The organism is Crossiella sp. S99.2, assembly GCF_023094165.1.
Classification (GTDB): Bacteria; Actinomycetota; Actinomycetes; order Mycobacteriales; family Pseudonocardiaceae; genus Crossiella.
Genome location: NZ_JALMDK010000024.1, coordinates 1 through 56823, shown reverse-complemented (window position 1 = coordinate 56823; position 56823 = coordinate 1). Strand labels below are relative to the sequence as shown.

Annotated in this window: 55 protein-coding genes and 3 tRNA genes (1 of these 58 only partly in view); 26 read left to right on the top strand and 32 right to left on the bottom strand. The window is 69.6% G+C overall.

What is annotated here, in order from left to right:
* Window positions 1-911: the 5' portion of a BCCT family transporter gene (locus MZC64_RS45675; RefSeq protein ID WP_374205904.1), read on the bottom strand. It extends 841 nt beyond the left edge of the window; only the first 911 of its 1752 coding nucleotides appear in the window; its start codon is at window positions 909-911; its stop codon lies off the left edge, out of view.
* A 152-nt stretch (window positions 912-1063) separates the two neighbouring features.
* Here MZC64_RS45675 and MZC64_RS45670 point away from each other — a divergent pair, with 152 nt between their 5' ends.
* Genes MZC64_RS45670 through MZC64_RS45655 form a run of 4 tightly spaced genes read left to right on the top strand, consistent with a single transcriptional unit; the run spans window position 1064 to window position 3907 of the window.
* Window positions 1064-1603: a hypothetical protein gene (locus MZC64_RS45670; RefSeq protein WP_247765923.1), complete on the top strand. Its 540-nt coding sequence runs from the start codon at window positions 1064-1066 to the stop codon at window positions 1601-1603.
* A gap of 41 nt (window positions 1604-1644) precedes the next feature.
* Complete coding sequence (locus tag MZC64_RS45665; RefSeq protein ID WP_247765922.1) at window positions 1645-2364, top strand: YcnI family protein; 720 nt, start codon at window positions 1645-1647, stop codon at window positions 2362-2364.
* Window positions 2361-2900, top strand: a complete 540-nt coding sequence (locus MZC64_RS45660) for a copper resistance CopC family protein (protein ID WP_247765921.1) — start codon at window positions 2361-2363, stop codon at window positions 2898-2900. Before MZC64_RS45665 ends, MZC64_RS45660 begins: the two co-directional genes overlap by 4 nt.
* The gene (locus MZC64_RS45655; protein WP_247765920.1) at window positions 2897-3907 is read left to right on the top strand and encodes a CopD family protein; all 1011 of its coding nucleotides are present in this window, start codon (window positions 2897-2899) and stop codon (window positions 3905-3907) included. Before MZC64_RS45660 ends, MZC64_RS45655 begins: the two co-directional genes overlap by 4 nt.
* A 23-nt stretch (window positions 3908-3930) precedes the next feature.
* On the opposite strand, the gene MZC64_RS45650 is transcribed toward MZC64_RS45655, so the two are convergent.
* The 3 genes from MZC64_RS45650 to MZC64_RS45640 form a co-directional block, all read right to left on the bottom strand.
* Complete coding sequence (locus tag MZC64_RS45650; RefSeq protein WP_247765919.1) at window positions 3931-4131, bottom strand: hypothetical protein; 201 nt, start codon at window positions 4129-4131, stop codon at window positions 3931-3933.
* A gap of 310 nt (window positions 4132-4441) precedes the next feature.
* The gene (locus MZC64_RS45645) at window positions 4442-5353 is read right to left on the bottom strand and encodes an aminoglycoside phosphotransferase family protein (protein ID WP_247765918.1); all 912 of its coding nucleotides are present in this window, start codon (window positions 5351-5353) and stop codon (window positions 4442-4444) included.
* A 1-nt stretch (window position 5354) separates the two neighbouring features.
* A complete protein-coding gene (locus tag MZC64_RS45640; protein ID WP_247765917.1) occupies window positions 5355-6755 on the bottom strand; it encodes a helix-turn-helix transcriptional regulator in 1401 nt (466 codons plus the stop codon).
* Window positions 6756-7256: 501 nt separating this feature from the next.
* Here MZC64_RS45640 and MZC64_RS45635 point away from each other — a divergent pair.
* Complete coding sequence (locus MZC64_RS45635; protein ID WP_185001051.1) at window positions 7257-7574, top strand: hypothetical protein; 318 nt, start codon at window positions 7257-7259, stop codon at window positions 7572-7574.
* A 303-nt stretch (window positions 7575-7877) separates the two neighbouring features.
* Here MZC64_RS45635 and MZC64_RS45630 read toward each other — a convergent pair whose 3' ends face one another.
* From MZC64_RS45630 to MZC64_RS45615, 4 genes are all read right to left on the bottom strand, one after another.
* Window positions 7878-9119 (bottom strand): MFS transporter, encoded by a 1242-nt coding sequence (locus MZC64_RS45630; RefSeq protein ID WP_247765916.1) that lies wholly within the window; start codon window positions 9117-9119, stop codon window positions 7878-7880.
* Window positions 9120-9166: 47 nt separating this feature from the next.
* On the bottom strand, window positions 9167-10396 hold the full coding sequence (locus MZC64_RS45625; RefSeq protein WP_247765915.1) for an MFS transporter: 1230 nt from the start codon (window positions 10394-10396) through the stop codon (window positions 9167-9169).
* Between the two features lie 114 nt (window positions 10397-10510).
* Entirely contained in the window at window positions 10511-11728 is a 1218-nt protein-coding gene (locus tag MZC64_RS45620) for an MFS transporter (protein WP_247765914.1), read from the bottom strand.
* Window positions 11725-13029, bottom strand: coding sequence for a GH1 family beta-glucosidase (locus MZC64_RS45615; protein WP_247765913.1), 1305 nt, complete (start codon window positions 13027-13029; stop codon window positions 11725-11727). Before MZC64_RS45615 ends, MZC64_RS45620 begins: the two co-directional genes overlap by 4 nt.
* A gap of 129 nt (window positions 13030-13158) precedes the next feature.
* On the opposite strand from MZC64_RS45615, the gene MZC64_RS45610 reads away from it, so the two are divergent.
* Window positions 13159-13773: a TetR family transcriptional regulator gene (locus MZC64_RS45610; protein WP_247765912.1), complete on the top strand. Its 615-nt coding sequence runs from the start codon at window positions 13159-13161 to the stop codon at window positions 13771-13773.
* Here MZC64_RS45610 and MZC64_RS45605 read toward each other — a convergent pair.
* On the bottom strand, window positions 13770-14969 hold the full coding sequence (locus tag MZC64_RS45605) for an amino acid deaminase/aldolase (RefSeq protein ID WP_247765911.1): 1200 nt from the start codon (window positions 14967-14969) through the stop codon (window positions 13770-13772). The genes MZC64_RS45610 and MZC64_RS45605 overlap by 4 nt on opposite strands.
* Before the next feature lie 88 nt (window positions 14970-15057).
* On the opposite strand from MZC64_RS45605, the gene MZC64_RS45600 reads away from it, so the two are divergent.
* Window positions 15058-16386, top strand: coding sequence for a D-arabinono-1,4-lactone oxidase (locus tag MZC64_RS45600; protein ID WP_247765910.1), 1329 nt, complete (start codon window positions 15058-15060; stop codon window positions 16384-16386).
* Here MZC64_RS45600 and MZC64_RS45595 read toward each other — a convergent pair.
* Together MZC64_RS45595 and MZC64_RS45590 are read right to left on the bottom strand one after the other, a co-directional pair.
* On the bottom strand, window positions 16379-17002 hold the full coding sequence (locus MZC64_RS45595) for a hypothetical protein (RefSeq protein WP_247765909.1): 624 nt from the start codon (window positions 17000-17002) through the stop codon (window positions 16379-16381). The genes MZC64_RS45600 and MZC64_RS45595 overlap by 8 nt on opposite strands.
* A 485-nt stretch (window positions 17003-17487) precedes the next feature.
* Window positions 17488-17570: transfer RNA gene (locus tag MZC64_RS45590), tRNA-Leu, on the bottom strand.
* A gap of 199 nt (window positions 17571-17769) precedes the next feature.
* Between MZC64_RS45590 and MZC64_RS45585 the strand changes: the two genes are divergently transcribed.
* The 7 genes from MZC64_RS45585 (at window position 17770) to pknB (ending at window position 27177) form a co-directional block, all read left to right on the top strand.
* Complete coding sequence (locus MZC64_RS45585; protein WP_247765908.1) at window positions 17770-18996, top strand: DUF3662 and FHA domain-containing protein; 1227 nt, start codon at window positions 17770-17772, stop codon at window positions 18994-18996.
* A 37-nt stretch (window positions 18997-19033) separates the two neighbouring features.
* Window positions 19034-19495, top strand: coding sequence for an FHA domain-containing protein (locus tag MZC64_RS45580; RefSeq protein WP_185001042.1), 462 nt, complete (start codon window positions 19034-19036; stop codon window positions 19493-19495).
* Complete coding sequence (locus tag MZC64_RS45575) at window positions 19492-20889, top strand: PP2C family serine/threonine-protein phosphatase (RefSeq protein WP_247765907.1); 1398 nt, start codon at window positions 19492-19494, stop codon at window positions 20887-20889. Before MZC64_RS45580 ends, MZC64_RS45575 begins: the two co-directional genes overlap by 4 nt.
* The gene (locus MZC64_RS45570) at window positions 20889-22349 is read left to right on the top strand and encodes an FtsW/RodA/SpoVE family cell cycle protein (protein ID WP_247765906.1); all 1461 of its coding nucleotides are present in this window, start codon (window positions 20889-20891) and stop codon (window positions 22347-22349) included. Before MZC64_RS45575 ends, MZC64_RS45570 begins: the two co-directional genes overlap by 1 nt.
* On the top strand, window positions 22346-23812 hold the full coding sequence (locus MZC64_RS45565; RefSeq protein ID WP_247765905.1) for a penicillin-binding protein 2: 1467 nt from the start codon (window positions 22346-22348) through the stop codon (window positions 23810-23812). The genes MZC64_RS45570 and MZC64_RS45565 overlap by 4 nt, the downstream gene beginning before the upstream one ends.
* Window positions 23813-23814: 2 nt before the next feature.
* The gene (locus MZC64_RS45560; protein ID WP_247765904.1) at window positions 23815-25155 is read left to right on the top strand and encodes a serine/threonine-protein kinase; all 1341 of its coding nucleotides are present in this window, start codon (window positions 23815-23817) and stop codon (window positions 25153-25155) included.
* Between the two features lie 66 nt (window positions 25156-25221).
* Window positions 25222-27177 (top strand): Stk1 family PASTA domain-containing Ser/Thr kinase, encoded by a 1956-nt coding sequence (gene pknB / locus MZC64_RS45555; protein WP_247765903.1) that lies wholly within the window; start codon window positions 25222-25224, stop codon window positions 27175-27177.
* Window positions 27178-27246: 69 nt separating this feature from the next.
* Here the strand turns inward: pknB and MZC64_RS45550 are convergent, their stop codons facing one another.
* Genes MZC64_RS45550 through MZC64_RS45535 form a run of 4 tightly spaced genes read right to left on the bottom strand, consistent with a single transcriptional unit; the run spans window position 27247 to window position 30636 of the window.
* Entirely contained in the window at window positions 27247-27885 is a 639-nt protein-coding gene (locus tag MZC64_RS45550) for an aminodeoxychorismate/anthranilate synthase component II (RefSeq protein WP_247765902.1), read from the bottom strand.
* Window positions 27886-27917: 32 nt separating this feature from the next.
* The gene (locus MZC64_RS45545; RefSeq protein ID WP_185001035.1) at window positions 27918-28076 is read right to left on the bottom strand and encodes a hypothetical protein; all 159 of its coding nucleotides are present in this window, start codon (window positions 28074-28076) and stop codon (window positions 27918-27920) included.
* Window positions 28077-28093: 17 nt separating this feature from the next.
* Window positions 28094-29905, bottom strand: a complete 1812-nt coding sequence (locus MZC64_RS45540; protein ID WP_247765901.1) for a class E sortase — start codon at window positions 29903-29905, stop codon at window positions 28094-28096.
* Window positions 29902-30636, bottom strand: coding sequence for a DUF881 domain-containing protein (locus MZC64_RS45535; RefSeq protein ID WP_221489782.1), 735 nt, complete (start codon window positions 30634-30636; stop codon window positions 29902-29904). The genes MZC64_RS45540 and MZC64_RS45535 overlap by 4 nt, the downstream gene beginning before the upstream one ends.
* A 171-nt stretch (window positions 30637-30807) precedes the next feature.
* Between MZC64_RS45535 and crgA the strand changes: the two genes are divergently transcribed.
* Together crgA and MZC64_RS45525 are read left to right on the top strand one after the other, a co-directional pair.
* Window positions 30808-31074, top strand: a complete 267-nt coding sequence (crgA, locus tag MZC64_RS45530) for a cell division protein CrgA (RefSeq protein WP_185001034.1) — start codon at window positions 30808-30810, stop codon at window positions 31072-31074.
* A 326-nt stretch (window positions 31075-31400) separates the two neighbouring features.
* Window positions 31401-31781 carry a PH domain-containing protein gene (locus tag MZC64_RS45525; protein WP_247765900.1) on the top strand — a complete coding sequence of 127 codons (381 nt, stop codon included), beginning with the start codon at window positions 31401-31403 and terminating at the stop codon, window positions 31779-31781.
* Here MZC64_RS45525 and MZC64_RS45520 read toward each other — a convergent pair.
* Window positions 31778-32671, bottom strand: a complete 894-nt coding sequence (locus MZC64_RS45520) for a rhomboid family intramembrane serine protease (protein WP_247765899.1) — start codon at window positions 32669-32671, stop codon at window positions 31778-31780. The genes MZC64_RS45525 and MZC64_RS45520 overlap by 4 nt on opposite strands.
* Window positions 32672-32681: 10 nt before the next feature.
* Window positions 32682-33233, bottom strand: a complete 552-nt coding sequence (locus tag MZC64_RS45515; RefSeq protein WP_185001031.1) for a peptidylprolyl isomerase — start codon at window positions 33231-33233, stop codon at window positions 32682-32684.
* A 93-nt stretch (window positions 33234-33326) separates the two neighbouring features.
* On the opposite strand from MZC64_RS45515, the gene MZC64_RS45510 reads away from it, so the two are divergent.
* Complete coding sequence (locus MZC64_RS45510) at window positions 33327-33866, top strand: hypothetical protein (protein WP_247765898.1); 540 nt, start codon at window positions 33327-33329, stop codon at window positions 33864-33866.
* 46 nt (window positions 33867-33912) lie between these two features.
* Here the strand turns inward: MZC64_RS45510 and MZC64_RS45505 are convergent, their stop codons facing one another.
* The 13 genes from MZC64_RS45505 to dnaA form a co-directional block, all read right to left on the bottom strand.
* A complete protein-coding gene (locus MZC64_RS45505; RefSeq protein WP_247765897.1) occupies window positions 33913-34458 on the bottom strand; it encodes a DUF2020 domain-containing protein in 546 nt (181 codons plus the stop codon).
* A 36-nt stretch (window positions 34459-34494) separates the two neighbouring features.
* Window positions 34495-34977 (bottom strand): hypothetical protein, encoded by a 483-nt coding sequence (locus tag MZC64_RS45500; RefSeq protein ID WP_185001028.1) that lies wholly within the window; start codon window positions 34975-34977, stop codon window positions 34495-34497.
* 277 nt (window positions 34978-35254) lie between these two features.
* Window positions 35255-35327: transfer RNA gene (locus MZC64_RS45495), tRNA-Ala, on the bottom strand.
* A 64-nt stretch (window positions 35328-35391) separates the two neighbouring features.
* Window positions 35392-35514: a DLW-39 family protein gene (locus tag MZC64_RS45490; RefSeq protein ID WP_209707217.1), complete on the bottom strand. Its 123-nt coding sequence runs from the start codon at window positions 35512-35514 to the stop codon at window positions 35392-35394.
* Window positions 35515-35585: 71 nt separating this feature from the next.
* Window positions 35586-35659, bottom strand: a tRNA-Ile gene (locus MZC64_RS45485).
* A 70-nt stretch (window positions 35660-35729) separates the two neighbouring features.
* Entirely contained in the window at window positions 35730-36569 is an 840-nt protein-coding gene (locus MZC64_RS45480) for a DUF3566 domain-containing protein (RefSeq protein ID WP_247765896.1), read from the bottom strand.
* Window positions 36570-36619: 50 nt separating this feature from the next.
* A complete protein-coding gene (gene gyrA / locus MZC64_RS45475; protein ID WP_247765895.1) occupies window positions 36620-39187 on the bottom strand; it encodes a DNA gyrase subunit A in 2568 nt (855 codons plus the stop codon).
* A gap of 51 nt (window positions 39188-39238) precedes the next feature.
* A complete protein-coding gene (gene gyrB / locus MZC64_RS45470) occupies window positions 39239-41212 on the bottom strand; it encodes a DNA topoisomerase (ATP-hydrolyzing) subunit B (RefSeq protein WP_247765894.1) in 1974 nt (657 codons plus the stop codon).
* Window positions 41213-41408: 196 nt separating this feature from the next.
* Complete coding sequence (locus MZC64_RS45465) at window positions 41409-41915, bottom strand: DciA family protein (RefSeq protein WP_374205909.1); 507 nt, start codon at window positions 41913-41915, stop codon at window positions 41409-41411.
* A gap of 161 nt (window positions 41916-42076) precedes the next feature.
* Window positions 42077-43231: a DNA replication/repair protein RecF gene (recF, locus tag MZC64_RS45460; RefSeq protein WP_247765892.1), complete on the bottom strand. Its 1155-nt coding sequence runs from the start codon at window positions 43229-43231 to the stop codon at window positions 42077-42079.
* A gap of 3 nt (window positions 43232-43234) precedes the next feature.
* On the bottom strand, window positions 43235-44122 hold the full coding sequence (gene gnd / locus MZC64_RS45455) for a phosphogluconate dehydrogenase (NAD(+)-dependent, decarboxylating) (protein ID WP_247765891.1): 888 nt from the start codon (window positions 44120-44122) through the stop codon (window positions 43235-43237).
* 45 nt (window positions 44123-44167) lie between these two features.
* Complete coding sequence (dnaN, locus tag MZC64_RS45450; protein WP_247765890.1) at window positions 44168-45307, bottom strand: DNA polymerase III subunit beta; 1140 nt, start codon at window positions 45305-45307, stop codon at window positions 44168-44170.
* Between the two features lie 778 nt (window positions 45308-46085).
* On the bottom strand, window positions 46086-47699 hold the full coding sequence (dnaA, locus tag MZC64_RS45445; RefSeq protein WP_247765889.1) for a chromosomal replication initiator protein DnaA: 1614 nt from the start codon (window positions 47697-47699) through the stop codon (window positions 46086-46088).
* Window positions 47700-48075: 376 nt separating this feature from the next.
* Between dnaA and rpmH the strand changes: the two genes are divergently transcribed.
* The 8 genes from rpmH (at window position 48076) to MZC64_RS45405 (ending at window position 53486) form a co-directional block, all read left to right on the top strand.
* On the top strand, window positions 48076-48213 hold the full coding sequence (rpmH, locus tag MZC64_RS45440; protein WP_088287484.1) for a 50S ribosomal protein L34: 138 nt from the start codon (window positions 48076-48078) through the stop codon (window positions 48211-48213).
* 13 nt (window positions 48214-48226) lie between these two features.
* Complete coding sequence (rnpA, locus tag MZC64_RS45435; RefSeq protein WP_247765888.1) at window positions 48227-48598, top strand: ribonuclease P protein component; 372 nt, start codon at window positions 48227-48229, stop codon at window positions 48596-48598.
* Complete coding sequence (yidD, locus tag MZC64_RS45430; protein WP_247765887.1) at window positions 48595-48879, top strand: membrane protein insertion efficiency factor YidD; 285 nt, start codon at window positions 48595-48597, stop codon at window positions 48877-48879. The genes rnpA and yidD overlap by 4 nt, the downstream gene beginning before the upstream one ends.
* A gap of 3 nt (window positions 48880-48882) precedes the next feature.
* Window positions 48883-49959 carry a membrane protein insertase YidC gene (gene yidC, locus MZC64_RS45425; RefSeq protein WP_247765886.1) on the top strand — a complete coding sequence of 359 codons (1077 nt, stop codon included), beginning with the start codon at window positions 48883-48885 and terminating at the stop codon, window positions 49957-49959.
* Between the two features lie 27 nt (window positions 49960-49986).
* Complete coding sequence (locus MZC64_RS45420) at window positions 49987-50517, top strand: R3H domain-containing nucleic acid-binding protein (protein WP_247765885.1); 531 nt, start codon at window positions 49987-49989, stop codon at window positions 50515-50517.
* 331 nt (window positions 50518-50848) lie between these two features.
* Window positions 50849-51538 carry a 16S rRNA (guanine(527)-N(7))-methyltransferase RsmG gene (gene rsmG / locus MZC64_RS45415; protein WP_374205908.1) on the top strand — a complete coding sequence of 230 codons (690 nt, stop codon included), beginning with the start codon at window positions 50849-50851 and terminating at the stop codon, window positions 51536-51538.
* On the top strand, window positions 51535-52518 hold the full coding sequence (locus tag MZC64_RS45410) for a ParA family protein (RefSeq protein ID WP_247765883.1): 984 nt from the start codon (window positions 51535-51537) through the stop codon (window positions 52516-52518). Before rsmG ends, MZC64_RS45410 begins: the two co-directional genes overlap by 4 nt.
* A complete protein-coding gene (locus MZC64_RS45405; RefSeq protein WP_247765882.1) occupies window positions 52515-53486 on the top strand; it encodes a ParB/RepB/Spo0J family partition protein in 972 nt (323 codons plus the stop codon). Before MZC64_RS45410 ends, MZC64_RS45405 begins: the two co-directional genes overlap by 4 nt.
* A gap of 52 nt (window positions 53487-53538) precedes the next feature.
* Here the strand turns inward: MZC64_RS45405 and MZC64_RS45400 are convergent, their stop codons facing one another.
* On the bottom strand, window positions 53539-54486 hold the full coding sequence (locus MZC64_RS45400; protein ID WP_247765881.1) for a D-alanine--D-alanine ligase: 948 nt from the start codon (window positions 54484-54486) through the stop codon (window positions 53539-53541).
* 87 nt (window positions 54487-54573) lie between these two features.
* Window positions 54574-55923: a PLP-dependent aminotransferase family protein gene (locus MZC64_RS45395; protein ID WP_247765880.1), complete on the bottom strand. Its 1350-nt coding sequence runs from the start codon at window positions 55921-55923 to the stop codon at window positions 54574-54576.
* Window positions 55924-56085: 162 nt separating this feature from the next.
* Between MZC64_RS45395 and MZC64_RS45390 the strand changes: the two genes are divergently transcribed.
* Window positions 56086-56721, top strand: a complete 636-nt coding sequence (locus MZC64_RS45390) for a GNAT family N-acetyltransferase (protein WP_247765879.1) — start codon at window positions 56086-56088, stop codon at window positions 56719-56721.
* Window positions 56722-56823: the final 102 nt, after the last annotated feature.

Here is a 56823-nt window from a genome sequence, read left to right as displayed (position 1 = left end):
AACAGCGCGAGCACGCCCGCCAGCACCATGTTGATGTTGGACAGCCACTGGATGCCCTTGGCCACGCCGGAGACCGCCGAGGCGATGAACGCGATGGTCAGCACCACGATGATCACCACCAGCAGGGTGGTGCCCGCCTGGCCCAGCCAGCCCACCTCGTGCATGCCGCGCCCGATCTGCAGCGCGCCAAGGCCGAGCGAGGTGGCCGAGCCGAACAGGGTGGCGAAGATGGCCAGGATGTCGATGGTCTTGCCCAGCGGCCCCTCGGCTTGGCGGCGGCCGAACAGCGGGGCGAACACCGCGCTGATCAGCTGACGCCTGCCACGCCGGAAGCTGCCGTAGGCGATGGCCAGGCCGACCACCGCGTAGATCGCCCACGGGTGCACGGTCCAGTGGAACAGAGTGGTGGACATCGCGGTCTCAAGGGCTTCGTCGGTGGCCGGGGCGACCGTGCCCGGCGGCGGTTTGACGAAGTGCGCCAGCGGCTCGCTGACCCCGTAGAACATCAGGCCGATGCCCATGCCCGCGCTGAACATCATGGCCACCCAGGAGGAGGTCCGGAACTCCGGTTCCTCACCGTCCTGGCCGAGCGGGATCTTGCCGTAGCGGCTGGCCGCCAGCCACAGCGCGAACACCACAAAACCGGAGGCGGCCAGCACGAAGGCCCAGCCGGCGTTGGTGATGAGCCAGTTCAGCGCCGCCTTGGCCGCGCTGCCCAGGCCCTGGCTGTCGGCAACGCCCCAGGCGATGAAGGCCAGCGCGATGACCGCGGCGACCCCGAAGACCACCGGGTCGAGCCGGGCCGGGCGTTCGGCGAGTGGCTCGCCGGGAAGTTGGGTGGATTGATCAGGGTTGACCGGGGTACCACCAGTAGCAGCGGGACCCGAGGTGAGGTGGTCGTCAGTCGTCACGGTGTTCGGCGCCCGAGAGCGCCTCCTCCTTCACGAACGGGAACGGCTACCGATTCCTGCGTTTCACCGTTACCCGTTCGGAGTAACGCCGTAAACCTGTGCCGCATTCTGTAGCGAAGTAGTGACATTGCGCTGCGCCGTACGCTCTCCTGGTGCGCACAACCCTGGACCCGGTACGCGGAGCAGTCCGCGTACTCAGGGGCAGTGTGCTCGCTTTGTGCAGTTCCGCGCTCAGCGGAGCCGCGCACGGCCTGGCGGGCGGTCAGGTCGACGACGGTGTGCTGACCGTGTTGCTCACCCTGATTGTGGCCGCCGCGGGCACTGCGCTGGCCGGCCGCCGCCGTGGCTTGCCCGGTATCCTGCTCGTCCTCGGCCTGGCCCAGTGCGTGCAACACGTGCTCTTCGACCTCACCGAACACGGCCACGCCGGCCCCGGCCTCGCCGATCCGGCGCTGATGACCCTGGCGCACGTCCTTGCTGCCCTCGCTACGGCGTTCCTGCTGGTCAACGCCGAGTCCGCGTTGTTCGCGCTGTTCGCCGCCCTCGGGGTGGTGGCGCGCCGCCGACCGGTCCCGCTGCCCGTGTCCACCTCCCCCCGGCTCGCCATCCTCGGCGGTCCGGCTCCGCTCCTGCTCGAACTGCTGTTGAGCCGCCTCCGAACCCGGCGCGGACCGCCCGCGTTCTCCAGTTAAGGCAGCCCACCCTCCCCACAGCAGTGAAGAAATCAGGAGATATGTCGACTTCCCGACACCGCGCCCTGCTGCGCGCAGGCGCGATCGTGACCTTGACCTCGGCCGCGGCCCTGGTCACCGCGGGCCTGGCCTCGGCCCACGTCAGCGTCCAGCCCGGCGAGGCCGCCAAGGGCAGCTACACCAAGGTCGCCTTCCGGGTGCCCAACGAGTCCGCGACCGCGGGCACGGTGAAGCTTGAGGTCAACCTGCCCAAGGACTTCCCGCTCACCTCGGTGCGCACCAAGGCCGTGCCCGGCTGGAAGGCGTCGGTGACCAAGGTGAAGAACGGCGAGAAGGACGTGGTCAGCACGATCACCTGGCAGGCGGATCAGGGCGTGCGGATCAACCCGGACGAGTTCGCCGAGTTCGAGGTCTCCCTCGGCAAGCTGCCCACCAACACCGACCAGCTGCTGCTGCCCGCCACCCAGACCTACGACGACGGCAAGGTCGTGAAGTGGGACGCCCCGCCCGCGGCCAACGGCCAGGAGCCGGACCACCCGGCGCCGGCGCTGAAGCTGACCGCCGCCGCCGGTGACGCGCACGGCCACGGCGGGGCCGCCACGGCCAGCGCCGTGGCCAAGACCGACGGGCACAAGGACGCGGCCGCCGCGGGCACCGACACCGCGGCCCGCTGGCTCGGCGGCGCCGGCCTGGCCGTGGGCGCGCTCGGCCTCGGCTTCGGCGTGGGCGCGATCCTCCGGGGCAGGCGGTCGGCCGCATGAGGCGCCTGCTCGCCACCCTGGTGATCGCCGGGGCCGCCCTGCTCGGTTCGGCGGCCCCCGCCTTCGCGCACAACGTGCTCTCCGACAGCAACCCCAAGGCCAAGTCCCAGGTGGAGGCCGGTCCGGCGGAGGTGATGCTGAAGTTCGACCAGGAGGTGCAGGACGGCTTCAACACGATCACCGTGACCGGGCCGAACGGCACCCGCTGGGAGGGCGGCACACCCAAGGTGTCCGGCTCGGTGGTCACCGCGGCGCTGCTGCCGCTGGGCCCGGCCGGGGACTACACCATCGGCTACCGGATCCTGTCCGCGGACGGGCACCCGGTGACCGGCGCGGTCCCGTTCACCCTGACCAAGGCCGGTAACGGCACCCCGACCACGGCGACATTGAGCCCACAGGCCGAGGGCAGCACCACCGCCCAGGCCGAGGGCTCGACCGGCACACCGGTGTGGCTGTGGATCGTCGGCGCGGCCGTGCTGCTCATCGCCGGGGTGGCGGTAGCCCTGGTGCTGGCGAAACCCACCAAGAAGGCATGACCACAAGCCGGACCACCATCCCGCTGCTCCTCGGGCTGGCGGCGACCGCGGCAGTCGGAACCACGATCGGTTCCCTGCTCACCGCGGCCGCCCCGGCGCCCGGGGTGCCAGCACCGGGAGCGGTGGTCCGGCTGGGTCTGCCCGCGTTGCGGCTGGCCGTGGACGTGGGTGCGGTGGCCGCGGTCGGACTGGCCATGCTGCCGTTGCTGCTGCGCGGCGGGCGGACCACCCGGACCCGGCCGGTGCTGGTCCGGGCGCACCGGATCGGCCTGGTGCTCGGCGCGGTCTGGGCGATGGCCGCGGTGCTGCTGCTCTGGGTGCAGGCCGCCGAACTCGCCCCGGCCGGACTCGGCCTGGACGGCGCCGCGCTGCTGGACTACGCGGCCACCGTCGGCGCCGGCCGGGCCTTGCTGGTCGCCGCCGCCTGCGCACTGGGCTACACCGTGCTGCACGGCCTCGGCCTGCGCGCGGGTCCCCGGCCGCCTGCCGAGCTGCCGGTGCTGGTGGCCATGCTCGGCCAGATCCCGCTCGCCCTCACCGGGCACTCCGCGTCCGCGGCCAACCACGAGCTGGCACTGCTGTCGATGAGCGTGCACGTGATGGCCGCGGCGGGCTGGGCCGGCGGCCTGGGCGCGATGTTCTTCCTGGTCGTGCCGCATCGCGGCCTGCTGGCCGAGGCGCTGCCGCGGTTCGCCGCGATCGGCACCGTCTGCCTGGGGGCGGTCGCGGTCAGCGGCGTGGTCAACGCCGTCGTCCAGCTCACCGGCCGCCCAGGGATCAGCTGGGCGGCCGCCCTGTTCGGCACCGGTTACGGCTGGGTGGTGCTGACCAAGACGGCCGCGCTGCTGGTGCTCGCCGGACTCGGCGGCTGGCTGCGGTTCCGGCTGATGCCCGCGATCATTCGCCACCGGGCGGCCCCGGTGACCCTGTGGATCTCGCTGGAACTGCTGGTGATGGCGCTGGCGATCGGCCTGGCCGCGGCCTTGGCCAGGGCCTCGCTCAGCTAGGTCATGTCAGTTCCAGCGCGACGTCATTCCTGTTCGGTGAGCGCGGCGGCCCGGCGCTCCTGGCTGAGCTGTTCCAGCCTGGCCACCGCGGCGTTGCCCCGGCGCTGGAGTTCCTCATGGTCGATCCAGCCTGCCGCGTAGTGGCGGTAGTCCTGCGCGAGCATCACCAGCTCGGACAGGTAGTCGGCCGAACGCCGACGACTGGTCTCGGACAGCTCGGTCACCAACGGAAGCTGGCTGTCGACGACCTCATCCAACATCTCCGCGGCTCGCAGGGCCTTCCGGCCGCGCAGACGCGCCTTGCTTTTTGTGGAGAAGCTCAACACGTTTCTCCGCCCTTCGCGATCGCACCCAGCAAGAGTTCGCAGAACGAACATCGCTGCCACCCAGAGTGACCACACTGAGAGTCTTGACGTTCCGTTGACGTCCTTATGTCGTCCTAGAGAAGGATTGCGTTACCGATCGACTCATTCTGAAGGAGGATCGCGGCGAGCTGTATACCCCAGCAGGTGCCAGGTGACGCGGCCGTTCGGGTCAACGATGCGGGGTCCAGCGGGCCCGGGTGTCACCCGAACGGAAGGACTGCAGCCGTTTGGCCAGCTCCGTTCGTACATCCGGGTTACTGCGCAGGATCGAAAGGACGCCGGTGGTCAGCTTCAGCTCGCGCACCTGGCGTAGCACCGGGAAGCCTGGCCACTTCGTGACATCGAAGCCATAAGCCCTGGAGAGTTGCCGATACCGGTCACCCGTGTGCCGGAAGCGCAGCTTGCCCACGGCCAGCGGGGTCAGGTCCCACTCGCGCGGGCCGAAGCAGACCGAGTCCAGGTCGCACAGCAGCGGGCCGATCGGCGTGCTGATCACGTTGCCCACGTGCGCGTCGCCGTGGATGACGCCCTGCGGCAGGTGGTACTCCAGCGCCGCCAGCTCGGCTTCCAGCTCGGTGCACCGGTTGGCCAGGAACTCGCGGTCCTCCGGGTCCAGCTCCTCGGCATCGGCCAGCCGTCGCCGCACATCGCCCAGCGGTTCCCACCTGGCGAGATGGTCGGGGGGTGCGGGCAGTGCGTGCAATCGTTTGAGCAGCTGGGCCAGCTCCAGCCCGGTGGCCTGCCCCACCTCGGGCACCGCCTGCCAGAGCGTGGCCACGTGCCCGTTGACGTGCAGCGGCTGCGGCACGCCCGGCAGCAGGCGGACCGCGGGCACCTCGTGCTCGGCCAGCCAGCTCGCCGCGCGCACCACGTTGTCCGCCCGGTAGCGCAGCGAGGGCGACAGCACGATGCGCACCACCACCGGGTGCGCCAGCAGGTGGAACACCGCGTTGTTGACAAAACGGATCAGCCGCGCGCCGCCCGGGTCCAGCCCGGCGGCGTCGCAGATCTCCCCGAGGGCGGTCCGGAGCTTGGCACGGCTGTACCGTCCGTCCGCGTCGGGGCGAACCCGAACGTTCACGTCATGGTCGTTTCTGCGGGGATCCGGTACGAATCCGAAACTGGCGGACCTCCTCGGCCAGGTCCTTGGCCTCGGCGATGTGCTTGTACCGCTCCGATTCCTGCTGGATGTCGATCATGCGGTCGGCCACCCGGACCGAGTTCACGCCCTCGCCCATGGAGTAGGCGACCCGGCCGACTCGCAGGCCCTCGCCGACATCGCCGGAGCGGATGTGGTTGGCCGCCAGCATGCTCAGCCCGAACACGTGCGTCCGCTTCATGTCCGACTCGTAGCCCTGGGTGCACTTGACCAGCTCGGCCACTGCCAGCGGCGCGTGCTTGGCCCGAAAGTCGTCGTTGCCTGCCAGCGAGTGGTGCACCGAGCCGATCATCCCGTGCAGGTCGTTGACGGTGAAGAAGCGCACCCACTCCGGCGCGTGGTCGAAGTCGGCGCGGGCGAACTCGTCCTTGGTCCGGCCGACCATCTTCATCGCCTGCTCGCGCATGCCCATCATCGCGTAGGCCCAGGCTTCGTTGGCGCACAGCACGGCCACCGTCAGCGCGGAACCGGAATCCTGCGCGGCGAGCTGGCCCAGCTGGAACAGCTTGAGCGCGTCGTTGGGCTCGTCGTAGTGCAGGTAGACCCGGCCCATCCGGTACAGGATGTTGGCCACCAGGTCGTTCTTCTCGCACTGCTTGGCGTATTCCAGCGCCTTGCCGAAGTGGTTGCGCGCCGGGTCCAGCATGCCGGTGTCGAACGAGGTCCAGCCGGCCAGGCTGTGCAGATCGGCCAGGGCCAGCCGCAATCGGCGGCGCACCGGGTCGATCGCGTCCGCGCGCAACAGCTGCTCGGCCCAGGACAGCTGGGCGATCACCGCGTCCCGGCAGGTGCCGCCGCCGTACTGGTAGTCCAGTGCGCGCAATGCCTTGGTCGCGGCCTCGACCTGCATCACATCGGTCTTGCCGATCTTCTCCCTGGCCGGGGTCTGTGCCACGGAAGTGATCCACTGCCCGGGATCCCCGGGCATGCTCACCACCCCCATGGTCACCGAAGCGGCGTGCTGAAGGAACCTCCTCCGCTTCACCGACTCATCCTCCTCGGACAAGGGGTCGTCGGCGATGCCGACCACCCGGACTGCGGTGGCTCCGTCGTAGGCGAGGCCCATGTAGCCACGCGGAACTTGGAGCCCGTCAGCGATCCGGGCAAGCACGTCATATGCCATGACCTGGCGGCCCTTGAGGATCTCCGACACCTCTGACTGTGACTGCCCGGTGCTGGCCGCGATCTGGCGCTGTGACACCCCCACTCGGCGAAGAAGCCGGTACACCGTGCTGATGTCCCGGGCTGCCAAGGCGTCCCGCATCTCCCGTTGCTCCCACGTGTCTGGAGTAACGAGCGGTGGCTGGGATCCGATGGTGTCCATTGCGCCCCCTTACGGTCCGCTGGGCGTCAACCGCAGAGTAAGGGCAGTTCCCGGCGGTGGTGAAGTCCCCATCGGTGAGGCTGATCGGCCCGACTGAACTTGGCCTACCGCTCACCGTGTCACTTACACCGATCGGCGCTGAAACTCCCCGTTCTGGTTCGACTCGGCCCAATCTTAGTTTCGGTAAGGGATCGAGCACGGAGGGAAGTCGGAACCGTGGCGTTGACCGAGTCACCCAGCGTTGCCACCGGCGACGGAGCAGCCCCCATTGGGCAGCTCCCGGCGCCGTGGCAGAGCACGGGCGACCGGCGGTGGTGGCGAGTCAGCTGCCGCGACTCGGTGAACCGGCGTCAGTTCCTGACCGTGCTCGTTGACCGAGACAGGGTTCTCCTCGTCGGGCCTCCCGGCGAGACCGCAGTGCTGTCGGCTGGACAGGTTGGCCAGCTCAAGACAGCTCTGCGCGAGGCCGCCGACCAGGCGGGAAGGTGACGGTGACGTCAGGTGGACGAGATTCTGGGTCAGGTGCTGCGCAACGCGGTCTGGGAACGGCTCGACATGCTTACCGAGCTGGCCAACCGCGCTGACGCCCCGTCCCTGCTGTCCGTCGCGCGTTCCGAGCTGCCCAGGCTCACTGAGGGCTGGCGCGCGATGCTCGCTGCTCACGAACCCGATGACCGCGGCAACTGCCCCGAGTGTTCGACCCGCTGGCGCCAGCAGAAGGCACCGTGTTCGGTGTGGCGCGCGGCGTATGAACACCTCGTGGCCGGTGGCCTCGCTCCACGTCCGGCCAGGCATCTTCGTTCCGCGAAGGTGTCCTGACCCGGGACTGACGTCTCTCGCGGCCCTCGGGCTCTTCCCCGAACCGGGTCAGCCGCGGCAGCCGTCATGTGGCCGGTGGTCCGGGCCGGGCGAACCCCCGACCGCTCCGGGCCGGACCGCCGTGCCAGCTCAAATTGAAAACTAAACAAAGACTTCCGCGGGCCGGTGCTGTAGCACTCCCCTCCCCCCGACCGGCACCGGTCCGCGGATTCCAAAGCCACCCCTCGGGTGGTCTGCCCCTCCCGCGCAGACCATCCGAGGGGTTTCGAATTTCCGGACTTTCGCTCTTTTGAGTGAAAGTTGTCAGGCCACCGCGCGAATTTTGAAGATCAGGAATGAGCCGATCAACGTCAGCGCGGCGGAAACCACGAACAACGCGGGGTAGCCGCCGAACCCGGTGATGATCGGCGTGGCCAGCAGCGGGGCCAGCACCTGCGGCAGGCCGTGGGTGAGGTTGACGATGCCGAGGTCCTTGGCCCGGTCCTGCGCGGTCGGCAGCACCTCGGTGACCAGGGCGGTGGACACCGCGAGGTAGGCGCCGAAGGCTGCGGCCAGGATCACCGAGCTGACCAGCATCATCGGCCAGTTCAGCAGTGGGACCAGGACGATCGAGGACACCGCGACCGCCAGCCCGGCCCAGAAGATGAACCTGCGCCGCCCGCCCCTGCGGTCGGACAGGCCGCCGAAGTACACCGCGGCCGGCACCATGATCACCGCGTTCAGCACGTTGAGCAGCAACAGGTCCGCGTGCGAGTCCGGCCTGCGGATCGCGTCCTGCAGGATGTAGAGCGTGTAGAGGGTGGCCAGCACGAAGCCGAGGTTCATCAGCAGCCGGTTGAGCATCGCCCAGGCGAAGTCCGGGTGCCGCCGCGGTGAGACGTAGAACCCGCGCAGCATCTGGCCGAGCCCGCCGGCCGGCCGCTGCTCCGGGCGGAGCACCGCCTCGGTGGTGCGCAGTGCGAACGGGATCGCGCAGACCAGCAGCAGACCGGCCAGCGCGAAGTAGCCGGGCGTGGCCGGTTTGACCACGTTCACCAGCAGCACGCCGACCAGGGCGCCGACGGTCTGGCCGAAGCCGACCCAGCCGCCGACCAGCCCGCGCTGGGACACCGGCACCCGGTCGGAGATCGAGGCCAGCAGCGCGGCGAGCATGCCGCCGAAGGCGATCTGCACCCCGCACCAGGCCACGATCATCAGTACCGGACCCTCGGCCAGGCCGAGCAGCGCCAGGCTGAGCGCGCCGAGCCCGGCCCCGGCCACCACCCACGGCCGCCGCCTGCCGAACCGGGAACCGGTCCGGTCGGAGGCGAAGCCGACCAGGATGGTGGTGACCATGCTGACCACCCCGCCGACCGCCGCGGTCAGTCCGAACAACGCCTGCTTGTCCGCCGGCGCGAACTGCTGGGCCTGCACCAGCAGCAGCACCTGCACCGGCCCGAAGTGAACCGCCCACACCCCGAGCACGGCCAGGGTGAGCGCGGCGATCCAGCCACCGCGCACCCGCTCGACCGGTTCGGCCAACGCGTCCGGCACCGTCATCGTCATGCCGGCGACGCTAACGAGCCCGCCTCGACACGGACAGCCATCTTCCGCTACCTGACAGTTCGAATCTTGAGAGTGAGCAGCCCGCCGAGCAGCGCGCACACCGCGGCCATCAGGAAGATCATCGAGTAGCCGGAGCCGTCCGCGCCGGTGAGCAGCGGCGCCGCCATCGCAGGCGCGATGAACTGGGGCAACGACTTGCTGATGTTGTTCACGCCCAGGTCCTTGGCCCGGTCGTCCGCGCTGGGCAGCACCTCGCTGGCAATGGCCAGGTCCACCGAGTTGGCCATGCCGAGGCCGACGCCGAGCAGCACCGAACTGAGCAGGAACAGCTCCCAGGTCGGGTTGACCACCAGCATCCCCGCGGACACCGCCATGATCACCCCGGCCACCACCGCGAAGATCTTGCGCTTGCCGAGCCGGTCGGAGATGTGGCCGAAGACGGCGGCCGCGCACAGGGTGCCGACGGTGGTGATGATGGAGACCGTCGCGGTGCCGGCCACCGGGTCCTCGTACTTGATCACGTCGGCGAGGTAGAACAGCGTGTAGAGGCTGCCCAGCACGAAGCTGATGGTGATCAGAAACTGGCTGGCGATGGCCCACATGAAGTCGCGGTGCCTGCGCGGGGAGATCCACAGCGACCGCAGCACCGGACGGCGTCCCGGCGGCAGCACCGGGTCCCGGTTGAGCAGCAGGAACGGCAGCACGGCCAGGATCTGCAGCACCGCGCAGAGCCCGTAGCCGGTGAGCGGGTCGGTGGTGATCGAGATGACCATGCTGCCGACCAGCGAACCGCCGGCCTGGGCCAGCCCGACCAGTCCGCTGATCAGGCCGCGCTGGCTGCTGGGCACGTGGTCGGGCATGGCGGCGAGCAGTCCGCAGAAGATCGCGGCCGAGCCGAGCTGCACCAGGCACCAGCCCACCAGCAGGCCGGTGACCGTGTCCTGCTGGCTGAGCAGCAGCATGCTGACCGTGGAGACGGCCACGCCGCCGACGATCCACGGCTTGCGCGGGCCGAATCTGGAGGTGGTGCGGTCGGAGGCCAGGCCGAAGAGGATGTGCGCGACCATCAGCACCAGCGCGCCCACCCCGGTGATCAGCCCGAGGCTGTTCTCCTTGTCCTCCGGCGCGGCGTGCGCGGCCTGGATCGGCAGCAACAGCACGGTCGGTCCGAAGTAGACGATCCACATGCCGAGCGTGGCCGCGGTGAGCGAGCCGATCCAGACCGGACCGACCCGGCGATCGGGTTCCAGCAATCGTTCCGGTGCGGTGATTGTCATGGGTGGCCCCCCAGTACTGACTGCGCTGACCGGGGCACAGTAAGAGTCCACCAGGCTTGTGAACAGGCAGAACAAGGAATCTGTAGTGGGAGGGGCAGAATGGTTACCTGGTTGTCACGCCACGCCGCGGATCCGGCTCACCAGTAGCCCGCCGACCAGAGTCACCAGGGCTGCCAGCCCGTACAGGGCGGGGTAGCCGCCCAGGTAGGCCAGCACGGGCGCGGCCACCGCCGGGGCCAGCACCTGCGGCAGCGCCGAGGCGATGTTGATCATGCCGAGGTCCTTGGCCCGGTCCTCCGCGGCCGGCAACACCTCGGTGAGCAGGGCGAAGTCCACCGAGGTGTAGACGCCGAAGCCCAGGCCCAGCACCACGGTGCCGAGGAGCACCGCGGGCCACACCGGCCAGAGCACCAGCACCGCCAGCGCGGCGGCCATCACCACCGAGGCCGCGGTGACGAAGACCTTTCGTCGCCCCACCCGGTCCGACCAACGGCCGGCCAGCACCGTGGTGGCCACCATGCTCACCCCGTAGATCGAGGTCAGGATCAGCACGCCGGTGCTCGGATCGGGGTGCCGGACCGCGTCGGTGAGGAAGAACAGCAGGTAGAGGGTGCCGAAGGCGTTGCCGAGGTTGAGCAGGAACCGGGTCAGCCAGGCCCAGGCGAAGTCCGGGTGCGCCCGCGGCGAGACCCAGAACCGGGCCAGAGTTCGGCCCGGCCGAACTCCAGGCTCCGGCGCCACGCCGGGATCCCGGCTGCGCACGACGAACGGCAGCACCGCGGCGACGAGCAACGTCGCACATCCGAGGTAACCCCATTGGATCCCGCCGATCGCGGTGGCCAGCGCGGTGCCGCCGAGCACGCCCAGCATCTGGGCCAGGCCGACCCAGCCGCCGACCACGCCACGCTGATCCACCGGCACGTGGTCGGGCACCTCGGCGGTCAGCGCGGCCAGCGCCACGTTCACCGCGGCCTGCACCAGGCACCAGCCGATCGCCATGGTCAGCACGCTGTTCGCGCCGGCGAGCAGGACGAGCGCGGCGGCGCCGGCCAGCGCGCCACCCACGGTCCACGGGTGCCGTCGCCCGAACCGCCCCCTGGTGCGGTCGGACAGTGCCCCGGCCAGTGGGTTGGCCACCACCGACACCGCCGCGCCAAGGCCGGTGACCAGCGCGAGCACGGTTTCCTTGTGGTCAGGCGAAAACAGCGCGGCCTGCTGGCCGAGCAGCAGGTTGAGCGGTCCGAAAAAGGCCGCCCACACCCCGACGTTGGCCAGGGTGAGCAGGCCGATCCAGCCGCCGCCGACCCGCCGCCGGGGCGCGAGCGTGGTCATCCCCGCTTCCCGAGCTGCTCCCGCAGCCAGTGGAAGGAGTCCTTGCGGGTGCGCTGCTGGGTGGCGAAGTCCACGTGCACCAGCCCGAACGGCTGGCCGTAGCCCTCGGCCCACTCGAAGTTGTCCAGCAGGCTCCACACGTAATAACCGCGCACGTCCACCCCGGCCTCGATGGCCTGGGACAGCGCGGCCAGGTGCCCGGTCAGGAAGTCGATCCGCGGCTGGTCGTGCACCTGGCCGTCGACCAGGTCCTCGGCGAAGCTCGCGCCGTTCTCGGTGATGTAGACCGGCGGCAGCGCGGTGTCGTACCGCTTCCGCAGCTGGACGAGCAGTTCGCGCAACCCGTCCGGCACGATCGGCGAGCCCATCAGCGTGGCCGGGTGCTCGGGGATGTCGCCCAGGTCGAAGGGCAGCGGGTTGCCCTCGGAGGGGGCGCCGATCCGGGTGGGGTTGTAGTAGTTGACCCCGTAGAAGTCGAGCGGCTCACTGATGATCCGCAGGTCCTCGGCCGGGATTTCCAGCCCTGGCAGGTGTTCCGGCACGGTGCCGAGCAGGATCGGGTCGGCGAACAGGCCGTTGTGCAGGGCGTCGTAGGCGGCGGCCGCGGCCAGCGTCTCCGGACGGTCGTCCGCGGCCCAGACCGGGGTGTGGTTGTTCGCGGTGCCGATCGAGTTCGCCCCGCCCGCGCGCAGCGCCCGCACCGCGAGCCCGTGCGCGAGCAGCTGGTGGTGTGCGGTGGGCAGCGCGTCGAAGAGCAGGGTCTGGCCGGGCGCGTGCTGGCCCATGCCATAGCCCAGCAACGTGATCATCGCGGGCTCGTTGAGTGGCACCCACATCGCGACCCGGTCGGCGAAGGCATCGGCCAGCACCGCGGCGTAGTCGGCGAAGCGGGCGGCGATGTCCCGGTTGAGCCAGCCGCCCTCGTCCTCAAGCACCTGCGGGGTGTCCCAGTGGTAGAGCGTGGCCATCGGCGCGATGCCGTGATCGCACAAGGTGTCGATCAGCCGGTCGTAGAAGCCGAGGCCCTCCCGGCTGAGCGTGCGCCCGTCCGGCTGGATCCGCGGCCAGGCGAAGGAGAACCGGTAGCTGTCCAGGCCCAGCTCGCGCATGAGCGCGATGTCCTCCGGATACCGGTGGTAGTGGTCGCAGGCCACCTCGCCGGTCTCACCCGACCGGGTTTTTCCGGCCGTCGCACTGAAGGTGTCCCAGGTGGAGAGCCCACGGCCGCCCGCGGTTACGGCACCCTCGATCTGGTACGCGGAGGTGGCAACCCCCCACACGAAGCCATCGGGAAAGGTCACCGAGCCTCCTCAGGCTAATGTGAATCCGATTCGCATCTTAGGCGTGTCGCGGTTCACACGAAAGAGCATCGCTGTCGATCACGCCAGAATGGACGCCTGTCCGCCGCCGAATGCCCCAGGGAGCCGCCCGTGTCAGCAGATCTCACCCCGCTCCGGCGCCGCCCGGTCCAGCAGCGCAGCGCGCAGCGGGTCGAACGGATGCTGGACGCCTGCGCCGAACTGGTCGCCGAACTGGGCTATGACGGGGTCACCACCACCCTGATCGCCGAACGCGCCGGCGTCGCGGTCGGCTCGCTCTACCAGTTCTTCCCGGACAAGCGGGCCGTGGTGCAGGCGCTGACCATGCGCAACCTGGACCGCTTCCTCAGCAAGGTGCTCGAACGCCTGGCCGAGGTCGAGCTGGCGCACTGGTGGGATGTGGTGGACCGGGCCTTCGACGTCTACATCGCCATGCACCGCGAGGTGCCCGGCTTCCGCAAGGTGCACTTCGGCGACGCGGTGGACGTGCGGCTGCTCGATGACGGCAAGGACAACAACACGGTGATCGCCGACCGGCTGGCGCAGCTGATCACCGAGCGGTTCGGGCTTCCGCTCAGCGAAGTCCAGCTGCCCATGGCGGTGGCCATCGAGGCCGCGGACGCGGTGCTGCACCTGGCTTTCCGGCACGACCCCGACGGCGACCCGAGGGTGGTCGCCGAGGCCAAGGCGCTGGTCCGGGACTACCTGGGCAGCCGGATCCGCTAACCGAAAGCCCGGCCCTCGCCGCGGTAGGTGGGCGCGCTCAGGCTGACCTGATCGCCGTCGATCAGGTGGAACTCGGTGAAGCGCTCGGCCAGCTCGCCGGCCTTGGCGTGCCGGAACCAGACCCGGTCGCCGATGGCCAGCCCGTCGGCGGCCTTGCCGACCAGCGGGGTCTGCACCTCGCCCGCGCCCTCCATCGCGTTGAGCTTGAGGCCCCTGGGCAGATAGGGAACCGGCACCCGGTCCGGGCCCACCGGTCCGGAGGCGAGGTAGCCCCCGGCGAAAACGGTGGCGGTGTCCCTAGTCGGCCTGCGCACCACCGGCAGCGCAAACAACGCGGCCGGCCGCAGGTGCAGGTGCTCGTAGTTGTCGAACAGGGTGGGCGCGAGCAGGCCGGACCCGGCGGTCAGCTCGGTGACCGCGTCCTCGGCCGCGGTCCGCTCCAGGCTGCCGGTGCCGCCGCCGTTGACGAACTCCAGCTCGGCCACCGAGCGCACCGCGGCCACCGCCAGCGCGCGCCGCTCGGCCAGTTCGGCCAGCGACTGCTTCTGCATCCAGCGCACCGCGAGCCCGCGCACCGGCCTGCCGATCGGCTTGTTCCCGAGCCCTGCCACCTGGGCCTCGTAGGACATGATCCCGACCAGCGCGAACCCCGGCCTGCGCACGACCTCCACCGCCAGTGATCGGGCCTGCGCCGGGGTGTGCACCGGCGAGCGCCGGACCCCGACGTGCACCGCGCCGGAGAGCGGTCGCCAGGAGGCGTCCAGTTCCAGGCAGACCCGGATCTCCGGGTGGCCGGGCCCGAGCACCTCGGTGATCAGGTCCAGGTGCGCGGGATCGTCGATCATCAGCGTGATCGCGGCCCGGGCCCCGTCGTCGGCGGCCAGCTTCTGCAGCGCGGCGCGGTCGACGGTCGGGTAGCCGATGAGCAGGTCGTCACTCACCCCCGCGCCGTGCAGCCACAGCGCCTCGTTGAGGGAGTAGCACATGAGACCGGCGTAGCCCGGATCGGCGAGCGCGAGCTTGAGCAGCTCGCGCACCCGCACCGACTTGCTGGCCAGCCGGATCGGCCTGCCGTGCGCACGGCGGACCAGCTCGGCGGCATTGCTGTGGAACGCCGCGAGGTCGACCGCGGCCAGTGGCGGGTCGAGATGCGCGGTCGCGGCGTCGAAGCGGGACCTGGTCTGCGTGGCGAGCACACTGCAACGGTAAGCCGAAAACCTTGAAAGGTGAAACCTCTTCACGTACGTTCACCAACATCCGCCCCGAGGATTGCGGAGGGTAGCCTTGCCGCGACAGAGTGACACTGGCTCGTGGACCAACTGGGCCCGGACCGCCACCGCGCGGCCGGCCCGCACCGCCCGCCCCCGGGACGTGGAGGAGATCGCCGCCGCGGTGAAGGCTGCGGCCCGGGACGACCTCACGGTGCGCCCCCTGGGCAGCGGCCACTCGTTCAGTGCGGTCGGTTCACCCGAAGGTGGGCTGGCGCTGGACCTGTCCGACTGGCGCGGCGTGATCGCGGCCGACCACCAGACCGGCCTGGTCACCGTGCGCGCGGGCACCCCGCTGCACCAGCTCAACCACGAGCTGGACCAGCTCGGCCTGGCCATGACCAACCTGGGCGACATCGACCGGCAGACCGTGGCCGGCGCCATCTCCACCGGCACCCACGGCACTGGCGCGAGCTTCGGCGGACTGGCCACCCAGGTGCAGGCACTGGAGCTGGTGCTGGCCGACGGTTCGCTGCTGCGCTGCTCGGCAACGGAGAACCCGGCCGAGTTCAGCGCGGCCAAGGTCGGTCTCGGCGCGTTGGGCGTGCTGACCACGGTGACCCTGCGGTGCGAACCGGCGTTCGCGCTCCAGGCCGCGGAGTACCCGGCCGGCCTGGACGAGACGATCGAGTGCTTCGACGAGCTGACCGCGGCCAACGACCACGCCGAGTTCCACTGGTTCGTGCACACCGACCGGGTCATGGTGAAGCGGAACAACCGCCTGCCGGTGGACGCGCCAAGGCAACCACTGCACCCGGTGCGCCGGTTCTTCGAGTACGAGGTGCTGGAGAACGCCGCGCTGGCCGCGGTCTGCCACACCGGCCGCGCAATCCCGAGCCTGGTCCGCCCGCTGAACCGGCTGTGCGCCAAGGTGCTCGGCGAGCGCAGCTACAGCGACGCCTCGCACCGGGTGTTCACCACACCGCGCCGGGTCCGCTTCACCGAGACCGAGTACGCGATCCCCCGGGAGCACCTGCGCGAGGTGCTCACCGAACTCCGCGCCGCCTCCGAGCGCCTGGAACACCCGGTGAACATCCCGGTCGAGGTCCGGGTGGCCGCCGCCGATGACATCTGGTTGTCCACCGCGACCGGCAGGCCGACCGCGTACCTGGCCATCCACCAGTTCCTCGGCATGCCCTACCGGCACTGGTTCGACACGTTCGAGCAGATCGCCTATGCGGCGGGTGGCCGTCCGCACTGGGGGAAGATGCATAGCCAGACGGAGGACTCGCTCCGCGGCCGTTATCCGCGTTTCGCCGACTTCCAGGCCGTGCGCGCTGCCCTTGACCCGCACGGCCGCTTCCGCAACCGGTACCTGGACCGGGTGCTGGGCACTACTAACTGACCATGGTGGCCAGGATCCGGTCGTAGACCACCTCACGCAGCCACCGCACGGTGACTTCTTGCTCGATCGGGAAGTCCTGCGGCGGCCGGCCGCGCAGGGTCAGCTCGACCGAGCCCTGGTCCTGGGCTGTGGCCACCGACACACCGTAGTGACCGGCACGCATCAGGCAGTTCGCCAGGAAGTCATCGCCCTCGGCCACCGCCGACGGCACCACGACCGCCGTGTTGGTGAACCGGGAGAAGGGAACGACCGAGGTCAGCGCGGTGCGCCAGTGCCGGGACAACGCGATCGCGCCGACCAGGCGGACCGCCGGCGCGGGCACCATGCCTGCCAGTTCGGGCCAGACCCAGGTGGAGACGGTGGTCCGGTCGGTGACCGGCGGACACCCCAGCGCGAGCCGCTCGGCGTGCGCGTCGGTGATCAGCTCGGCGACCATGACCACCCGGCGGCCGAGCAGGGTCATCGGCGGCAGCATGACCCCGCCCCAGCCCAGCAGTTCGGCGGCCCGAGCGGCCAGATGTTCCGGCGGAGCGGGTAACTCGACCGGGGCGATTGATCGGGCCGGAATGACAGGCAGTCCACCCTGGACTGTCGGCTGGCCCGTGGTGCGGCTCACGATCTTCGCCTCCCTGCGGCTTCACCACCGTGGTTGCCCGCAGTGGCGTTCTTGGCGTTCCGGAGCTGGTTCGTTCGCTGACGCCTTAACTGATTTACCAGGTCAGGGCCCTACCGCAGGGAATGCCCATACCAAGTTGCGACCGGCGGCCGAAGTCAGTCGGTAACCGGTCGGTGCACGGTCAAGCACTTCAGCCCGGCAGTGCGGCCGTTCGTGTGAGACCCACACGCTCACCGCTCACCGCGCCCCAAAGCCCGCCAACCGCCCCCAAAGAAGGACCTGAGCCAACCCTGAAGAAATTTCGCCAAGAGTCACAGACAAATAGGCCAGACAAAGGCGGCCACAAAGGTGGGCCACAAGAGTGACCCAAATGGTGACCCCGCTGGTTCAGCACCAACCGCACCGTGGGGGTCCGGGGGCTCGGGCCCCCGGTGTGGACGTACGAAAAAGGCCCAGGCGAAGCGCGCCTGGGCCTTTTTCGTACGTGGGCGAGGAGGGAGTTGAACCCTCACGTCCTTTCGGACACACGGACCTGAACCGTGCGCGTCTGCCATTCCGCCACTCGCCCCTTTCGGGGGCTCCCTTTTGGGGTGCGGCGGAAGCCTAGCACGGTCAGGCGACTGGCTTACAACTCGGCCCCTCCCTTGCCCCCAGACCCGGATACGATCGGGGTGAGCGACCGGACACGGAGCCGAACCAGCTGCACCGCACGACCACGTTCGGTGTCCGGCGCTCAGTGGACTGGACCGGAAGCGGAAGGGTGGGACATGAGCCTCGTGCAGCGCTTCGAGCGCAAGCTCGAAGGCCTTGTCGGCAATACTTTCGCGCGCGTGTTCGGTGGCAACGTAGTCCCCCAGGAGGTGGCGCAGGCCCTGCAACGAGAGGCCGAACGCAAGGTCAAGGAGCTTGCCGGCGGCCGCCTCCTCGCACCCAACCACTACACCGTGACACTCGGCCCAGCCGACCACGACCGGCTAGCCGGCGACGAGCAGCGGATCACCGATCTGCTCGCCGACTGTGTCGGAGAGCATCTGACCGAGCACGGGTGGGACACATACGGTGACGTCGTAGTCTCCTTGGAGCGCTCTGAGACGCTGCACACCGGACAGTTCCACACGAGCTCGTCAGTCGACCCAGACGCATCGCCGCGCCGACGGCCGGCACCACCTCGCACCGCAGGAGACCGACCCATGAGCCAGCCACCCGGCCAGTACCCCGAGGGAGACCGCTACGCCCAGCAGCAGCAGGGGCAGTACGGCTACGACCAGCAGCAGCAGCCTGGCTACGGTCAGCAGGGTTATGACCCGAACTACGCCCAGCAGCAGCAAGGCGGGTACGGGCAGCAGGGCTACGACCAGGGTTACGCCCAGCAGCAGCCTGGCTATGACCAGCAGGGTTACGCCCAGCAGCCGCAGCAGCCTGGCTACGGTCAGCAGGGATACGACCAGGGCTACGCCCAGCAGCCCGGTTACGACCAGCAGGGCTATGGCCAGCAGCAGCAGGGCTACGGTCAGCAGGGTTATGACCAGGGTTACGCCCAGCAGCAGCCCGGCTATGACCAGCAGGGTTACGGCCAGCAGCAGGGTTACGCCCAGCAGGGCTACGACCAGGGTTATGGCCAGCAGGGCTACGCCCAGCAGGGCGGCTACGCCGACCCGAACCAGCAGGGATACGCTCCGCCCGCCGTGCAGACGGGGCCGCGCACACTGACGGCGACCCTCCAGCTCGACGACGGCTCCAACCGGACCTATAGCCTCAAGCAGGGCAGCAACGTGATAGGCCGTGGCCAGGACGCCGATTTCCGCCTGCCGGACACCGGGGTCTCCCGCCGGCACCTGGAAATCACCTGGGACGGTCAGAACGCGATGCTGGCCGACCTGGGCTCGACCAACGGCACTACGGTCAACTCCAACCCGGCCCAGGCCTGGCAGCTCGCCGACGGCGACGCGATCAGGATCGGGCACTCGACGTTGGTGTTCCGGTCCCAGGGCTGACCAGGACGACATCGCAAGGCGGGAGCGGTCACAGCAGGTGCCAGAACTTGTGATGCAGCTGACCAGAGCAGGGTTTCTCGCCCTGCTCTGGTTGTTCGTGCTGGCTGCGCTCCGTGTCGTTCGCTCTGATCTTTACGCGGCCTCCGGGCTGCGGGTCGCCCTACCCGGTTCCCGACGGACCAGCGGGCGGCAGTTGCGGGGCAACAAAGCCGCCCGGCAACTCGTGGTGACCCATGGCGCGCTGGCGGGTACTCGCATCGCGCTGGACGGCCGCCCTATTCTCATCGGCCGTGCCGACGACTCCACTCTCGTACTCGACGACGACTACGCGTCGACGAGGCACGCCAGACTCTCTCTTCGAGGAACGGACTGGTACGTGGAGGACCTAGGCTCCACCAACGGCAGTTATCTAGACCGGGCGAAGGTCACGGCACCCACCCGGGTCCCGCTCGGCGTTCCGATCCGCATCGGTAAGACGGTGATCGAGCTGCGCTCATGACCCTCGTCCTTCGTTACGCGGCCCGCAGCGACCGGGGCCTGGTACGTGCCAACAACCAGGACTCCGTGTACGCCGGCCCACGACTGCTCGCGCTCGCCGACGGCATGGGCGGCCATGCCGCCGGTGAAGTCGCCAGCAAGGTGGTCATCGCCGCACTAGCCCCCCTCGACGACGACGAACCCGGGGAGGACCTGCTCAGTGATCTGCGCGGGTCGATGCTCGGCGGGAACTCGGCGATCGCCGAACTCGTCGCGAGCGACCCTGACCTGGAGGGGATGGGCACCACGCTGACCGCGGTGCTCTTCGCCGGCAACAGACTGGGTCTGGTGCACATCGGTGACTCGCGCGCCTATCTGGTCCGGGACGGCAACCTGTCCCAGATCACCCATGACGACACGTTCGTGCAGTCCCTGATCGACGAAGGCCGGATCACTCCGGACGAGGCGCTCACCCACCCGCAACGGTCGCTGCTGCTCAAGGCGCTGACCGGGCACGAGGTGGAGCCGAGCCTGGCGATCAGGGAAGCCCGCAACGGCGATCGGTACATGCTGTGCTCGGACGGGCTCTCCGGGGTGGTGTCGGCGGAAACGCTGGCCGAGGCCCTGGCCATCCCCGACCCGAGGACCTGCGCCGACCGGCTGATCGAGCTGGCGCTCAAGGGCGGCGGCCCGGACAACGTCACGGTGATCGTCGCCGACGTGGTGGACGTCGACTTCGGGGAGAACGCCCCGATCGTGGGCGGCGCCGCGGGCGACGGCAGTGCCGATCCGCCACCGCCGGACTCGCCTGCCTCCCGCGCGGGCGCGCTCAACCCCGGCTGGCAGCAACAACAGCAGCCACGCCCGGACCCGACCACGCCGCCGCCGGACCCGCCCAAGGGCAGGCGCTGGCTGCGGACCCTGACGGTCGTGCTGCTGGTGCTGGCGTTCTTCGGCGCGGCCGGGTTCTTCACCCGGTACTGGGTGCTGCAGCAGTACTACGTCGGCGCGTCCGAGGACGGCCGGGTGGCGGTGTTCCAGGGTGTGCAGGGCAATGTGCTGGGCATCAGGCTGCAGCGTGAGGTCGAGGGTTCCTGCGCGCCGAACTCGGTGAGCTGTGACCCGGAGCCGATCCTCGTCTCCGACCTGACCGCCTCCGGCAAGGAGATCATCGCCAACGGGATCACCGGGCTGGACGGGCTGGAGGGCGCGCGCAACGCGATCCGCCGGCTGCGCACCGCCCAGCTGATGCCGCCGTGCCCGCCCACCACCGGCACGCCGGGTGGCACCGGTCAGCCGACGACCAGCACCAGCGCCCCGCCGACCACGGACCCGAACGCCCCCACGAGTTCGGACGTCATGCCGTTGCCCCCGCCGACGCCCAAGCCCGGGGTGGACTGCCGGACGGTGCGCTGATGGCTGAGTCGGCAGCGACGACCACCGGGCCACTGCCCGGCGGGCCGCCAGCTCAGCCGCCACCCCCTGCGACCAGGCGCGGCACCGAATTGATGCTGCTCGCCTTCGCCGCGGTGCTGGTCACCGGTGCGCTGATGCTGGTGGAGATCAACCAGGAGCAGGAGCTGACCAACGCCCTGCTCTACTACGGCGCGGCCTACCTCGGCCTGTTCGGGGTGGCGCACATCGCGGTGCGGATCTGGGCGCCCTACGCCGATCCGCTGATCCTGCCGTGCGTGGCGCTGCTCAACGGGCTTGGTCTGGTCATGATCCACCGGATCGACCTGGCCGAGGCCGAACGGGCCGAGCTGACCGGCCGGGTGTTCAGCGCGGACGTGCCCCGCCAGATCATGTGGACCACGATCGCGCTGGTGCTCTTCGTCGCGGTGCTGGTGCTGGTCAAGGACCACCGCACGCTGTCCAAGTACGGCTACACCGCGGGCCTGGCCGGACTGGTCGCGCTGGCGCTGCCGGGCATCCTGCCGAATGTCATCGCCCCGGAAATCAACGGTGCGAAGATCTGGCTACGTATACCTGGTGTGTTCTCCATCCAGCCCGGTGAGTTCGCCAAGATCCTGTTGATGGTGTTCTTCGCCGCCTTCCTGGTCTCCAAACGGGACCTGTTCATGGCGGCGGGCCGCAAGGTGCTCGGGATGGAACTGCCGCGCGCCCGCGACCTGATGCCGATGCTGTTCGCCTGGTTCGCCTCGCTCGGCGTGCTGGTGCTGGAGAAGGACCTCGGCACCTCGCTGCTGTTCTTCGGCATCGTGCTGGTGATGCTCTACGTGGCCACCGAGCGGGTCGCCTGGCTGGTGCTGGGCATGACCTTCTTCATCGGCGGCTGCCTGGTCGCCTACCAGATCTTCGACCACGTCCAGGTCCGGGTGACCACCTGGCTGGACCCGTTCGCGGACTTCTTCAACAAGGGCCGTCAGCTCGGCCAGGCGCTGTTCGGGCTGGGCACCGGCGGGATCGGCGGCACCGGCCTTGGCGCCGGGCGGCCCGAGCTGGTGCCGCTGGCCAAGAGCGACTTCATCATCGCCGCGATCGGTGAGGAGCTGGGCTTCGTCGGCCTGGCCGCGCTGCTGATGCTCTACACGCTGCTGGTGATGCGCGGCATGCGCAGCGCGCTGGCGGTGCGCGACACCTTCGGCAAGCTGCTCGCCGGTGGCCTGTCCTTCGCGGTCGGCCTGCAGGTCTTCATCGTGGTCGGCGGCGTCACCAAGCTGATCCCGCTGACCGGTCTGACCGCCCCCTTCCTGTCCCTCGGCGGATCGTCGCTGGTGGCCAACTACGCCTTGGTCGCGCTGTTGCTGCGGATTTCCGACGGCGCGCGCAGACCGGCCGTGGCGGCCAAACCAGTGGTGCCGCAGGCGCCGATCGCGGAGGCGCACACCGTGCTCGTGGAGCGGCCCTCATGAACGCACCACTGCGCCGGGTGGCGCTCGCCGTCATGGTGATGGTCCTGATGCTGCTGGCCAACGGCACCTACATCCAGGTGATCAAGGCCGACACCTACCGCAACGACCCGCGCAACAGCCGGGTGCTGCTGGAGGAGTACTCCCGGCAGCGCGGGCAGATCAGCGCGGCAGGCGGTCAGCTGATGGCCACCGTGGAGAACACCACCGGGCGGCTGAAGTACCTGCGCAAGTACACCGAGGGACCGGTGTACGCGCCGATCACCGGCTACTACTCCTCCAACTACGGCGCGACCGGGCTGGAGAAGGCGCAGGACTCGGTGCTCAACGGCTCCGACCCGCTGCTGTTCGGCCGCAGGCTCTCCGACCTGATCACCGGGCGGGACCCGCGTGGCGGCAGCGTGCAGACCACGATCGTGCCCAAGGTCCAGCAGTTCGCCTACAAGGCGATGACGGACAAGAAGTTCAGCGGCGCCGTGGTGGCGATGGACCCGAAGACCGGCCGGATCCTGGCCATGGTCTCCACCCCGTCCTTCGACCCGAACGTGCTTTCCGCGCACGACACCGAGGCGCAGCAGAAGGCCTGGGGCGAGCTGACCAAGGACCCGAAGAAGCCGTCGCTGAACCGGGCCGTGGGGGAGACCTACCCGCCCGGCTCGACCTTCAAGATGGTCACCGCCGCGGCCGCGCTGGAGAACGGGTTCACCAAGGACAGCCCGCTGACCGCGGCGCCCACGATCACCCTGCCGGGCACCAACAACCAGCTGGAGAACTTCAACGGCAACCGCTGCGGCGGCGGTGAGACCGCGCCGCTGATCGAGGCGCTGGCCCGGTCCTGCAACACCGCGTTCGTGGACCTGGCCATCCAGCTCGGCGAGACCAAGCTGCGCCAGCAGGCGGAGAAGTTCGGCATCGGCGAGCAGGGGCAGAAGATCCCGATCGGCGTGGCTGGCTCCTCCCTCGGCGACATCCCGGACAAGGCGGCGCTCGGCCAGAGCGGCATCGGCCAGCGCGATGTGCGGCTGACCCCGTTGCAGGACGCGGTGGTGGCGGCGACCATCGCCAACGGCGGGGTGCGGATGGAACCGCAGCTGGTCAGCCAGATCCTGCGCGATGTCACCGTGCTGCAGGAGAACGACCCGGTCCGCTCGGGCACCGCGATCTCCTCGGCGACCGCGGCCACGCTCAAGGAGATGATGATCCAGTCGGAGTCGCGGACCGCCGGTGGCGGCAAGATCTCCGGCGTCACCATCGCCTCCAAGACCGGCACCGCCGAGCACGGCGCCAACCCGAAGGCGAACAACCCGCACGCCTGGTACGCCGCCTTCGCCCCGGCCGAGGACCCGAAGATCGCGGTCGCGGTGATCGTGGAGAACGGCGGCGACCGCGGCCAGGACGCCACCGGCGGCACGGTGGCCGCGCCGATCGGCCGCGGCGTCATCGGCGCCTTCCTCGGAGGTGGCTGAGCATGCTCACCTCCGGCCAGTTGCTCGCCGACCGCTATCGCCTCGCCAGGCGGATCGCGGTCGGTGGCATGGGCGAGGTGTGGGAGGCCGCCGACACCAGGCTGGACCGGCGGGTCGCGATCAAGGTGCTCAAGCCGGAGCTGACCGGGGACGCGGAGTTCCTGCACCGCTTCCGCACCGAGGCCAGGATGACCGCCTCGCTGAACCACCCGAACATCGCCGCGGTGCACGACTACGGCGAGACGGCCGCCGTGCCCGACGGCCCGCAGGACACCGCTTACCTGGTGATGGAGCTGGTCGAGGGCGATCCGCTGGCCGCGATCATCGCCGGGCAGGGCAGGCTCAACGCCGAGCGCACCATGGACGTGCTGGAGCAGGCCGGGCACGCGTTGCAGGCCGCGCACGAGCGCGGGCTGGTGCACCGCGATGTCAAACCCGGCAACATCCTGGTCACCCCGCACGGCAAGGTGAAGCTGACCGACTTCGGCATCGCCAAGGCCGCACACGCCGCGCCGGTCACCCGATCCGGCATGGTGATGGGCACCGCGCACTACATCGCGCCGGAACAGGCGCTGGGTTCGGAGGCGGAGCCGGCCAGCGATGTGTACTCGCTGGCCGTGGTCGGCTACGAGTGCCTGGCCGGGCATCGCCCGTTCCTGTCCGACAACTCGGTCACCGTGGCCATGATGCACATCAGGGATCTCGCCCCGCCGCTGCCGCCGGACGTGCCACCGGGTCCGCGGGCGCTGATCGAGGCGACCCTGATCAAAGACCCGCGACAGCGGTATCGCAGCGGCGGCGAGTTCGCGGTCGCGGTGGCCGCGGTGCGGGCCGGGCGCCCGTTGCCGGTGCCCTCCGGACTGTCCATGCCGCAGGCGCCGGTCGGGGTTCCCCTCGGCCCGCCCCAGCTGGGTCCGGGCGGGCCCATCACCCCCATGTCCGCGCCGGGGATCCCGGTGCTCGGACACGGGACGGGGCAGTTCACCCCGGTCGGCATGACCCGCCACCCGGGACCGGCGCGCACCCGCCGGACCGGCCTGTGGCTGGTGATAGCGGTATTCGCGGTGGCGGCACTGGTTTTGGCAGCATGGGTCATCAGTGAGTTCATGCGCACTGCCAGCCAGGGGTCCGTACAGGTGAATCCGGCTGAGTACGTGGGACGGGCGGCTTCGGAGGCGGCCGACCGGCTCACGAAATCCGGTCTGCACAGCGAGGTGTGGACCAAGGACGGCCAACGGCCAGCCGATCCGGCACGGTGCGTGGTCACCGAGGTGACTCCGGTTGGCCAGCTGTCCGCGGGGTCGGACGTGACCCTGCGCTGCACCCCGCACGAGGACGGTTGACGTGCGGCCGCAGCAGCTACATGACATGAATAGACCACCGTCGACGAGGAGCGGGACAAGGCACCGATGAGCACTCCGCGACTGCTCTCCAACCGCTATGAGCTGGGCGAAACGCTCGGCTATGGCGGTATGTCCGAGGTCCACAAGGGCCGGGACGTTCGTCTGGGTCGCGACGTGGCGGTCAAGGTGCTGCGCGCCGATCTCGCCCGCGACCCGCAGTTCCAGCTGCGCTTCCGCCGGGAAGCGCAGAACGCCGCCTCCTTGAACCATCCCGCGATCGTCGCCGTGTACGACACCGGCGAGACGCAGACCGAGTACGGCCCGCTGCCGTACATCGTGATGGAGTTCGTCGACGGCAAGACGCTGCGCGACATCGTCAAGACCGAGGGCCCGCTGCCCGCGCGCCGGGCCATGGAGGTCATGGCCGACGTCTGCGCGGCACTGGACTTCAGCCACCGGCACGGCATCGTGCACCGGGACGTGAAGCCGGCCAACGTGATGATCACCAAGTCCGGCGCCGTGAAGGTGATGGACTTCGGCATCGCCAGGGCCGTGCACGACGGCCAGGCCGCGGTCACCCAGACCGCGGCGGTGATAGGAACCGCGCAGTACCTCTCCCCGGAGCAGGCCCGCGGCGAGGCGGTGGACGCGCGCAGCGACGTCTACGCCACCGGCTGCGTGCTCTTCGAGCTGATGACCGGCGAGCCGCCGTTCACCGGTGACTCCCCGGTGGCCGTGGCCTACCAGCACGTGCGCGAGGACCCCAGGTCGCCCTCGCAGGTCAACCCGCAGGTGCCCGCGGTGCTGGATGCCATCGTGCTCAAGGCGATGAGCAAGAACCCGGCCAACCGCTACCAGTCCGCCGGCGAGATGCGCGGCGACCTGGTGCGGGTGCTCTCCGGGCAGCGGCCGCTGGCGCCGATGGTGATGTCGGAGGACGAGCGCACCTCGATCGTCGGCGGTGGCGGCGCCACCCAGGTGATCCAGGGCAAGCACCGGCCCGAGGCGCTGGCCGACGGTGACGACGATGAGGAGGAGCGCCGGGAGAAGCGGCGCAAGACCATCTTCGTCGCGGTGGCGGTCGCCCTCGGCGTGGCGCTGCTGATCCTGCTCGCCTTCCTGCTGGGCCCGCTGCTCAGCGGGAACTCCAACGGCGGCGGTGACACCGCCACGGTCCCGAAGGTCTTCGGCAAGACCGAGGTGCAGGCGCGGCAGGACATCGCCAGCGCCGGGTTCACCAAGACCCCGAACCTGCAGAAGGTCGTCTCCAAGCCGGAAGAGCTGAACCGGGTGGTCTCGGTCAACCCGGCCGAGGGCTCCGCGGTCAAGAAGGACGCGGAGATCACGCTGAACATCGGCAGCGGTCCGGAGGAGGTGACCGTTCCCGACCTCAAGGGCAAGACCCCGAGCGAGGCCGAGACGATGCTCACCGCCGCCGGGCTCAAGCTCAGCGCGAACCCCACCGAGACCGCGGTCGAGGACTCCAAGCAGGTCGGCAAGGTGCAGTCGCAGACGCCGTCGGCCAACACCAAGGCGCCGAAGGACTCGCTGGTCAGCATCACCGTGGGCAAGGCGCAGGACCGGGTCACCGTGCAGAATGTGATCGGCCAGTCCAGCACCGCCGCGCGCGGCAACCTGGAGGGCCTCGGTCTGCGGGTGGAGATCAAGGAAGTCAGCTCCAACAAGCCACAGCTCGAGGTGGTCGCGCAGACCCCGGCAGGCGGCACCTCGGTGCGGCCCGGTGCCACGGTGACGCTGAGCATCTCCAAGAACGACCAGTTCACCATGCCCAACATCGAGGGCATGACCGAGAGCGAGGCCCGGTCGAAGCTGCAGGAGTTCGGCTGGACCGGCAGCTTCAGCAAGGTCGAGGTGAGCGGCAGCATCAGCGAGTTCGGCCGGATCATGGACTCCAAGCCGGTCGCCGGTGACCCGGTGTCGAAGACGCAGACCATCCAGATCCAGGTCGGCAAGCTCGGCGGCGGCTCACCGACCAGCACCACCCCCAAGGGCGGCGGCTGACCCGTAGCGACGACAACGGCCCGGCACCCCTTCGCGGGGGCCGGGCCGTTGTGTGTTCCGGGGCGGGTGTCAGCGAGCGGCGGCGGCCACCTCGCGCATGCCCTGCTCCAGGGCGGCGACGGTGGGTTCGGGCACCGGGTGCCCGGCGATGGCCAGCCAGTTGGCCAGCATCCGGTGGCCGCCGTCGGTGAGCACCGACTCGGGGTGGAACTGCACGCCGTGGATGGGCAGCTCGCGGTGCCGCATGGCCATGACCACGCCGGACTCGGTCCGCCCGGTCACCTCGAACTCGGCAGGGATGGTCTCTTCCAGCACGGTCAGCGAGTGGTAGCGGGTGGCGGTGAACGGGTCGGGCAGCCCGGCGAGCACGCCGGCGCCGGTGTGGTGCACCTGGCTGGTCTTGCCGTGCAGCAGCTCCGGCGCCCGGTCCACGGTCGCGCCCCAGGCCACCCCCATGGCCTGATGGCCGAGGCAGACGCCAAGGGCGGGCTTGGTCAGCTCGGCGCAGCGCCGGATGATCTCGATGGTCCGGCCGGCCCGCTCCGGGGTGCCCGGTCCAGGACTGAGCAGCACGCCGTCGGCCTGGTCGACCTCGGCCGGCTCCACCGAGTCGTTTCGTCGCACGACGCATTCGGCTCCGAGCTGGGCCAGGTACTGGACCAGGTTGTAGACGAAGCTGTCGTAGTTGTCGACCACCAGTACCCGCACCGGGCCAGCTTACGGCGCGCGTCGAACGGGATTCACTGCCCGGTGGTGACCTGGTTGAACGGCAGCATCGGTTCGATCCACGGGAACACCACGAACAACAGCAGTGCCACCACGCCGACGATCAGGACCGCTGCCAGCAGCAGTCGCAGCGGCAACGGCCCAGGCAGGTGCCGCCAGATCCAGCTGTACACGAGGCCAACCGTACCTTTCAGCCGGTCTGGAACTCGGCTGGCACGGCCTTGGGATCCTTCGGATCTTTCGGCTGGGTGCGGACCAGGACGCCGTGCACGATGAGTCGCTGCCGGGCGGAGAACCGCGGGTGGCAGGTGGTCAGGGTGATCAGCTTGGCCTGCTGGCCCGGCGGCACGGCGTTGCCGGCCCGCCACGGCACCGGCGCGATGACCTCGCCCTGCTCCGGCCGCACGATCTCCTGGCCGACGGTCTTGGCGTAGGGATCGTCCTTGCCGCCCTTGCCCTGCGGCGCGACCCCCTTGCACTTGGCGTCCGCGCCCTTGCCCTTGGCCCAGTCCTTGACCTCATCGGTCTTGGGCAGCATCCGGTAGACGAACCACTCGTTCTGGGTCTCCACCACGATCGCGTCGCAGGACTCCAGCAGGTCGATGTCGTTGAACGGCGCGCCCTTGCCCACCCGGTGCCCGGCAACGGCGAAGTTGCCCGGCTGGCCGGGGTAGGCGGTGCCCTTGTAGTGACCGGGCCCGACCTCGAGGATCTTGTCCGTGGTCCCTTCCAGCACGGTGTAGGTCCAGTCCGGCCCGAACGCGGGCACGAAGACCTTGGCGAAGCCCTCCCCCTCGCCGATCTGGAACTGGTTGGTCCGCTGCGGTTCGTTGTTGTTGACCACGCTGGGGTTCTTCCACCGGTCGTCCATGGCGGCGGTCGCGTTGGCCTGCTTGCCTGCGGAGAGCCAGTCGGTCACGTAGACCTCGTAGACCACGAACAGCAGCACCACGAGTCCGGCCGTGATCAGCAGTTCCCCGAAGGTCCGCACCACTACCCGCCCCGGCTCACGCCGCTGGGCGGGCACCGCGGCCGCCTCGGCCTCGGGTTCCGGCTCCGGATCCGGGTCGGCGAGATCCGAGTAGTCCTCGTAGTCCTCGACCCGCGGGATGAGTTCGGTCTCCGGCTCGTCCAGCCGCGGCCGCGCGGGGATGCGCGGGATCGGCATGGTCAGCTCTTCCGGCGTGGGCGGCGGCGCCACCGCCCGCGGGGGTGCGGGCGGCGGGGCGTCCGGCCGGATCGGCTGGATGAGCTGGGTCTGCTCGACGTCCGCCGGCGGAGCAGGCGGACGAGCGCCACGCGGCGGCTCGGCTCGTGGCGGCTCGGCCCGGGGACGCATCGGCGGCCGGGGCGGCTCGTTCAGCCCCTCACCCGGCATCCGCGCCTCGTGCGGCGGGTACGGCGGCTCGCCCTGGCCGCGGACATCCTGCGGCGACTCGAAGCGCGGCGGCTCACCTTGCCCGCGCGGGTCCCTGGACGGCTGGAACTGGTGCGGCTCACCCTGTCCGCGCGGGTCGTGCGGGGGCTCGAACCGTGCGGGCTCACGGTGCCCGCGCGGATCCTGCGGCGACTCGAAGCGGGGCGGCTCGAACTGGTCTGGCGCCTGCGGGGCCTCGAACCGCTCGCCCGACAGCCGCGGGTCCGGGCGCGGCGGCTCGGCCGGGTGGCGGGGCTGGTCGGCCCGGGGCGGCTCGCCCTGGAAACGGGGTGCCATCGGGCGTCCCTCGGCCGGCGGGATCTCGCCGGGCTCCACCCACACCTGGGGCGGCTCGGGGCGCCGGGGCGCGTCCGGGTGCGACTCGGCCCTGGGCGGCTCCGGACGGCGCGGCGCGTCCGGCTGCGGCTCCGCCCTCGGCGGTTCCGGACGGCGCGGCGCCGGGCGGGCTTCCGCGCCCGGCTCCGACCACCACTGCTCCGGTCGCTGTTCCCGGGGCTGGCGGTGGTGGATTTCCTGGGTCGCCTCGGTGCCGTCCTCCGGCTGTGGCGTGCGGGGGCCGGTCATCGGGGCACCTCCTGTGCCTTGTCCAGTCGTAACGCCCCGCCATAGCCCGGCACCCGCACCACATCGGGTCGCTGGACCCGGTAGCCGAGGCCGTAGCTCTGGGCGTACTGCCGGAAGATTCGCACGCCTTCTGCGGCGTCCAAAGCGGAGTTCAGCTTGTCTGGGTCGCCGATGGCGCTGATCACATACGGCGGGGAGTAGGTGCGGCCGTGCAGCAGCAGCGTGTTGCCGATGCAGCGCACGGCCGAGGTGCTGACCAGGCGCTGGTCGGCCACGGCGAGCGCTTCCGCGCCCCCGGCCCACAGCGCGTTCAGCAGGCTTTGCAGGTCCTTCTGGTGCACCACCAGCGCGTCCACCGGGACATCGGCCGGGTAGCGGCCGTCGGGGCCGCGGGGTGCGTCGCTGATGGTCACCACCAGGCCGGTGCCGCGCAGCGGGTTCAGGCCGGCCGGGTTGGCCAGGTTGGCCGCGGTGCCGCGGGCCTTGCCGACCCGCTCGTCCGAGCTGGCGGCGCCGCGTTCGAGGGCTTCCAGGTCGGTGCGCAGCCTGCCGAGGGCGGCTTCGGCCTCATGCACCCGGCCTTCGGCGTCGCGGACCAGGCCGTGCAGCTCGGTGTTGCGGCCGCCGCGCAGGTCATGGCCGTCGGCCACGTTGTGGCTGACCGCGAAGATCAGGCCCGCGACCAGGCACATCACCGGCGCGGCCACCCGCCAGCCGTCGAGCCTCCGCACGCCTCGTGTCCTCTCTTAGGCCGTCCGTGGGGTAAGCAGGGGTAAGTTGCCTCTCCTCCACACTCTTCGGCTACGTTAACGTGTTCGTCGGGCCGGAGTTTCGTTTTCGCTGTGCCGAACGCGCTCCGCGAACAGACACAGCCATCGGATCCAACGTCAGGCGAGGACAGAATGCCGAAGTCCAAGGTCCGCAAGAAGGACGTCTACACGCCGCCGGCGGACCGGCGCACGCCGGTCAAGCTGAAGGCCAAGGGGCCCTCACACCCGATCTACATCACGGTGATGCTGCTGGTGATGCTGCTCGGACTGGCCTGGCTGGTCGTGTACTACCTCGCGGGTCAGGACATCCAGTTCATGGCCGACCTCGGCTCGTGGAACTTCGCGGTCGGCTTCGCGCTGATGATCACTGGCCTGCTGATGACCATGCGCTGGCGCTGACCTGCGCAAACACTGTGCGTATCGCGGCCCGGACGGCACCACACGTCCGGGCCGCACCCTGTTCACCACCCGTTTGGCGGAGGGTCACTGAACCACACGGATGTAAGTCATCCCCAGTGGGGACAACTCCTGTGGATAACTTTTTCCACGGGCACCCCATAGCCGGTCTGCGGCCACCGGGGCACACAACATGATGTGGTTGCGCCGCTGGGCGCAGCGGGGCTGACGGAACGCGCTCGAACGGGCAAGCTGGACTGGTGGAAGAGCAGATGCCCTGGTCAACGGGTCAGAGTCGACAACTTGCCTGGTCAGCGGACCCCGCGCTGGTGAGTGTCGGCTGGGTGCTGGCGGCCGGCGCGGCGGGGTGGCTGGTCTTCACCGCGGATCCGGCCGGACGGGTGATCGCGGCGATCACCGCGCTGGTCCTGGGCTTCGCCGCGTTGTTCGGCACCATCGCCCGGCCGAGGCTGGCCGCGGGCCCGATGGGGTTGTCCGTCCGTGGCCTGTTCCGGACCGAGGAATGGACCTGGGCCGAGGTCGGCACCAGGGTCCTGCACACCCAGCGGCTGGGGCGCCGGGTCGCGGTGCTGGAGATCGAGGTCACCAAGGACGAGCTGGAGCGCCTGTTCGTGCTCGGCAGGCTGGATCTGGGCGCCGACCCCGAGGACGTGGCCGCGCAACTCGGCGAGCTGCGCGGCCCCGCCTAATTCGGATCGACCGGCCCGCACAGGATGCGCGCGCCCGGCGGATCGCACTCCTGCCGCGGCACCTCGTAGTACTGGAAGATCGCCAGCCCGATGATGGCCGCGGTGATCGCCACCAGGTTGATCGTCTGCCACAGCGTCCGGCTGGCCACCGGCACATAGATCAGCCCCGCCGCCACCAGCGCGCCGGTGACCAGGCCACCGGCGTGGCCGACCCAGGACACGTTGCCGATCACCAGGCCGAACACCACGTTGAGGCCGAAGACCATGAGCAGTGGTTGCAGGCTCTGCCGCTTCCTGATGAACACCACCACGACCGCGCCGAGCAGGCCGAAGATCGCGCCGGAGGCGCCGACCGCGCCCTCGGAGAAGAGGAACACGGCCACCGCGGAGCCCACCGCGGAGAGCAGGTAGAGCAGCAGGAACCGGATCCGCCCGAACAGCGGCTCCAGCTCCTGGCCGAGCATCCACAGCGACAGCATGTTGACCGCGAGGTGCCACAGCGCCACGTGCAGGAACGCGCTGGTGATCAACCGCCACCACTGGTCACCGGCGACGGCGAGGTTCCACATCGCGCCGTTGTCATAGACCCAGGAGGCGGCGAGGTTGTTGACGCTGCCCGCCTGGACCACGGTGATCGCGAACATGACGATGTTCAGCGCGATCAGCACCGGCATCACGATCGGGCGAACGTGCTCGTCCTCATTGCCGACCAGGTTCACCCCGCGGCGCTGGCTCTTCTTGCCCGCGGCCAGGCAGTCCGGGCACTGCTTGCCGACCGAGCCGTCCGTCAGACACCGGTAGCAGTACGGCTTCTCACAGCGGATGCAGCTCAGCCCGGTCGGCGTCTCCGGGTGCCGGGTGCAGCCGGGCAGCGTGTGCGGCTGGGTCATCGGCGCCGGCTCAGCGCTCGACCGAGACCGAGACGCGCTCGATGGTGATCTCCTTGATCGGCCGGTCCTGCCGGTCGGTCTCGGCCTGCGCGATGGTGTCGATCACCGAGCGGGAGGCCTGGTCGGCGACCTCGCCGAAGATGGTGTGCTTCATGTTCAGGTGCGGGGTCTTGCCCACGGTGACGAAGAACTGGGAGCCGTTCGTGCCGGGACCCGCGTTGGCCATGGCCAGCAGGTACGGGCGGTCGAAGCGCAGCTCGGAGTTGAACTCGTCGGCGAAGGTGTAGCCGGGGCCGCCGCGGCCGGTGCCGGTCGGGTCGCCGCCCTGGATCATGAATCCGGCGATGACCCGGTGGAACACCGAACCGTTGTAGAAGGGCCCGGACCGCTCTCCGGCGGCGTTCTCGGTGGTGTAGGGCTTGGAGCCGTCCGCCAGTCCGACGAAGTTCTTCACCGTCTTGGGCGCGTAGTCCGGGAACAGCTTGATCCGGACCTCGCCTTCGGAGGTGTGCAGGGTCGCGATCACGGTCGCCCCAACGAGCGATTCAGTGCTGTCAGCCACCGAACCATCGTGCCATCCACGGCGGGATCGTGTGAGAAGGGGCAGGATGGGGTAACGCGTTGACGAGGCTTTCGTCACGCTCGGGAGGCAGGCATGGACGAGGTACGGACCCTGGCCAGAGCCGGTGAGCAGGTCGGGCGCGCACTGGGCACCGGTATCCACGTGGTGCGCAAGCGCGCCGAACGGGCAGGCGCCGACGGGCTCAAGGCCACCAAGCGGGCGAGCAGGCGAGCGGAGAAGAAGCTGGCTAAGCGTGGGCTCACTCCGCACCAGCTGGCCCAGAGCGTCGCGGGCACGGCCGAGGAGTTCAGCCAGGAGATCGGCAAACGCGGTCGCCGGGCGCGCAAGGAACTGGCCAAGGCCACCAAGCAGGCGCAGAAGGACCTGGGCCGTCGTGGCCGCAAGGCCAAGAAGCGCCTGGCCGACCGGCTGGACCCGAAGCCGAAGCGCCGGAAGTGGCCCTTCGCCGTGCTGCTGCTCGGCGCCGCGGGCGCGGTGGCCGCAGTGCTGCTGGCCAGGCGGCCGCAGGAGGTCAAGCCGGTGGTCGAGGAGAACGAGGACAAGAGTGAGGAGCGCCCCGCGGGCAGCCCCTCCGACAACGGGCACCGGCCGGCGGCCGCGCGCCAGAAGTGAACCGAAGCGGTGGGGCCGGGCGAGACTCGCCCGGCCCCACCGTTGTTCACAGCTTCAGGTTGCCCGCCGTGACGGTGGCGATCCGCTTGGCCGCGATGGTGCGGTCCTGGTTCGTGGTGACCACGATCGCGTACTCGCCCTTGGCCACCGCGAACACCGCGCCGGTGTCGGTCTTCTTCGACCCGCCCTTCCACCCGCCGGGCAGATCGGCCGGTGACGAGCCTGCCACCGGCACCTGGGTGTCGACGAGCAGCTTGGCCACGTCGGCGGATCCGCTGTAGATCCACACCATGGCCTGCACCGACTTGTTGTCGGCCCGGTAGAAGAAGCAGGCCGGGTTCGGCTTGCCTTCGGAGATCCGGACCTTGCCGACCCCCTGGCCGTTGGCCGCCCGCACCTCCTCCTTGTCCAGGTACGGGCACGGGCCGTCCGAGGACGGCTCCGGCACCGGCGGTGGTTTCGCCGGCGCCGGCGAGGTGGGCTCCTGGACCGGGGCCCCGGAGCTGGTCGGCGGAGTCGAGTCCGCCGGGGCGCCCCCGCAGGCGGAGAGCACCGCGAGCGCGGGCAGCACGAGCAGCAGTGGTCGTCTCATAACGCGGCCCACCCTAGAGCCCCTCGTGCCGCCACGTCAGCGCTTGAAGTCGATGATCACCAGGTGTCCCTGGTGCTTGACCGTGTAGCCGGCGTCCCGTTCCAGGCCGATCGAGACCTCCATGCTGCCGCCGTGCCCGGCGTCGTTCACCACCGCGCCGCGCACCAGCGGCAGCGGGTAGTTGACCACCCGCTTGCCGATCACCTCGACATACGGCTCGGCCCCTTCCGGCGAGGGCAGGGCGAGCTTGAGGAACCGGTTGCCCCACAGCTCGGTGACCCGCAGGTCGCTCTGCCCCCAGTACGGCCGCTCCCCGTCCAGCTGCTGGAAGAGCACCGATCCCGGCGCCTTGGCGCCCACGAACTCGAAGACCACCCGGTCGAACCCGTCGTGCGAGCCCGCCCGGAACTTGACCCCAGGTGGCGCCGCCACGGCGGCCACCGCGACAGCCGGTGTGATCACCGCCACCACCGCGAACAACGACGTGACAACTACCGCCAACCGGCGGAGAACAGACATCGGTATGCACCCCTGTGAAGATCGTCAATCCCTGACGACTCCCAGACGCGAGATTCACCCACCAGGTTGCACACCACCAGGTGAAGGAAGAACAAGCCCAGAGATCCAAAAACCTGGAGAAACAAAGAAGGCGGCATCACGAGTGATGCCACCAAACAATGCGAGCGAGGGTCCGGGGGCAGAGCCTCCGGGTGGGGTCTGGGGGCTTCGCCCCCAGTGTGATCACAAGACGATCCAGGCGAGCGTCCTCCGCGAGCAGGGATGACCCAATCGTCGGTGGAGACGAGGGGAATCGAACCCCTAACCCCTGCCTTGCAAAGGCAGTGCTCTGCCAATTGAGCTACGTCCCCGTGGGACAGTTGGCGAGGCCGCCGGTACCTGGACGGCCACGCCTAGTCCCTCGGTTCGTTCGACTCAGCCCTCGGTCGGAGCAGTGGCTTCACGCCACAGGTCCGCCTCAGCCTTCGCAGAACGGTTGCGCTTGACAAAGAAGAGCACGACGCCGGCAACAGCGGCAAGTGCCAGAAGCTTCTTCACGTACGTTCGCCTCCCAAAGCGGCACGCGGTTGGTGCCCGATACGGGTGCCCCCCTGAGGAGCAGCGGGCAGTGGGCCTAGGAGGATTTGAACCTCCGACCTCTTCATTATCAGTGAAGCGCTCTAACCAACTGAGCTATAGGCCCCCGTTGCGAGATGAACACTACCGGAAGGGGTGCCGCCCACCCAAATCGGGGGGCACCCCTCCCGGCAGTTCTACTCGCGTTCGGAGAGGGTGACCTCCACGCCGCCGGCCAGGTCGGCCGAGACGTTGTAGACGAACGCGCTGACCGTGGCCAGCGCGGTGAACAGCACGATGTTGACCACGCCCACAACCGCGGCGACGCCGAACACCCTGCCCGCGCTGATCAACGGCTCAGCGCCGCCGTCCGCGTTGGTCACCAGGTCCTTGTAGGTGTTGTTCAGCGAGTCCCAGACGCCCATGCCCTGGAGCACGCCATACAGCACACCGACCGCGACCAGCCACACGAAGAACAGGGCGACCGAGAGCACCAGCGCGAGCTTGAGCACCGACCACGGATCGACCCGCTTCACCTGCAGGGCGGCCCGGCGCGGGCCCCTGCCGGTGCGGCGGGCGCTGGGTGCGGCCACCGCGGGTCGCGGCGTGGTCGCCGCTGCGGAGAAGTTGACCGTTTCCCGGCCCAGCGCGCCCAGCCCGTTGTCGGGCTGGTGCACGCCCGCCGCGGTCCCGAACACCGTGGGTGCGTCGAGATCGGGCTGCGGCGGCACGGAGTGCTCGACCGGAGCGGCGGGCCGGAACGCGGCCGTCGGCTGGTCGATCGAGTTCTCCTTGACGGGCTCGGGAGCGGGCGGTGCGCTCTGCTGGTTGGTCACGGTCACCCGTTGCCACGGCGGCGGAGCGGCCGATGCCTGCGCGAACTCCTCGGCCGGCGGTGCCGCGGGCGCGGGCTCGCCGGTGTTCCCCGACGCGCCCGCGGCACCGTCCGGTTGCTTCGGATCGGTGATCACGGTTGCCTCGTCAGCAGGCTTGTTCGCCTGCTGCCCGGGGGTGTCCGGTTGGTTCGGTGAAGTCATCAGCAGTCCTAACCGACGGTGGTGTCCGTCGAAGAGACGCGTTCAGGCGACTATTCGTTGCTCTGCTCGGTGTCGTTCTCGTTGGCGGAGCCGTTTTCCACCTCGGCGCCGTCCTCCGGCACCGAACCGTCCTCCGGCTCAAGACCATTCTCCGGCTCGGCCTCCTGCTCGGCACTCCGGGCCACCGCCAGCAGCGTTGTGCCCTCACCGAGGTTCATCAACCGCACGCCCTTGGTCTGCCTGCCTGCCTTGCGGATCTCGGCTGCCGTGGTCCGGATCACACCACCCGTTGAGGTGATGGCGAAGATCTCGTCCTCCAGCTCTACCACGAGTGCGCCGACCAGTCGCCCGCGCCGGGAGTCGTGCTGGATGGTCAGCACGCCCTTGCCGCCGCGACCCTGCACCGGGTAGTCCTCGATCGGCGTCCGCTTGGCGTAGCCGCCGTCGGTGGCGACCAGCACGAACCGGTCCTCCTCCACCACGGCCATGGCCAGCAGCTCGTCCCCGGAGTTGAACCGCATGCCCAGCACACCGGAGGTGGCCCGGCCCATCGGCCGCAGCGCCTCGTCGGTGGCGTGGAAGCGGATGGACTGACCACCCGCGGAGACCAGCAGCAGGTCCTGCTCGGCCGAGCAGAGCACCGCGCCGACCAGCTCGTCGTCCTCGCGCAGGTTGATGCCGATCAGGCCACCGCTGCGGTTGGAGTCGAAGTCGGCCAGCTTGCTCTTCTTGACCAGACCGTTCTTGGTGGCCAGCACCAGGTACGGCGCGACCTGGTAGTCCTTGATCTGGATCGCCTGGGCGATGTGCTCGTCCGGCTGGAAGGCCAGCAGGTTGGCCACGTGCTGCCCGCGCGCGTTGCGGTTGGCCTCGGGCAGCTCGAAGGCCTTGGCCCGGTAGACCCGGCCCTGGTTGGTGAAGAACAGGATCCAGTCGTGGGTGGAGCAGACGAAGAAGTGCGCCACGATGTCGTCCTGCTTGAGCGCCGCGCCCTGCACGCCCTTGCCACCGCGCTTCTGCGCCCGGTACAGGTCGGTCTTGGTGCGCTTGGCGTAGCCGGTGCGGGTGATCGTGACCACCACGTCCTCGACCGCGATCAGGTCCTCCAGGGACATGTCGCCGTCGAAGGGGATGATCCGGGTGCGCCGGTCGTCGCCGTACTTCTCCACGATGGCCATCAGCTCATCGCGGATGATCCTGCGCTGCCGCTCCGGGTTGGCCAGGATGTCCTCGAGGTCGGCGATGGTCAGCTCGATCTCGCCGAGTTCGTCGACGATCTTCTGCCGTTCCAGCGCGGCCAGGCGGCGGAGCTGCATCTCCAGGATCGCGTTGGCCTGGATCTCGTCCACGTCGAGCAGCTCGATCAACCCGGTGCGGGCGATGTCCACCGTCGCCGAGGAGCGGATCAGCGCGATCACCTGGTCGAGCATGTCCAGCGCCTTGACCAGTCCGCGCAGGATGTGCGCGCGTTCCTCGGCCTTGCGCAGCCGGTACTTGGTCCGGCGGACGATGACCTCGATCTGGTGTTTGACGTAGTACCGGATCATCTGGTCCAGCCGCAGCGTGCGCGGCACGCCGTCGACCAGGGCCAGCATGTTGACGCCGAAGGAGGTCTGCAGCTGGGTGTGCTTGTAGAGGTTGTTCAGCACCACCTTGGCCACGGCGTCCCGCTTGAGCGCGACCACGATCCGCATGCCGCTGCGGCTGTTGGACTCATCGGCGATGTCGGCGATCCCGGTGAGCTTGCCGTCCCGGACCAGGGTGGCGATGTTCTCCACCAGGTTGTCCGGGTTGACCTGGTACGGCAGCTCGGTCACCACGAGGATGGTGCGCCCCTTGGCGTCCTCCTCAACCTCGACCACCGAGCGCATCCGGACCGAGCCGCGCCCGGTGCGGTAGGCGTCCTCGATGCCCTGGGTGCCCAGGATCAGGCCCTTGGTCGGGAAGTCCGGCCCCTTGATCCGCATCATCATCGCGGCCAGCGTTTCCTCGTCGCCGGCCTCGAAGTTCTCCAGCGCCCAGACCACGCCCTCGGCCACCTCGCGCAGGTTGTGCGTGGGGATGTTGGTGGCCATGCCCACCGCGATCCCCTGACTGCCGTTGACCAGCAGGTTGGGGATGCGGGCCGGGAGAACCCGGGGTTCCTTGGTCTTGCCGTCGTAGTTGTCGGCGAAGTCGACGGTGTCTTCTTCGATGTCGGCCAGCATCTGCATGGCCAGGTTGGTCAGCCGGGCCTCGGTGTACCGCATGGCCGCGGCCGGGTCGTTGCCCGCCGAGCCGAAGTTGCCCTGGCCGTCCACCAGCGGGTTGCGCATCGACCACGGCTGGGCCAGGCGGACCAGCGCGTCGTAGATCGAGGCGTCACCGTGCGGGTGGTAGTTGCCCATGACGTCGCCGACCACGCGCGAGCACTTGACGTAGCTGCGGTCGGGGCGCAGGCCGGTGTCGAACATCGAGTAGAGCACCCGGCGGTGCACCGGCTTGAGGCCGTCGCGCACGTCGGGCAGCGCCCGGCCGACGATCACGCTCATCGCGTAGTCGACGTAGGAACGCTGCATCTCCTGCTGGAGATCGACCGGTTCGACGCGGTCGCCCGTCGGCGGCAGGGTGTCGGTCACGACCAGAAATCCCTTCTAAACGGCGGGCAGGTGTTGTTGTGCTCGCCGAGATCAGACATCGAGGAAGCGAACGTCCTTGGCGTTACGGGTGATGAATGCACGCCGGGACTCGACGTCCTCGCCCATCAGCACGCTGAAGAGTTCGTCGGCGGTGGCCGCGTCGTCCAGGGTGACCTGGCGCAGCACCCGGTGGGCCGGGTCCATGGTGGTCTCCCACAGCTCGTCGGCGTTCATCTCGCCGAGACCCTTGTACCGCTGGATCGCGTCGTCCTTGGGCAGCTTGCGGCCGTTGGCGACACCGGCCTGGATCAGGCCGTCGCGCTCGCGGTCGGAGTAGGCGAACTCGGGCTCGATCCGCGGCCACTTGATCTTGTAGAGCGGCGGCTGCGCGAGGTAGACGTGCCCGTGCTCGATCAGCGGCCGCATGAACCGGAACAGCAGCGTGAGCAGCAACGTGGTGATGTGCTGGCCGTCCACGTCGGCGTCGGCCATCAGCACGACCTTGTGGTAGCGCAGCCGGGCCAGGTCGAACTCGTCGTGGATGCCGGTGCCCAGCGCGGTGATCAGGCTCTGCACCTCGGTGTTCTTCAACACCTTGTCGATGCGCGCCTTCTCCACGTTGATGATCTTGCCCCGGATCGGCAGGATCGCCTGGAAGCGCGACTCCCGGCCTTCCTTGGCCGAGCCACCCGCCGAGTCGCCCTCGACGATGTAGAGCTCGCACTCCTCCGGGTTGTTGGAGCGGCAGTCCTTGAGCTTGCCCGGCAGGCCGCCGATCTCCAGCGCGCTCTTGCGCCGGACCAGCTCGCGCGCCTTGCGCGCGGCCGCGCGCGCCTGCGAGGAGGAGATGGCCTTGCTGATGATGATCTTGGCGTCGGCCGGGTTGGCGTCGAACCAGTCGGGCAAGTGCTCGTTGCAGGTCTTCTGCACGAACGACTTGGCCTCGGTGTTGCCGAGCTTGGTCTTGGTCTGCCCCTCGAACTGGGGCTCCTTGAGCTTGATCGAGACGATCGCGGCCAGACCCTCGCGCACATCCTCGCCGGAGAGGTTCGCGTCCTTCTCCTTGAGCAGCTTCTTCTCCCGCGCGTACTCGTTGATCACGCGGGTCAGCGCGGCGCGGAAGCCCTCCTCGTGGGTGCCGCCCTCGTGCGTGTTGATCGTGTTGGCGAAGGTGAAGACCGACTCGGAGTAGCCGGTGTTCCACTGCATCGCGACCTCGACCTCAAGGCCCTCCGCCTTGGCGCCGAAGGAGATGATCTTCTTGTGCACCGACTCGCGGGTGGCGTTGATGTGGGTGACGAAGTCCTCGAGGCCACCCGGGTAGCAGAAGGTCCGCTCCTTGATCGCGGCCTTGACCCCGTCGGCGTCGGCGACCTCGTCGGCCTCGCTGACCCGCTCGTCCCGCAGCGTGATGATCAGGCCCTTGTTGAGGAAGGCCATCTCCTGGAGCCGGCGGGAGACCGTCTCGGCGCTGTAGGTGGTGGTCTCGAAGATGTCCGGGTCGGCCCAGTAGGTGATGATCGTGCCGGTCTCGTCGGTGGGCTCGCCCTTGACCAGCGGGTGCGCCGGCGCGGACTTCTCATACCGCTGGTTCCAGACGAAACCGTCCCGGCGGATCTCCACGTCCAGCCGGGTGGCCAGCGCGTTCACCACGGACACGCCCACGCCGTGCAGACCACCGGAGACCGCGTAGGAGTCGCCGCCGAACTTGCCACCGGCGTGCAGGGTGGTCAGCACGACCTCGACCGCGGGGCGCTTCTCCACCGGGTGCTCATCGACCGGGATGCCACGGCCGTCGTCGACCACCCGCACGCCGCCGTCGGCGAGCAGCACGACCTCCACCTTGGTGGCGTGCCCGGCCATCGCCTCGTCCACCGCGTTGTCCACGACCTCCCACACCAGATGGTGCAGGCCACGCTCACCGGTGGAGCCGATGTACATGCCGGGACGCTTGCGGACGGCCTCGAGGCCTTCGAGCACGGTGATGGATGACGCGCTGTACTCGTTGTTCGTATTGGCAGCCACAGGCCACTGTCTCCTCAGCTTGACGGCGTGCGCTTGGGTGCGGAGCACAACCTCGTCAATCCTACCGGGCCACCCGGACAGGAATGACCCTAGGACACCCCTGAGACGGTCGCAGAGGACCGAAGAACAACTTGTTCGGGTCCGGAGCGCGGAGAATCACTGTCAAGGGTTCTGCGCGAAAACCAGCCGCGCCATGTCACCCATAGGTGTCGCGCGGGCCGCGACCGGACACGTGCCGGGGCCCGTAGCGCCAGCTCGGCGCGGCCGGACCCTGCACCCGCAGGCGTTTGACCACGTCTTTGCCCACCCCGGCGCGGATCTGGCTGAGCAGCTGGCGCTGCAGCAGTTTGAGCTGGGTGGCCCAGGCGGTGGAGCTGGCCTGCACGGTCAGCTCGCCGTCCTTGAGCGCGATCGGGGTGGCGTGCTCGGCGACCTCGGTGCCGACCAGCTTGGCCCAGCTGCCGAAGACGGTGCCGCCGGAGAGCTTGTCGCTCCAGCCGCGGTCGCTGGCGATGCGGGCGGCCAGCGCGCCCAGCGGCTGCGGGTCCCGGTTGTCCACACCCGGCCCGGACCAGCGGCGGCGGCGTTGCGCGTTGGCCCCGCCTGCCCGAGGAGCCTGGGCGGCCTTGGCCGCGTCCCGTTTGACCTTGTTGGCGGCGCGGGCCTCGGCCAGGGCCATCTTGGCCAGGTCGACCCCTCGCAGACCGTGTTCACCCTCCGCGTTGAATCCACCTGGAGAGGTGACGGAGGGTCGATCAGTACCCGGGTCAGGTGGTGGCAGATCCCCACGCGTGACGGAGTTATCCACATTATCCACAGGGTTGTCCCCAGGAGTGCGACGCGTCACACCCGGTTGACCTCTTGTCACCGGACACGCTGGACCTTCCCTTCACCCACCTCGTAGCGGGCGCCAGCCAGCTCGGCGGGCACGTCCTCGGCCACCGCGGCGGTGACCAGTACCTGCTCCGCGGCGGCGGCGACCTCGGCCAGCCGCTGCCGTCGACGCCGGTCCAGCTCGGCGAACACATCGTCGAGGATCAGCACCGGTTCGACGTCCTCCGCGCGCAGCAGCTCGAAGGCCGCCAGACGCAAGGCGAGCGCGAAGGACCAGGACTCGCCGTGGCTGGCATATCCCTTGGCGGGCGTGCTGCCCAGGATCAGCTCCAGCTCGTCCCGGTGCGGTCCGATGAGACTGACCCCGCGGTCGATCTCCTGGGTCCGCACCTTGGCGACCTCCTCCAGCAGCACCGCTTCCAAGGTCGCGATGTCCGCTGATGGACCGCCTGCCACACCGTATCCCGCCGGCAGGGTCGCACCCAGGCAACTGCGGTACTTCACCTCGGCGGGTCGCGACTCCGGGGCCACCCCGGCGTAGGCCGCGGACACCAGTGGCTGCAGTGCGGCGACCAGGTCCAGCCGCGCGGCCAGCAGCACCGCGCCGTGCCGGGCCAGGTGCCCGTCCCACACGTCCAGGGTGCGAATATCCCCGCTCTTGCCCGCCCGGCGCGCCGCACCTGCGGTTTTCAGCAGGGCGCCGCGCTGCTTGAGCACTCGTTCATAATCCGCGCGCACTCCGGCGAACCGCGGCGCGCGCAGCACCAGCAGGTCGTCCAGGAACCGCCGCCGCTCGCCGGGGTCGCCCCGGACCAGCGCCAGGTCCTCCGGCGCGAACAGCACGGTGCGCAGGATGCCGAGCACCTCCCTCGGCCTGGGCGCCGGCGCCCGGTTGATCCGGGCCCGGTTCGCCTTGCCGGGGGTGATCTCCAGCTCGACCAGCAGTTCCCGCCCGTGGTGCACCACCGCGGTGCGCACCACCGCCCGGGACGCCCCCTGGCGGACCAGTGGCACGTCGGTGGCCACCCGGTGCGAGGACAGGGTGGCCACGTAGCCGACCGCCTCGACCAGGTTGGTCTTGCCCTGGCCGTTCGGGCCGACCAGCACGCTCGGACCGGGTTCGAAGACCAGGTCGGCGGACTCCCAGGAGCGGAAGTCGGCGACCTGGAGCGCTCGGACGTACAACGCTTACTTGACCTGCTGTACCGCGTGGCCGCCGAACTGGTTCCGCAGCGCGGCCACCGCGCGCATGGCGGGCGAGTCCTCCTGCCGCGAGGCGAACCTGGCGAACAACGCGGCGGAGATCACCGGCGCGGGCACCGCGTGGTTGATCGCCTCCTCGACGGTCCACCGGCCCTCGCCGGAGTCCTCCACGTAGCCACGCAGGTCGTCCAGCTCCGGGTCCGAGTCCAGCGCCCGGACCAGCAGGTCCAGCAGCCAGGAGCGGACCACGGTGCCACGCTGCCAGGCCTTGATCACCGCGGGCGCGTCCTCGACCACGGTCGAGGCGTCCAGCAGCTCGAAGCCCTCGGCGTATGCCTGCATCAGGCCGTACTCGATGCCGTTGTGCACCATCTTGGCGAAGTGCCCGGCGCCGACCTTGCCCGCGTGCGCGAAGCCCTCCTCACGCGGACCTTCCGGCCGCAGCGAGTCGAAGACCGGCATCGCCCGCTCGACGAAGGCCGACTCGCCGCCGACCATCAGGCCGTAGCCGTTGTCCAGCCCCCACACCCCGCCGGAGACTCCGCAGTCCAGGTAGCCGATGCCGTTCTTCTCCAGCAGCGCGGCGTGCTTCTGGTCGTCGGTGAACCGGGAGTTGCCGCCCTCGATGATCAGGTCGCCTTCGGCCAGCAGCTCGTTCAGCTCCTCCACGGTGGCCTGGGTGGGCGCACCGGCGGGAACCATGATCCACACGATCCGGGGAGCGGCCAGCCGCGCCACCAGGTCGGCCAGCGACTCGCTGTCGCTGACCTCCTGGTTGCGGTCGTACCCGATCACCTCGTGGCCGGCGCGGCGCAGTCGCTCGCGCATGTTGAAGCCCATCTTGCCCAGGCCGACGAGTCCGAGCTGCACCACAGTTACGACCTTTCCTGACTACGAAGCGTTCGGGGTGAAGCGGACTCAGCCGGGGAGCCGGACGGGCATCAGCAGGTAGATGTAGCCGGGCTCGACCTCGCCCTCGGCGTCCACCGGCTTGATCAGCGCGGGGCGGCTGGGCGTGGTGAAGGTCAGCTGCGCCCGGCTGGTGTGCATCGCGCCGAGGCCGTCGAGCAGGTAGCCCGGGTTGAACGCGATGGTCAGCCCGTCGCCGGTCAGCTCGACCGGCAGCTCCTCCTCCGCGCTGCCCTCGTCGTCGCCACCGGCGGACAGCCGCAGCGAGGACTCGGAGAACTCCAGCCGGACCTGGGTGCCGCGCTCGGCGACCAGGGACACCCGCTTGATCGCCTCGACCAGCGGGGCCACGTCGATGATCGCGGCCGCGGCGTGCTCGCTGGGCAGCAGCTGGCGGTACTTGGGGAACTCGGCATCGAGCAGCCGGGTGGTGGTGCGCCGCCCTGCACCTGACAGGCCGAGCAGGCCGTCACTGTCGCCGAGGGAGAGTTCGATCTTGGAGCCGGAGCCGCCGAGGGTCTTGGCCGCGTCCGCAAGAGTCTTGGCCGGGACGAGCAGCGCGGTCGAGCCGACCTCGCCGCTGGGCTCCCAGGTGAACTCACGCAGGGCGAGCCGGAAGCGGTCGGTGGCCACCAGGGTGACCTTCTCGTCCTCGATCTCCATCCGCACACCGGTGAGCATCGGCAGCGTGTCGTCCTTGCCCGCCGCGATGGCGACCTGGGCGACGGCCGGGCCGAAGCTGTCCGAGGGCAGATGCCCGGCGAGCTGCGGCATGGCTGGCAGCTGCGGGTAGTCCTCCACCGGCATGGTGGGCAGGCTGAACTTGGCGCTGCCACAGGTGATCGTCACCCGGGCGCCGTCCACCGCGATCTCCACCGGGTGGTTGGGCAGCGCCCTGGTGATGTCGGCCAGCAGCTTGCCGGAGACCAGGGTGCGACCAGCCGCGGAGATGGTGGCCGGCACGCCGATCTGGGCCGAGACCTCGTAGTCGAAGCCGGAGACGGTCAACGTCTCCCCGTTGTCGCCGTCGGCTCCGCCCGCGTCCAGCAGCACTCCACCGAGCACCGGCACCGGAGGCCGGGAGGGCAGGCTGCGGGCGACCCAGGCGACGGCGTCGGCAAGGCCGTCCCGCTCGACGCGGATCTTCATGGCAGGTCCTTTCGGAAATTCGACGCGACCGTCATGGGCTCGGGCTGGGCTGGTCGTTCGCCGTCGGTCGTGGGCCACGGCGGCCCGGGGTTGGCGCAGCGACGCATCGAGGTCCGAGCGAGGCGGGCTCCACCGTAGAGGCTTCCGGGCCTGCTCGTCATCTCGGCCCGCCCTCGACCGTGAGCCGTCCATCCCCAACTTCGCGCCGCTTGTTCATCTTTTGATTTTTACTTCTTCGAAAGATCAAGACAGCAGTAGTAGTAAGGGCTGTGAGTTGTGTGGACAGCGTGAGTCTGCGCAGCTCAGGTGGTTTCTGAGGGTGTGGACTACGGCTGTGGGCAACTGGTGAGAAACCGGGGGTGCCCGTGGACAACTCAGCTGTTGGCAAAGAGCATCCACATGATCTGCGAGCTGTCCACAAGGTTGTCCCCAGCTGTGGGTGCGTTCATACCCAACCTCTACACAGGCTGAGCGTGGTCCGGGTCTCCCTGGATGGGGGACAACTCGCCGAAACTTTCTCCAGAGTTGGTCCGATCGGGCGCTCCACACCGTCAGAAAAGTTCCGGACCCCAGTGCGGGGCCGACCGGTGTCCTGCCCCGGATCGCCCGACTTTTCTCAGCTTGTGGGGCGCGCGGCGGGGCAACGCCGAGTCAGAAACATCGGCGTGCGGCGGCCATGCCAGGGCATCCCCGGAGTCATCGGCAGCGCGGGCGGGGCACACAAGAGAAAACGCCCGCCGGAGGGACTCTCCGGCGGGCGTCTACGGCGTGCTGGGGGTCAGGCGCGGGCCCGCTGCTTGATCCGCGAGGTCAGCTCCTGGACCTGGTCGTAGATGCGACGGCGCTCGGCCATCTCCTTGCGGATCTTCTTGTCCGCGTACATGACCGTGGTGTGGTCGCGGCCGCCGAAGGTCTGCCCGATCTTCGGCAGGGACAGGTCGGTCAGCTCGCGGCACAGGTACATGGCGATCTGCCGGGCCTGGGCCAGCGCCTTGGTCTTACCGGGGCCGCACAGGTCGTCGATGCTCACCGTGAAGTACTCCGCGGTGACCGCCATGATCGTGGGCGCGGTGATCTCCGGCGCCTGCGAGTCCGGGATCAGGTCGCGCAGCACGATCTCGGCCAGTGGCACGTCCACCGGCTGCCGGTTCAGCGAGGCGAACGCGGTGACCCTGATCAGCGCGCCCTCCAGCTCGCGGATGTTGCGCTCGATCCGGGCCGCGATGAACTCCAGCACCTCGGCTGGCGCGGCCAGCCGGTCCTGGGCGGCCTTCTTGCGCAGGATCGCGATCCGGGTCTCCAGCTCGGGCGGCTGGATGTCGGTGATCAGGCCCCACTCGAACCGCGTGCGCAGCCGGTCCTCCAGAGTCTCCAGTCGCTTGGGCGGCCGGTCCGAGGACACCACGATCTGCTTGTTCGCGTTGTGCAGGGTGTTGAAGGTGTGGAAGAACTCCTCCTGCGTGCCTTCCTTGCCCTCCAGGAACTGGATGTCGTCGACCAGGAGCACGTCGACGTCCCGGTAGCGGCGCTGGAAGGCGACCTTGCGGTCATCACGCAGTGAGTTGATGAAGTCGTTGGTGAACTCCTCGGTCGAGACGTACCGCACCCGCATGCCCTGGAAGAGCCGCTGGGCGTAGTGCCCGACCGCGTGCAACAGGTGGGTCTTGCCCAGACCGGACTCGCCCCAGATGAACAGCGGGTTGTACGCCCTGGCCGGCGCCTCGGCCACGGCCACCGCCGCGGCGTGCGCGAATCGGTTGGAGGCGCCGATGACGAAGGTGTCGAAGGTGTACTTCTCATTCAGCCTGGTCTGCGGGTTGCTCGGCGAGCGAGCGGGCTGACCGGCCGAATTACCGGAGTACTTGGGCCATATCTCGTGCACCGCGGCGAGGGCCTCGCGCTCCTCGTCCACCTCGTCCTCGGTGTCCCCGCCCTCGGTCGCGCCGGTGGGCAGCGAACCGAGCTGCGACAACCCGGGGCCGGGGATCGGCGTGGTCGCCATCCCGTTGGGCAGCGGGGCCAGCGGCAGCGGGATCGCGGGCATCGTCGGCTGTTCCAGCGACGGGCCGGCGTGCGTTGGCGGGCTCACCGGCGGCGGGGCCACCGGTTTGGGCGGGGCGGGGCTCAACGGCGCGTTGTCCACCTTCACCGCGAGCGAGACATCCCGGCCGAGGTGGCGGGAGAGCGCGGCGGTGATCGGTTCGCGCAACGCGCGTTCGATGGCGTCCTTGGCAAAATCGCTCGGGGCGGCCAGCAGGGCCGTTCCGTCGAGCAGGCCGATCGGGCGGGTCACCCGCATCCAGGCTCGCTGCTGAGGAGACAGGGTGCCGGAGGACAACTCCTGCACCACACGCTCCCATACGAGTCCCAGCTCGGCGTGGGTGTCGGACACTTGCTCCGCTCCCCTCCCCTCGTGTCAGTGCCGCGCGGACACCAAACGTGAGATGTCCACAGAGTTGTCCACAACTGTGCACGAAGGCAGGACGGGCCGCACATGGACCCCCCTGTAACCGCGGAAGGGGCAACCTAACAACACTGGACACTGCCCACAAGACCCGGATGGGGACTGCACTGGAGTGGGCGGTCAGCTTGCCCGTTGTGGTGGAACGGGGGGCGGATTTGAGATGACGGCGGGTGATAAGTACCCTCGAACGGTCTCCCGCGTACCGACGGGTGCGTTTGCCGTGCCTGTCATGGTCGTCTGATCTTGACGAACGCGACGGAGACAACCCTAGACCTGCTACACCCATGTACCGGGAGAACCGACCGTGAGCAAGCGCACCTTCCAGCCCAACAACCGTCGTCGCGCGAAGACCCACGGCTTCCGGCTGCGGATGCGCACCCGTGCCGGTCGCGCCATCCTGGCTGCTCGCCGCCGCAAGGGCCGCGACGAGCTGTCCGCCTGAGACACCCGCCGCCGTGCTCCCCGCGGCTGCCCGGCTCACCCGTAGCCAGGACTTCGGCCTGGTGGTACGCCGGGGCCGCCGCGTTGGGCGACCCCGGTTGGTGGTGCACGCGCAACTGTCGAACCCGCCCACCCCTGGCGAGTCCTGCTCGCCGCGGGTGGGTTTCGTCGTGAGTAAGGCCGTGGGCAATTCAGTCGTCCGGCACCGGGTCTCCCGCCGGCTCCGGCACCTGATGCGGGACCGGCTCGACCGGTTCCCGCCGGGCACCGCCTTCGTGGTGCGTGCCCTGCCCGCCTCGGCCGAGGCCACCAGCGCCCAGCTCGGTGGCGATCTCGACTCGGCCTTCCGCAAGCTCGGTCTGCCCGTCCACGGTGGTGCGGCGTGAGCGCCGGGCGGGCCGGGCCGGTGGCCACCGTGTTGTTGTGGCCGGTCCGGTTCTATCGCCGGTTCATCTCCCCCGCTCTTCCCCCGACGTGCCGCTTCTACCCGAGCTGCAGCACCTACGCGGTGGAGGCGCTGACCACACACGGCGCCTTCCGCGGGTCGTGGCTCACCGTGCGCAGGTTGTTGCGCTGCGGACCCTGGCACCCTGGAGGCCTGGACCCCGTTCCGCCGCCCCGCGACCGTGCTTCGGAGCGGGCTTCGTGCAAATCCGCTGAGGAGTAGTTCGTGCTCGACTTCATCAACTACCCCGTGTCAGCCATCATGTGGTTCTGGCACAAGGTGCTCAGCTATGTCATCCCGGAGACCAGCGGGGTGAACTGGGCCCTGTCGGTGATGCTCCTCGTGTTCACCCTGCGCGGGCTGCTGTTCAAGCCGTTCGTCAAGCAGGTGCGCTCGATGCGCAAGATGGCGGAGTTCCAGCCCCAGCTCGCCAAGCTTCGCGAGAAGTACGGCAATGACAAGCAGCGCATGGCCCAGGAGATGCAGAAGCTCCAGGCCGAGGGCGGGTTCAACCCGCTGGGCGGCTGCCTGCCGATGCTGGTCCAGATGCCGGTGTTCCTTGGTCTGCTCAACGTGCTCCAGGGCTTCAAGCCCGGCGCCACGAGCAACTACATCTTCGGTCAGCCCGAGGTCAGCTCCTTCCTCGCCTCGAAGCTGTTCGGCGTGAACCTGTCCGCCGCGATCCGGATGAGCGGCGCGGACCTGGCCACCATCGGCACCGACCGCACCGCCCTGCTGCTGCTGGCCATCCCGCTCATGGTGCTGGCCTCGGCGCTGACCCACCTGACCGCGCGGCACTCGGTGGCCCGCCAGTCGGCGACCGCGGCGGCCAACCCGCAGTCGGCGATGATGAACAAGCTGATGCTGTACTTGTTCCCGCTCGCGGTGCTCGTCGGTGGCCCGTTCTTCCCGGTCGCGATGCTGCTCTACTGGCTGAGCAACAACACCTGGACCCTCGGTCAGCAGTACGTGGTGTACCACCGCATCGACCGCGAGGAAGACGAGAAGAAGGCCGCCGCCATCGAGAAGCGGCAGAACATCGGCCCCAAGCCCGGCCAGAAGCCGCAGCCCGGTCAGAAGCCGGTGCGCAAGCGCCCGGCCAACACCGCCCCGCCTGCCACCTCCTCGGCCGACAAGAACAAGGACACCTCCGCCTCAACCGGGTCGGAGAAGAGCACTGCCCCGCGCAACGGTTCGGACGCGGCCAAGTCCACGGACTCCGGCACCGCCAAACCCGGTGAGGTCCCCGGGATCATCCAGAGCCGGTCGACGGGCAAGAAGCAGACCCGCAAGCGCCGCTGAGGCGACTGCAATATGGAAGGAGACACCGTGTCGGAGACCTTGCAGGCGACCGAACAGGAAGCGGACGCCGCTACTCCGGACGCCGGTAACGACGAGAGCCTGCTGGTGCGCGAAGGCGACGTCGCGGGCGACTACCTGGAAAAGCTGCTCGACTTGCTCGACTACGACGGCGACATCGACCTGGACGTCGAAGCGGGCCGCGCGATCGTGAGCATCGATGGCGGCGAAGATCTGGAGAAGCTCGTCGGTCGCCGTGGTGAGGTCCTGGAATCCCTCCAGGAGCTGACCCGCCTCGCGGTCCAGCAGTCCACCGGCAGCCGCAGCCGCCTGATGCTCGACGTGGCCCAGTGGCGCGCCGACCGTCGCGCCGAGCTGAGCGAGCTGGGCAAGTCCACCGCGGAGAAGGTGCTGGAGACGACCAAGCCGATCCGCCTGCGCACCATGACCCCGTTCGAGCGGAAGGTCGTGCACGACGCGGTCGCCGCGGTCACCGGGGTGCACAGCGAGAGTGAGGGCGAGGAGCCGCACCGCCGCGTGGTGGTCTTCCCGACCAGCTGACCAAGCACACGCAGAACGCCCGGCCGGGGCTTCCCCGGCCGGGCGTTTTGTTTTGGGGCGGGCGAGCCGGAGGACGCGGTCGGGGAGATCGGCGGTTGGACAGCCGCGGGTTGGCGGTTCGGGACTTGGCAGGGATGCGAGGCCGGACGGACTCGACGGTCGGTGGCCGCCCGTAGCGCTCACGCGCGGGCGGGAGGCGCGGGTTGGTTGTGGGGAACGGGAGGTGGGTGGGCGGCCGGGTGTGGCGGGAGCGGGTCGTGGTTCGTGGTCTTATTGGGCGTCTGGGTTTGGGTGGTCGTTTCACGTGAAACGGCGACTGAAGGGATGGGGAGTGGGCGTGGTTTCACGTGAAACGGTGCCGGTGCCGGAGCTGGCGGCGCAGGTGTTCGGGGATCGACTTGAGCTGGCAGTGCGGTTCGCCGACCTGCTCATCGAGCACGGGGTGGAGCGGGGGCTGATCGGGCCCCGCGAGGTCGAGCGGGTCTGGGATCGGCACATGCTCAACTCCGCCGTGGTGGCCGATCTGCTGGCGACTTCCGCCTCAGTGGTCGACGTCGGCTCGGGGGCTGGACTGCCTGGACTGCCGATGGCGATCGCTCGGCCGGATGTGTCCATCACCCTGCTGGAGCCGATGGCTCGCCGGGTCGCCTGGCTGACCGAGGTGGTCGAGGAACTGGACCTCGATGTCGAGGTGGTTCGGGGACGTGCTGAGGAGAAGGCCGTTCGGGAACAGCTCGCTGGTGCCGATGTAGTGACTGCACGCGCTGTCGCGCCGCTGGCGAAGTTGGCTGGGTGGTGTCTGCCGTTGGCTCGGCCCGAGGGGCAACTGCTGGCGCTCAAGGGGTCGAGTGCGGCGGAAGAGCTTGAGCGGGACGAGCAGGCGGTGGCGGCGGTCGGGGGCGTGAACGGACGGATTGTGGTGTGCGGGGAAGGGGTTCTTGAGGTGCCGACGACGGTAGTTGTGGTCGATCGCGCTCCAGGGCGTGACGGGAAGCGCCGGAGAAGGAAGGATCGGGGATGAGGCCGGAGTCGCCCCAGTTTTCACATTCGGAGCGCGAAACGGCCCACGTTCCACGTGAAACACTCGCACCGGATTCGGTGACATCCCACGTGCCCGAGGAGATCCCCGTGTGGACCCCCATTGCCGAGGAAGCCGAGCGCGCTACTCGCGTGCTGCACCCCGACGCCCTGCAGCTGCCCCGCCCGGCCCGTCGCCGCGTGCTCACCGTGGCCAACCAGAAGGGCGGCGTCGGTAAGACCACCAGCACGGTGAACCTGGCCGCCGCGCTCGCCCTGCATCACCTCAAGGTGCTGGTGATCGACCTCGACCCGCAGGGCAACGCGAGCACCGCCCTGGGCGTCGAGCACCGGTCCGGCACCCCCTCCATCTACGAGGTGCTGATCGGGGAGATCTCGCTCGCCGACGCGGCCGCGCCGAGCAACCAGACGGACAACCTGGTGTGCGTGCCGGCGACCATCGACCTGGCCGGCGCCGAGATCGAACTGGTCTCGATGGCCGCCCGGGAGTCCCGGCTCAAGGAGGCCCTCTCCCCCGAGGCGCTGGACTCGCTGCAGCCCGACTACGTCTTCATCGACTGCCCGCCCTCGCTCGGTCTGCTCACGCTGAACGCGATGGTGGCGGCGCAGGAGGTGCTCATCCCGATCCAGTGCGAGTACTACGCGCTGGAGGGACTGAGCCAGCTGCTCGGCAACATCGAGCTGGTGCAGCAGCACCTGAACCCGGACCTGGACGTGTCCACCATCCTGCTCACCATGTACGACGGCCGCACCAAGCTGGCCGACCAGGTGACCACCGAGGTGCGCAACCACTTCCAGGAACGCGTCCTCAAGACCGTGATCCCTCGTAGCGTGAAGGTGTCCGAGGCGCCCGGCTTCGGGCAGACGATCATCACCTACGACCCGGGTTCGCGGGGCGCGATGAGCTACCTCGACGCAGCCAAGGAACTCGCCGTACGCGGCGCCGAGATGGGAACCACATGACAGAACGAAAGGGCGGGCTCGGTCGAGGTCTCGCCGCGCTGATCCCCAGTGGCCCGCCGCCCGGTGCGGCGGGTGCCTCCTCCCCCGCCGCCACCGCGGTGGCGGCCAGGACCAAGGGTGAGGTGGAGCCGGAGACCTCGGTGGCCGGTGCGGTCTACCGCGAGGTGCCGACCGCGGCGATCAAGCCGAACCCGAAGCAGCCCCGGCACGTCTTCGACGAGGACGCGCTGTCCGAGCTGGAGCACTCGATCCGCGAGTTCGGGCTCATGCAGCCGGTCGTGGTGCGAGAGCTGGGCAAGGGTCAGTACGAACTCGTCATGGGTGAGCGGCGCCTGCGGGCGACGCAGCTGGCGGGGCTGGACCGGATCCCGGCCATCGTCCGGCAGACCGCCGACGAGGCGATGCTGCGGGACGCGTTGCTGGAGAACATCCACCGGGTGCAGCTCAACCCGTTGGAAGAGGCGGCCGCCTACCAGCAGCTGCTGGAGGAGTTCGAGGTCACCCACGAGGAGCTGGCCGGCCGGATCGGCCGCAGCCGCCCGGTGATCACCAACACCATCCGGCTGTTGAAGTTGCCCCTCCCCGTGCAGCGCCGGGTCGCCGCCGGCGTGCTCTCCGCCGGACACGCCCGCGCCCTGCTTGGCCTGGACGACCCGGGCCGTCAGGAGGACCTGGCCGCCAAGATCATCGCCGAGGGGCTGTCGGTCCGGGCGACCGAGGAGGCCGTGGTGCTCGCCAAGAGCGAGCAGCCGGCCAAGGCCAAGCCCGCCGCGCGCAAGCCGATCCAGGCCCCCGGTCTGCAGGACCTGGCGGAGAAACTGTCGGACGCCTTCGACACCCGGGTCAAGGTTGAACTCGGCCGCCGCAAGGGCCGGATCGTGCTCGAATTCGGCTCCGTCGACGATCTTGAGCGCATCGTGGAGCTGATGGGACATAACGGGGCAAAACGGTCACAGCAGAGCGACTAGCCAGGGTATTGCCGACTTATGTCACGGTGACGTTTTCGGATGGAAACGCCGATCAGCTGCGGGCGAGCGCTCGCTCGACCAGGGTGCCGAACACCTCACCGAGCGAGCGCCCGGCGGCCTCCACCGCCATCGGCAGCAGCGAGGTCTCGGTGAGTCCCGGCGAGACATTCACTTCCAGGAAGTGCGCCGTGCCATCCGGCGTCACGATCGCGTCGGTCCGGGAGATGTCGCGGAGGCCGAGCAACTGGTGCGCGGCCACCGCCAGCTCCCCCACCGCCCGCTGGGTCTCCGGCGAGAGCCGGGCCGGGGCGTGGAACGTGGTGAGTCCCGCGGTGTACCGGGCCGAGTAGTCGTACACGCCGTTCTCCGGCTGGATCTCCACCGCCGGCAGGGCCAGGGGCCCCTCGGCGGTGTCCACGACCGCCACGGCCACCTCAACGCCCGCAATGTAGGTCTCCGCGAGCACGGTGTCCCCGTAGGCCAGGCAGTCCACCATCGCGGCCGGCAGGTCCGCGGCGTCCCGCACCACGGTCGCGCCCAGCGCGGAGCCGCCCTGGTCCGGCTTGAGCATCAGCGGCAGGCCGAGCCGGTCGACCAGCGCGTCCAGCACCGCCTGCGCGCCGAGCACCCGGAACGTGCTGTGCGGCAGCACCACCCAGTCCGGCGTGCTCAGCCCGGCCCTGGCCAGCTCGCCCTTGGCGGTCGGCTTGTCCCAGGCCCGGCGGCAGGCCCTCGGGTCGGTGCCCACGTAGGGCACGCCGAGCATCTCCAGCACCGACTGCACCGCGCCGTTCTCGCCCTCGCCGCCGTGCAGCGCCACCACCGCGGCATCCGGCCGGTGCTGCCGCAGCCGCTCCAGCAGCGCGCCGTCGGCGTCCCACTCCTCCACGGTCAGCCCGGTCTCGCGCAGCGCGGCGGAGAGCCTGCGGCCCGACCGCAGCGAGACCTCCCGCTCGTGGGACAGCCCACCGGCCAGCACCGCGACCCAACGATCAGACACTGCACAGCTCCTCGCCTGGAAAGTGCCGACGGTCCACTGTGATTGTCCACAGTGGACCGTCGGCGGAACGTTGCGGGATAAGGCCGGTCAGGCCGTGTCCGGGGACGGCGACTGCGGGCCGGTCGGCTGGCGGCGGACCACCTGGCCGAAGGTGCTGATCAGTTCCAGCTCGCCTTCCAGCACGGTGGCCAGCCTGCGCACGCCCTCCCGGATCCGCTCCGGCGTCGGGTAGCAGAAGGACAGGCGCAACTGGCTGTTGCCGGTGCCGTCGCCGAAGAAGGCGGTGCCTGGCACGAAGGCCACCCGCTGGGTGACCGCGCGCGGCAGCATCGCCTTGGTGTCAATGCCTTCCGGCACGGTCAGCCACACGTAGAAGCCACCGTCCGGTTTGGTCCAGCGGCAGCCATCCGGCAGGTGTGCTTCCAGCGCGCCGAGCATGGCGTCCCGGCGTTCCCGGTACACCTCGCGGTAGGTCTTGATCTGGCCCATCCAGTCGTGCTGGGCCAGGTAGCGGGACACCACGGCCTGGGTGAAGGTGGGCGGGCACAGCGTGGCCGATTCGGCGGCCAGCACCAGTTTCTCCCGCACCGCGTGCGGGGCCAGCGCCCAGCCGACCCGCAGCCCCGGCGCGAAGGTCTTGGAGAACGAGCCGAGGTAGACTACGTTCTCCGACTCCATCGAGCGCAGTGCCGGGTAGGTCTGGCCGTCGAAGCCGAGCATCCCGTACGGGTTGTCCTCGATCACCAGCACGCCGTGCCGGGCGCAGATCTCCAGCACCTCGGCCCGCCGGTGCACCGCCAGGGTGACGCCGGCTGGGTTGTGGAAGTTCGGGATCGTGTAAAGGAATTTCACCCGCCGCCCGGCCGCGGCCAGCGCGCTCAGCGTGCGCTCCAGCTCCGCCGGGATCAGGCCCTCGTCGTCCAGCGGGACGTGCACGACCTCGGCCTGATAGGCGGTGAAGGTGCCCAGCGCGCCCACGTAGGACGGGGCCTCGGCCACCACCACGTCGCCGGGATCGCAGAAGATCCGGGTGACCATGTCCAGTCCGGACTGCGAGCCCACGGTGACCGTGACGTCGTCCGGGTGGGCCGAGATGCCCTCCAGGGCCATGATCTGGCAGATCTGCTCGCGCAGCGCCGGGATGCCCTGGGCCGAGCCGTACTGCAGCGCGGTCTGGCCCTCGGTGGCCAGCAGCTGGGCCACATCGGCGGAGAGCGTCTCCAGTGGCAGCGCGGCCAGGTAGGGCATGCCGCCGGCCAGCGAGACCACCTCGGGCCTGCTGGCCACCGCGAACAGGGCCCTGATCTCCGAGGCCGTCATGCCAGCCGTGCGCGACGCGTAGCGCCGCAGGTGGGTGTCCAGGCTGCGCCCCGCTGCCGCCGCGGCCGGGACAGCGGACGGATTTTGCTGTTCGGGCTTGGGGGCAGGTAGGTTCATGGCGCGCTCCGGTATCGGCGATCGTCCGAGTCAGTCTAGGCCGCCGGCAGGAGCGATGGCGCCGAGTGTGATCCGGCCTCCCTGTCGAAGCCGGTGCGCTGCGCCTATGCTGGTTCACGGTGCCCGTGGTGCGCGGGCATGCCGTTCTTGCTGGGAGGTCAGGTGTCGCGACGCGTAGTCGGCGTCACGCTGGACAACCTCGACCACCTGTCCCGGCATTCCCGGGGCTGTGTGTTCTGGGAGCTGGCTCCGCATATGAAGGAGCAGTCGGAGGAGTTCGGCCAGACCGAGTTCGACAAGGAAGCCTGGATCTCCGCGGTGTTGCTGGAGTGGGGTTCCTGCGGCCGGATCATCTACGCCGACGGGGTGCCAGCCGGGCATGTGCTCTACGCCCCGCCGAGTGTGGTGCCCAGGGCCTCCACCTTCCCCACCTCACCGGCCAGCCCGGACGCGGTGCTGATCACCGCGTTGCAGGTGCTGCCCGAGTTCACCGGTGGCGGCCTGGGCCGGGTGCTGGTGCAGGCGGTGGCCAAGGACCTGACCCGGCGCGGAGTGAAGGCGATCGAGGCCTTCGGCGATGCCACCCCGGATGAGCCCAACTGCGTGCTGCCGGCGGACTTCCTGCTCAGCGTCGGGTTCAAGACCGTGCGTCCGCACCCGAAGTGGCCGCGGATGCGTCTTGAGCTGCGGACCGCGCTGACCTGGAAGGAAGACGTGGAGGCAGCGCTGGAGCGGCTGCTGGGCACGGTCTCCATCAGCGCCACCGCCACCAAGGAGCCGAGCTTCCGGCCCGTCTGAGACCAATGAGAAAGGCCCCCGACCGTGAACTGCTCCCCGGAAGTTGGACTGAGAATTCAGTTCCAGCTTCCGGGGAGCAGTCGTATGGACGCACGGAGTTCG

Excerpts from the sequence above, each read along its gene's own strand:
- MZC64_RS45665 (WP_247765922.1), top strand. The coding sequence starts at position 1,645 with ATGTCGACTTCCCGACACCGCGCCCTGCTGCGCGCAGGCGCGATCGTG.
- MZC64_RS45660 (WP_247765921.1), top strand. The coding sequence starts at position 2,361 with ATGAGGCGCCTGCTCGCCACCCTGGTGATCGCCGGGGCCGCCCTGCTC.
- MZC64_RS45655 (WP_247765920.1), top strand. The coding sequence starts at position 2,897 with ATGACCACAAGCCGGACCACCATCCCGCTGCTCCTCGGGCTGGCGGCG.
- MZC64_RS45640 (WP_247765917.1), bottom strand. The coding sequence starts at position 6,755 with ATGGACACCATCGGATCCCAGCCACCGCTCGTTACTCCAGACACGTGG.
- MZC64_RS45630 (WP_247765916.1), bottom strand. The coding sequence starts at position 9,119 with ATGACGATGACGGTGCCGGACGCGTTGGCCGAACCGGTCGAGCGGGTG.
- MZC64_RS45625 (WP_247765915.1), bottom strand. The coding sequence starts at position 10,396 with ATGACAATCACCGCACCGGAACGATTGCTGGAACCCGATCGCCGGGTC.
- MZC64_RS45620 (WP_247765914.1), bottom strand. The coding sequence starts at position 11,728 with ATGACCACGCTCGCGCCCCGGCGGCGGGTCGGCGGCGGCTGGATCGGC.
- MZC64_RS45585 (WP_247765908.1), top strand. The coding sequence starts at position 17,770 with ATGAGCCTCGTGCAGCGCTTCGAGCGCAAGCTCGAAGGCCTTGTCGGC.
- MZC64_RS45575 (WP_247765907.1), top strand. The coding sequence starts at position 19,492 with ATGACCCTCGTCCTTCGTTACGCGGCCCGCAGCGACCGGGGCCTGGTA.
- MZC64_RS45570 (WP_247765906.1), top strand. The coding sequence starts at position 20,889 with ATGGCTGAGTCGGCAGCGACGACCACCGGGCCACTGCCCGGCGGGCCG.
- MZC64_RS45565 (WP_247765905.1), top strand. The coding sequence starts at position 22,346 with ATGAACGCACCACTGCGCCGGGTGGCGCTCGCCGTCATGGTGATGGTC.
- MZC64_RS45560 (WP_247765904.1), top strand. The coding sequence starts at position 23,815 with ATGCTCACCTCCGGCCAGTTGCTCGCCGACCGCTATCGCCTCGCCAGG.
- pknB (WP_247765903.1), top strand. The coding sequence starts at position 25,222 with ATGAGCACTCCGCGACTGCTCTCCAACCGCTATGAGCTGGGCGAAACG.
- MZC64_RS45540 (WP_247765901.1), bottom strand. The coding sequence starts at position 29,905 with ATGACCGGCCCCCGCACGCCACAGCCGGAGGACGGCACCGAGGCGACC.
- crgA (WP_185001034.1), top strand. The coding sequence starts at position 30,808 with ATGCCGAAGTCCAAGGTCCGCAAGAAGGACGTCTACACGCCGCCGGCG.
- MZC64_RS45520 (WP_247765899.1), bottom strand. The coding sequence starts at position 32,671 with ATGACCCAGCCGCACACGCTGCCCGGCTGCACCCGGCACCCGGAGACG.
- MZC64_RS45510 (WP_247765898.1), top strand. The coding sequence starts at position 33,327 with ATGGACGAGGTACGGACCCTGGCCAGAGCCGGTGAGCAGGTCGGGCGC.
- MZC64_RS45505 (WP_247765897.1), bottom strand. The coding sequence starts at position 34,458 with ATGAGACGACCACTGCTGCTCGTGCTGCCCGCGCTCGCGGTGCTCTCC.
- MZC64_RS45500 (WP_185001028.1), bottom strand. The coding sequence starts at position 34,977 with ATGTCTGTTCTCCGCCGGTTGGCGGTAGTTGTCACGTCGTTGTTCGCG.
- MZC64_RS45480 (WP_247765896.1), bottom strand. The coding sequence starts at position 36,569 with ATGACTTCACCGAACCAACCGGACACCCCCGGGCAGCAGGCGAACAAG.
- dnaN (WP_247765890.1), bottom strand. The coding sequence starts at position 45,307 with ATGAAGATCCGCGTCGAGCGGGACGGCCTTGCCGACGCCGTCGCCTGG.
- MZC64_RS45410 (WP_247765883.1), top strand. The coding sequence starts at position 51,535 with ATGAGGCCGGAGTCGCCCCAGTTTTCACATTCGGAGCGCGAAACGGCC.
- MZC64_RS45405 (WP_247765882.1), top strand. The coding sequence starts at position 52,515 with ATGACAGAACGAAAGGGCGGGCTCGGTCGAGGTCTCGCCGCGCTGATC.
- MZC64_RS45395 (WP_247765880.1), bottom strand. The coding sequence starts at position 55,923 with ATGAACCTACCTGCCCCCAAGCCCGAACAGCAAAATCCGTCCGCTGTC.